The sequence below is a fragment of the Streptomyces sp. NPDC056224 genome (assembly GCF_042267665.1).
Lineage (GTDB): Bacteria > Actinomycetota > Actinomycetes > Streptomycetales > Streptomycetaceae > Streptomyces.
In genome coordinates, this window is record NZ_JBHJTK010000009.1 from 111,749 (window position 1) to 166,143 (window position 54,395).

Below are 54,395 nucleotides of genomic sequence, written 5' to 3' on the forward strand. Positions count from 1 at the left end.
CGCCGGGGACGGTGCCGCGCCGTTCCGCCGGGCCGGCCACGACGCCCGAATCCTGCTCTCCACCCCGGCAGCGGTGCCGCGGCACGCCACGGGCGTGACCGCGGTCGACCTCGGAAGCCGCGTACTGGACGAGGAGGCCGCCGCTATGCGTACGTGGCGCGCGGCGCGCCTGTTCGCCGACTCCGAGCTGCTCTTGAAAACGGTGGATTCCACCCTGCGCGGTCATGTCGCGACAGAGGTCCGGGCTGCGTGGGCGGGATCGCGTAGGCGGGCCGTCGTCATTGCTCCGGCCTTCCCCGCGGAGGGCCGGGTGACGGTGGAGGGAGTCCAGTACGTGCGGGGTGTACCGGTCCACGAGAGCGACTTCGCCCGCGACCCGGTACACCCCGTGCGGTGCTCGGACCTCCCGACGCTGTTCCCGGAGGCTGTGCTAGCAGGGCCGGGACTCGCGGCCGAGCTGCCCGAGCTGATCGGCAACGGTGACCTGATCGTCTACTCCGCCGCCAAAGACGGCGACCTCGACCGCCTGGTGGCAGCGGTGCCGCGCCTCGACGACGTGCTGTGGGTCGGCTCCCCGGGGCTGGCGGCCGCCCTGGCCCGAAGGTGCGCACGCGCCGGCGGCGCTGCGTCGGTGCCCGCGCCGGCCCGACGCCCGCTGATCGTCGTCGGCAGCGCCAACCCGGCGACCCGGCGGCAGCTGGCCGCGCTCCGTGCGCGGGCGGATGTCCAGGGGGTCACCGTCAGCGGCGATCCGGCCGCGGCAGTGGAGACGCTGCGCGGCCTGACGGCCCCAGTCCTCACCCTGCAAACACCCGATGAACGCCGCGCGCCACAAACGGCGCGAGCACTCGCCCGCTCTCTGGCAGCGGTCGTCCAGGCGCTGACCGAAGAGCACACGGTCGACGCGCTCGTCGTCACCGGGGGGGAAACGGCTGCGACCGTGCTCCAGGCCCTTGGTGCCACCGGCATCGGCCTGCTCGACGAACCCGAACCCGGCGTCGCCCGCGGAACTCTGCTCGGGCAGCTCCCCCTCCCCGTGCTGATCAAGGCGGGCGGCTTCGGCGACGACGCCATGCTCCTGCGCCTGTGCCACCTCATCCGACATCCCCTCGACCCAGGAGAGCACGCATGACCCCGATCGCCATCACCATGGGCGACCCCTGCGGAATCGGCCCCGAGATCACCCTCGAAGCGTGTGCCGATCCCCGGCGCACCGTGCCCGTCGTCGTCATCGGCGACGTGGACGTCCTCGCCCGCGCCGACCGGGTCGCCGGAACACGCCTCATCCTTCGCCCCATCGCATCAGTCGACCAGGCGGCGTTCGCACCCGGCACGGTGGACGTCCTCACCGAGAACCGCCTTCCGATCGACCTGCCCTGGGGCACACTCGACGCCCGCGCGGGCGCGGCGTCCTTCCAGTACGTCCGCCGCGGTATCCAGCTCGCCCTGGCAGGCGAGGTAAGGGCCCTGGTGACCGCGCCGATCAACAAGGAAGCACTCCGCTTGTCCGGCGTCCCTTACCCCGGGCACACCGAGATGCTCGCCGACCTGTCCGGCACCACGGACTACGCGATGATGATGGCCACCGACGAGCTGCGGGTCGTCCTGGTCACCGTGCACCAGTCCCTCCGCATCGCAATCGACGCGATAACCACCGCCCGCGAACTCGACATCATCCGCCTGACCCACCGCACACTCCAGCGCAGCGGCCTGCCCGCCCCGCGCATCGCCGTCGCCGGCCTCAACCCCCACGCAGGAGAGAACGGCCTGTTCGGCCGCGAGGACCTGGACATCATCACCCCCGCCATCCAGGCCGCGCAGAGCGAAGGCATCCAGGCCAGCGGACCCTGGCCCGCCGACACCGTCTTCATGCGAGCCCGCGCCGGAGCCTTCGACGCCGTGGTCGCCCAGTACCACGACCAGGGCCTCATCCCCGTCAAGTACCTCGGGATCGAACACGGCGTCAACATCACCATCGGCCTGCCCTTCGTCCGCACCAGCGTCGACCACGGCACCGCCTTCGACATCGCAGGTCTCGGCACGGCTGACCACGCCAGTCTGCTCACCGCCCTGCGCCACGCCGACCGCCTGTCCTCCGGGGCACCGGACCGCCCCTGACCACCGACTCGAATCAACCCCGGAACAGCAAGCCGAAGGACACCGTGGACTTCATCTTCATGCTCACCCGCGACGACCGCACGGTCACCGACTGCCTCGATGTCCTCGACACCATCAAGGACCTCGGCATCACCCACATCGGGTTCAAAGACATCGGCGTCGACCGCGACACCCTCGCTCAGCTCCACACCCGCATCAAGGACATGGGCGCCACCACCTACCTCGAAGTCGTCAGCACCGACCGGGACCAGGCCCTTGCCTCCGTACGGACAGCCACCGAACTCGGCGTCGACTGGCTGATGGGCGGTACCTGGATCGAGGAGACCCTCAACCTCCTACACGGCACATCCATCGGCTACCTGCCCTTCGCCGGAGCACCCCTCGGGCACCCCACCCGCCTCGCCGGCAACCCGGACCGGATTGCCTACGACTGCCGACGGGCGGAAGCCGCGGGCTGCGCCGGCGTTGACCTCCTCGCCTACCGCGCCACCGATGCCGACCCCCTCGACCTGGTCCGCGCCGCCCGCGCCACCACCACCGGCCGCCTGGTCGTCGCTGGCTCCATCACCAGCACCGACCAGATACAGGCACTCGCATCAGCCGGAGCCGACGCCTTCACCATCGGATCCGCCGCCTTCGACGGCTCCCTCCAGCCCCACGCAGGAACCATCCGATCCCAACTGGCCGCCGTGGTTGGTCTATCAGGAATCAAGAATCAAGTGTGATTCGGCCACCTCGCACGGGACCCCACTCCATCGAACGCAGCCGCCCCACAACCTGAACCACGACAGGAAGGGGCAGATGAAGCCACCGCCATTTGCGGGCGTCGGCAATCGGTTTCTACTACCCGAGGCGTCCAACGGCACTCCGCAGTAGCCGTCACGATGGTGAGTTCACTCCGCCCGGGCTACTGCCGCAGTAAATACCGGATTTACTGCGGCAGATCCTCTATGGCGATCTCCGTGACCTGCGCCGGAAGCTTCCGGTCGCCGGGGTGAGGTGTACGCATTTACTGCGGCAGTGCCGGGAGGGCGGGGCGGGCGTGACGATCGAACCAGTGACCGAACTCGGGGCCAGGGGCGCGTTGCGTTTGCCACGCGCCCGAGTCGTACCCCTGTCCGCCCCTCCGGCCACGTACACCGCGGCGGTCGATCGGTACCTCACCGGCGCAGGGATCGCGAAGTCCTCCGCGCGGATCTACCGGATCTCGCTGACGACGTGGGGCTGGATGCTCGCCGGGCAGAGCGCGCCGACCGGGCCAACCCACCGTGGCGCGAAGCCGCCCGCCGTCCCCGTCGCCATGATCGACGATCCGGTGCTGCCGGAAGTGCTGGCCGAGCTGGCGGCGGCCCGGGCGGACGAGATGGACGCCCACACCGTCAACCGCGAGCTGTCCATCGCGCGCAAAGCGATCGGATGGTGGCAGCGCCAGGGCTGGACCACCTGTGACCCGACTATCGGCATCGAGCGGCGCCCGGCCCCGCCGGACCGCACCAAGGCCCTCGCGGAGAACCAGATCGGCGCCCTGTGGCGCCTGGACGTCGCGCTGCGGGAGAAGACGTTCTGGAAGATGCTCTACGAGTCCGCCGCCCGGGCCGATGAGGCGCTGTGCCTGAACGTCGAGGACCTGCACCCGGGCGACAAACGCGGCCGCATCCTGGCCAGGGCGGGGCGACGGAGTGGATCCACTGGCAGTCGGGCACCGCCCAACTGCTGCCGCGCCTCATCGCCGGCCGCAGCCGCGGCCCGCTGTTCCTCACAGGCCGCAAGCCGCCCTCCGGAACCCCGACGCTGGACGTGTGCCCCGAAACCGGTCGCGCCCGGCTCTCCTACCGCCGGGCTGAGGAGATCTTCGAGGAGAACACCCGACTGCTGGCCAACCCCCTTGCCTCACCCGAGGACATCGAAGACCTGGACGGCTGGACCCTGCACTGTCTCCGCCACAGCGCGCTCACCCATGACGCCGAGGGCGGCACCTCCACTCCGATGCTGCTGGCCCGCTCCCGCCACGCCTCCGTCCGCTCCCTGGAACGCTACGCCCGCCCCGGCGTCGACGCGGTCGCCCGGCACGTCGCCGAACGCGACCCGGCAGCCCGACGCACCGCGCCTTGGTGAACGTGACGCGGGAACACGGCCTCGACTTCCCAGGTGCCGCTGTGACAGGGCGCGGAGGGCGAGACAACCTGTCAAAACTTCTGACAGCAACACCGGTTTCCTGTTCCATTCCTACTTGGACCCCTACCTCTGACACAGAGTTGTGGCACCAGCTTTTGACACAGGTCGAACTGCGGGGACGTGACCACCGCGCGACCATCGGGTACCTGTGCCACATCCATGCTTGTGAGACAGCCGAAATTGGCGCCCTGGTCCCGAAGTTTCAAGGCCGGCCGATCCTCCACGAGCTGTGGCGCACGCTGGCGCAGGCAACGTCGTTCCTTTGCGGCTGTTGAGAGGTCTTGAGGCCGTCGGGTCCGGGGGAAGACGGCTACGGTGATTCCCTCATCAGTCTCGGGTCGCAGGCCGACCGGGCCCCAGGCCTTCAGCGCCGACGGACTTTCGTACGCAGATGTCGGTACGGGCGGGAATCGGTTGGTCGAGGGGAGTTTAGGTGTAGGCGTCCTCGACGGCGGCTTGTCGCACGGTATGCAGTGTCGACTGGAGACGGTCCAGATCGGTCGAGGCCAGAGCGAGGCGGATCGCCTGCGGCGTATGCGTCGAGGTGGTGAACGGCTCCGCTGTGGTCACCGAGATGTGCCGGCGCGCGAGGGTGGCGGTCAGGCGATCGGCACGTGCGCCGTCGGGCAGTGTCAGCCAGGTGAAGTAGGACGAGGGGTGGCCGATGAGTGGTAGGCCTGCCAGCTCTTGTCTGGCGAGTGACTGGCGGGCCTTGGCGTCCTCTCGTTTCTGCGCTTCCAGGCGGTCCACCGTGCCATCGTCGAGCCAGCGGCAGGCGATCGCGGTGGTGAGGGCGGGGGTGTTCCAGGTGGTCACCCGAATCGCGCGTTCGAGTGACGGCACCGCAGAGGGCGGGGCGACGACGAAGCCGACCCGGAGGCCGGTGGCGACGCTCTTGGACAGCCCCGAGACGTAGACGGTGATGTCCGGCGCAGTCGCGGCCAGAGGCGGTGGAGGGTCCTCGGCCAGGTAGGCGTACGCAGCGTCTTCGATGATGAGCGAACCGTACTGGCGGGCGATCTTGATCAGGCGGGTTCGGTCCCTTGCGGGCATGACCCAGCCCAGAGGGTTGTGCAAGGTCGGCATGGTGTAGATCGCGCGCACAGGGCGGGTAGCGCACAGCTTCTCAAGAGCATCGAGATTCGGCCCATCGGTGGTGGTGGGTATGGGCTCCAGGCCGAGTTGAAGAGCGTGCGCGAGCACCTTGAAACCCGGGTAGGTGAGCGCGTCGACCGCGACAACGTCGCCGGCTTTGAGCGCGGCCATGACAGTGATGGCCAGGCCCTGCTGCGCACCGTTGACGATGAGGATCCGATCGGCGTCGGTGGTGATTCCTCGGCGCCTCAGGTGCCGTGCGATCGAGGCTCTGTCCTGGAGACGCCCTCGATGGGGTTGGTAGCGCAGGAGCGAGTCGAGATCACCGGAGGTGGCCACCTCCCGCAGAGCCTGCCGTAGGAGATCGGCTTGGCCGGGCAGCGAGGGAAAGTTGAAGGTGAGGTCGACCGCGTCCGTGGCAACGACCTGCTGATCGATGCCATGACCGGCGGGAACTGCGATGTCACGCACGAACGTGCCGCGGCCCTGTTCCCGGCTCACCAGACCCATCGCTTCCAGCTGGGCGTACACCCGAGTCGCGGTCACCACGGCGATGCCCTCACGGGCGGCGAGCCCGCGGTGTGTCGGCAGCCGCACGCCTGCGGCGAGCCGCCCCGTCCGGATGTCGGATGCGAGCGCGTCGACCAGCGTTTTGTACCGCGAGGCTGCCATGCATCGAATTGTATCCATGACAATTCTTTGACCGTCATGTTCGCGGGTCTTTACCGTCAAGCCCCCGCCACCGATACGGAAGGGCAACCGCCGTGCACATCGCCATCCTCACCTTCGAGGGCTACAACGAGCTTGACTCCCTGATCGCGCTCGGAGTGCTCAACCGCATCAAGAGCGACGACTGGCGCGTCACCATCGCCACCCCCGCAGCCAAGGTGACGTCGATGAACGGGGTGGTCATCGAGCAGATGTCCACCCTTGAGGAGGCGTGCACCGCCGACGCCGTCATCGTCGGGAGCGGCATCGCCACCCGCGAGGTCGTCGAAGACCCGGCAACCATGAACATCCTGCGCCGCCTGAACCCCTCGCGCCAGCTCATCGCGGCACAGTGCTCCGGCGCACTCGTGCTGGCCAAGCTCGGCATGCTCAACGACATCCCCGCCTGCACCGACCTGACCACCAAGCCCTGGGTCGTCGCCGCCGGCGTCGAGGTACTCAACCAGCCCTTCTACGCCAAGGACAACATCGCCACCGCCGGTGGCTGCCTGGCCTCGCAGTACCTCGCCGCCTGGATCATCGCCCGCCTCCAGGGCAACGACGCCGCCGAAAGCGCGCTGCACTACGTCGCCCCGGTCGGCGAGAAGGAGGAATACACCGAGCGCGCCTGGCGCAACATCACCCCATACCTGCCTGCTCCCACACCGGCGCTCGTCTGAACAACGAGCCGCAGGCAGCGACCGTCCAGGAAGCCACGCCCCCGGCGGCCTAGCGCCGCTCGTTCGCGGCCCGCACCTACCGGACTCTCAGGTAGGAGACGACGTTGTGCATGACCACTTTGCCCATCACATCTTCTGGATGTTCCAGGGGTTGGAAACGCATCTCCGTCCACATGGACCCGGCGCACGACGGAACTCATCGCCGTGCGAGTGGCTTTCCCCCACCACCGCCTACGGCGCCTCGGCTGGATCCTGTGTCGCTTACGGTGCCTGAGGCCCCGTTCTCCGCGCGTCCGGTGGGCAGGGCCTGCTCGGCCCAGATCGTCTTGCCCGTGCGGGTGTGGCGGCTGCCCCAGCGCTGGGTGAGCTGGGCGACGAGCAGTAGACCGCGGCCTCCCTCGTCGAACACGCGGGCCCGGCGCATGTGGGGGGCCGTGCTGCTGGAGTCCGAGACCTCGCAGATGAGCGCTGTGTCAAGGATCAGGCGCAGTTGGATGGGGGATCCGCCGTAACGGATGGCGTTGGTGACGAGTTCGCTGACGACGAGTTCGGTAACGAAGCCGAGGTCCTGCAGGTGCCAGGTGGCCAGTTGCTCGCAGGCCAGTGCACGGGCGCGGGCGACGGAGGAAGGGTCCGCGGGTACGTCCCAGGCGGCGACCCGGCTGGCTTCGAGCGCACGGATACGGACCACGAGGAGGGCGACGTCGTCGGCGGGCCGGTCGGGCACCAGACTTCGTAGGACTCCGTCACAGATCTCCTCCAGTGCACGGCCGGGGCCGCCGAGGGCCCGGCGGAGCATCGCGAGTCCGTCGTCGAGGTCGCGGTCGGGGGCGTGGACGAGGCCATCAGTGTAGAGGGCGAGGATGCTGCCCTCGGAGATGTCGAACTCCGCGGTTTCGAACGGCAGACCGCCCAGCCCCAAGGGGGGTCCTATCGGCAGGTCGAGGAAGGAGACCTTGCCGTCAGGGGTGACCATGGCCGGGACAGGGTGACCGGCGCGGGCCATGGTACAGCGGCGTGAGATGGGGTCGTAGACGGCGTAGAGGCAGGTGGCTCCGACCTCGCCCGGGCTCGGTGGTTCCTCGGCGGCATCCTGTGTCCGCTCGGAGTCCAGGCGCAGGACGATGTCGTCGAGCTGGGTGAGCAGTTCGTCGGGGGCGAGGTCGACGTCGGCGAGGGTGCGTACGGCGGTGCGGAGCCGACCCATGGTGGCGGACGCCTGCACCCCGTGGCCGACGACATCGCCCACGACGAGGGCCACCCGGGCTCCGGATAGGGGGATGACATCGAACCAGTCGCCGCCGATGCCGGCGCGGGAGCTCGCTGGCCGGTAACGGGAGGCGACCTCTACGGCCGCCTGTCTGGGTGCGTGCTGCGGGAGCAGACTGCGCTGGAGGGCGAGTGCCGTGTCGCGTTCCCGTGTGTAGCGGCGGGCGTTGTCGACACACACTGCCGCGCGTGCTGCGAGTTCCTTGGCGAGCAGCAGATCGTCGTCGTCGAAGGGTTCCGGTGTCCGGTGGCGGCCGAGGATCGCCAGGCCGAGCGTGATGCCGCGGGCCCGCAGCGGCACCACCAACAGGGTATGGATGCCGTGGGTGTCGATGCTTCGGACACTGTCAGGGGAGTCCGCGGCCCACCATCGCCGCCCGGCTTCGTCGACGGCGTGGAACAGACCGCGGCCGTCCGTCAGCACGCGTCCCTGCGGCGAGTCCTTGCGGTAGCCGTGCGTGGCACCGACGGGGATCGTCACCTCGGGACAGCCCTCTAGCACGGACCGGCAGGCGGTGCGACGGAAGACGGGCGCGGCATCGGGCATAGCGCCCGTCTCGTCCCCGGCCAGCGCGGACTCCAGCAGGTCCACGAGAGCGAAGTCAGCAAAGTGCGCCGTGTACACCTCGGCCAGTTCCTCGGCGGTGCGGGCCACGTCGAGGGTGGAGCCGATCCTGACGCTGGACTCGTTGAGGACGCTCAGTCTGCGCCGGGCGAGGAACTGCTCTGTACTGTCCATGGCCGCCAGACACAAGCCTCGTATCCGGCCCGCATTGTCCTTCAGCGGGCTGAGGGACACCAGCCAGGCGTGTTCGCGGGGCTCGCCGGGGGCGTGTAGCCAGGCCTCGTACGGCATGGTCTCGCCCGTGCGCAGGACCCGCTGCACCGCGTCACCAAGGCCCTCGAAGCCGGGGAGGCGCCGCAGGCCGTCGACCGATTCGCCCACCCGACGGCCGAGCAGATCCCTGGAGGGCCTACCCATCACCCCCTCCATCGCGGAGTTGGTGGACACCGCGAGCCCGTCCTGGTCGAAGAGGGCCACCGGGACGGGGAACTGCTCCAGCGCCCACTTCTGCAGCTGCGCCGCCGGCTCTGGCACGGTGGCCGTGAGAAACCAGTGGACGGCACCGGCCCCGTCGAGCAGCGGGTGCGCGTCCAGCCGCACCTCGACGGGGTGGCCGTCCCGGTGCTGCACCACGACCGTACCGCTCCACTCGTCCGGCTCGGCCAGGCTGCGCAGGGCATCGACCGGCAGTGGTTCGGCCAGCAGATCCGCCACGGAGCAGCCAATCACGTCCCCGGGCTCGAAGCCGAGCAGGCGGCGGGCCGCGTCGCTCCACGCGGTGACCAGCCCTCCGGCGTCCGCCGCCGCTGCGGCGGGGCCCCGGTTCACCGATGCGGCCCTGCGCTCGTCCACGGGTTCATCCTTCTCGACGGCACCAGTGTTAGTACTCATTGTGCGCCGGACCCGCCCGAGTACGCGCTGTCACTCCCGTGACCTGGACGGACGTCGAGGGCACGCGGGCCCACGACAGCAGGTACTCCGCTCTACGGCAGGCGTTGCCGGCCGCAGACAGGGCCCGCTCCGGCGCGTGATCGTGTGTCGTGAGGGCTGGGAGACGGCTTCTGCCCTGCTGTGACTCCGCGGGCCTCGCCGGGGCCGCTCATCGATGGTCGAGGCCCCATCGGTTTGAGGTGGCGGAGGGGGCGGTCGTGGCACTTTCCGCCGCCCCGGTGTCCGCCTCACACCGCTCCCGGTCCGGCGGCGAAATCAGCCGGTGAGCAGCGAGCCGGTCGGTCCGGAACGTCACCTCCGGTACCCCGTCGCCGCCTAGGCGGTCGATTCCTTCGGGCAGTTCATCGGCGGTCAGGGGGGTGCCGGCGTAGACGGCCATGAGGACGCCGGTGCATGCGTCGCGTTCCGCAGCGGATAGGCCCGGCGGGAGCCCGAAGAGCCGCTTCTCGCTTCCATCCGTGCCCAGTTGCACGCGAAGAGCCGGACTCAGTTCGTTGCCCGACGCCGTGGCGGTGAGCCGCCAGAACTGGACCTGTACGGTGACTGGTGCGCACAGCGGCCGGCCGTCGGCCGTGCCCCGCGGGCGGACCTCGACGACTGCCTCCTCGCCGGACGCGTCCTCATCGAATGACACGGCGGAGCGCAGCCACTGCGCCTGTTGCTGCGCTGACCAGCCTCCGTCGTCCCGGCAGCCGCTGGCTTCCACGCCGTCGGCCCTTCCCGCACAGCCGGTCGCCAGCAGTGCGGCAGCCGCCGCCAGCGACGTCAGCGAGGCGAGTGCGATGGGCGTTCTGGACATTGTTTCCCTCGATCGGAGTGGGCGCGGCCGGACGCCTAGACGGGCGGGCGGGAAGCAGTCTCGCCCGCCAGCCGGGGTGGCGGGGGCGTCGGGACGGGCATGTCGCCGTTCTGTGATCGCCAGACGTAGGCGGGTGTTCACGGGCCGTCGCGCAGTCCGTCTCGCCGAGAGGGGCGCCGTCTGGCCCAGCTCTGCAGTGTCAGCTGCTCAGCTTCCGACAGCACCAGTGGTGGCAGCCTGTTATCGCCCATGCCATGAGGACACCGGACCCACATGATCTGAAACAGAACACGACTCATGGGGCGAGCCCACACCTCAAAACCCGGTCACTAGGGCGCGTCACGGGCAGTGGGTCCTGGACCAGGATCAGGCGGGAGTGGCGTCCGCCGGTGTGGCGCCGGTGGGGGTGTTGCGGATGAACTCGCTGATGAGCAGGGCTGTCAGATCGGGTTGGTCGCGCATCACCCAGGTGCGGCTGTCGGGAATGGTCTCCAGCTGGGCGCCGGGCACGATCGCGGCCAGTCGCTCGCCGTGCGCGTAGGGGAAGAGCCGGTCCTCGCGGGCGAAGGCCAGCAGGGTGGGCCGGTCGAAGGAGGCGAGCCGCCTTACCGGTTCGAGCAGGGCCGTGGGGACGATCCCACGGGTGACCTTGACGCAGTCGCGCCGGACGCCGGGGTCGGCGAAGAAGGCCCCCAGCCAGTCGTCGATCAGATCGTGGGGCAGTGCGCCCCTGGTCAGCAGGCCGAACCCGAAGGGCATGCGACGAACGGCACGCAGCCGCAGGGCCTGGAAAACCAGGGTGAGCAGACCGGGCACCCTGGAGGCGGGGACAAGTGATCTGAACCAGGGTGACGGGCAGTTGTCGAAGCACTCGCCGTTGGTGAGGACGAGACGCCCGATCCGCTCGGGATGACGGGCGGCGACGAGCTGGGCGACGGCGGTGCCGAGATCGTTGCCGACCAGGGTCACCCGGGGCAGATCGAGCGCGACGATCAAATCCGCGACCAGCCGGGCGATCCCCGGGAGGCTGAGGTCCGTGCCGGGGTTCATCGGGGTGCGGTGGGCACCGAGGGGCAGGTCGGGGGTGATGCACCGGAAGTCTGGGGCGAGCCGGGCGACGACCGGTTCCCAGAGCCTGCTGTCCATGAGGTACCCGTGCAGAAGCAGCACAGGCTCGCCTTCTCCGGTGTCCCGGTAGTGGACGGTTCCCTGGTCAAGCGTGAGCTGTGGCATGGCGGGCACCCTTCGGGGCAAATTACGTACAGACTGTATGCATGTAGAGTGGCATACAGGCTGTACGGAACTCAAGGGGGCAGGATGGAATCGACCGGCACCAAGCACACCCAGCGTTCCCGGGCGACCCGGGCGGCTCTCATCGCCGCCGCCCGGTCGCTGTTCGGCGAGCGCGGCTACGCGGGGGTGGGGACCGAGGAGATCGTCCGGGCCGCCGGGGTGACCCGGGGGGCGCTCTACCACCAATTCCGGGACAAGAACGATCTGTTCGACGCCACGGTGCAGACGGTCGAGGCGGAGCTGACCGAGCGGATCGCCGGGCAGGTCATGACGACCGCCACGGATCCGGTGCAGGCGCTTAAGGCGGGGGCGCGCGCGTTTCTCGACGCCTTCGCCGAGCCGGACGTGGAACGCGTTCTGCTGCTGGACGCCCCAGGGGTGCTGGGCTGGCGGCGGTGGCGGGAGATCGGCCAGGAGCACGGCCTCGGAGTGATCACGGCGGCCCTGGAGGCGGCGATGGCGGCCGGGGCGCTGGCCCCCCGGCCCGTACCGCCGCTGGCCCACATCCTTCTCGGCGCGCTGGACGAGGCGGCGCTGATGGTCGCGCACGCGGACGATCCCGGGGCCACCCGCACGGAGATGACGGAGGCACTGGAGCACCTGGTGGACGGGCTGCTGGTGCGGAACGGGAACTGAGCGGGTGCCGTCCGCCGATCCTGTGCGCGGTTGCCCGATCCACCAGGTACCAGGCGACCTCGCGTTTCTCCGGCGGGCCGTACACCTTCGCCGTCGCACTGTAAGGACAAGGGCGTCCCCGTCCCGGACATCGCGAAGAAGCTCACCATCAAGTGGGAAGAACGCAGGCAAGTCCCCATCCGTCGCATCCCTCTACCGAGCACTCGCAGAAGCTGAACATGCCGTCGCAGACCATGGCCTGCCGCTTCGGCCCAAGCCCGTCCGCATCCGCCGCCCCGGGGAGCCGCTTACCCCCGAAGAGATCGACCTCCGCGACCGGCTCCAGGCCCAGCCCCACCCAAACGCCGGAGCCACTCCCCTTGGATGACCTGGCGACCGGCGACCCCGGCGAACGCCTTCCAGCCGGGGTCCTGCTCTCGCAAGATCAAGTGCTTAGCGTTAATGGCTGTTCTGATGGTCCCCTTGGCCGATCTCCGTCTCCAGCGCCCGCCACATCGCGCCCGCATCCAGATCCGCGCCGCTCTCGGCAACCAGGTCCTGCTGCTCGCTCCACAGCCGGAACACCCCATCGAGCATCCGTGACGCCTTCGCCACTCGGCCCCGGGCCGCCACCCGGTCCCGGTCCGGCGCGCGGCGCGCGGCGCTGATCAGCCTCACCTGCATCAGCAGCACGAACAGAGCCAGCGCGTCGCCGGTCTCCGCGGCCTCCATGTGCCGGCTTTGGGGCTTACGTCGGCGATACCCGTGGACGTGATCTTGCGGGCATGGTGCCGAGCGCGGCCGGCCCACGGCAGGCGCCGGTCCCGGTTTGGTCGTAAGGTGGGCGCTTCAGTCGTCGATCGTTTCGGATGCAGCTGGCGCGGCTTGCCTCCGGGGCCGGTAGGTGAGGGCGTCGGTCAGGCGGTCGGCGTCAAGGGTCAGACGGACGATGTGGTGGTCTGATATACCCGGTTCGACCTCGATCACGTCGACATCCCTCACCGCTCCGAGTAGGGCGGGCGTGGCGTAGATCCTGTCGATCCGCGTGTCCGGGCCGTGCGTCGGACTGGCGTTCATCGTGCGGGACGCGGCTGCCTTGTCGCCATCGCGGGTGTTCGCCCAATAGCGGGCCACGTCCTCCAGGCCGGCGGTGCGCAGAGCCTCGTCAGGGCAGGTGTCCAACAGCCGCTGCCCATCGGGGCCGATGTGGGAGCGGTGGAGCCGGTGCGGCCGGTCGGCGATCTGTTCCAAATCCGGCAGGGGGAGGTCCCCTTCCAGACCGGGCACCGGGTAGGAGTTGTTGTCACCGCCCATGAGGGCGGGCATCAGCATCCGCTCGCCGTCCGGCATCGTCCACTTGCGGTCGGCCCACTTCGTCAGCCGCTCCACCTCGGCCTGGCGGGTTGTGGCAGAGGCGTGGTTCAGGTGATAAGAAGCCACAACAAGGGGCAGGGACTGGCTGCCGCCTGGTGTGAAGCGGAAGACCGCAACCGTGGGTGGATGAACCCAAACAGGGCCGACGTCCTCACACTCCCTCAGCGGCTGGAACAGCGTCGGGTTCGCGAAGACGGCCGTGCAGGCTCGGGGGCCGAGAAAGCCGCGCAAGCCAAGGACAGCCTCAACCTCGTACATGATCCGGTTGCCGTCCGCCGCAGCACCATCCATCTCTTGGCGGAGGACGAGGTGAGGGTCGAGGGATGCCAGCAGCTCGTGGGCACGCCGCCGCTTGGTGGTGTCACCAGCACCGTTGCGTTTGAGGTTCCAGCACAGGACTGTCACATGCTGGCTCATGCGTTCACCTCTGAAGAGAGAAGAGAGTCGTCTTCGCGTCGCCCGTAGCCTCATCCCCGAATTGGACGATTTGGGCACCGTCAACAACCATCAGATGTCGTTCTGCCCAGGTCGGCCCTGCGGTTCCTGTACGACCTGCTGGTCGTGTGACAACGCCAGCGGGGGACGCTCTGGCGCCGACATCCAGCGAGCCGACAAGTTGATCGACTCGGAGCTACTGTGCCGATCGGCCAGCACCTTTTCTAGCGCAAGTTTCCGATCATTCATCGTCGAGAGAATCGAACGTTAGCCTCAAGTCAGGATCAGGCGCTGACGGTTTCCGTGAGCGGCCCGTCGCCACCGTCACGTTACTCACGTTGATCCACGGCTTCGAAGAGTTCCACGGGTGCCACGGAGGTGGGCGCGACGCGGGTTGTCACCCGGTGACGCCACCGATCGTGAGGAGTGGGTCCGCCACCTTGTCGCCCTTCAACCAGCTCGGCCGCGCCCGGCCTCCAGCACCATGCGGCAGCCCGCCGTGCCCACCCGCCCGCTGTGGGAAGGACAGCCCTTACGTGGTGGCCCCCAACCTGCGAAAGGAAAGCTCCCGATCGTGGCGAGGCTTGATCTGCAGCGCGAACGCGGCCGGCCCGGCGTTCCTGGCGCTTCAGCCGTGACCACCTCCAGCCCCTTGACGATCGCGACGGGGCACCCCGCGGGGAAGCAGCCGATGCCCGAGCGCGCCGGATCGTCAATGCACGCTGCCACGGTGAGAGCCAGCTTCGGCCCTGGCCTGCGGGCTGGTGTATCCCGTTGACGCGGCTGCTGTGATACCTCGGTGGTGGGCAGTCGAGAGGCAGGTCATTCGGGATAACGTGTCGACGTACCGCAGATGTTCAGGTACAAGTCGAGGAGTTTGACCGTGGCGAAGGCTGTGGCCCCGATGCGCAGAGCGTTGACCCCGAACCAGGCCCAGGCAAGTGTGTCGACGCGCGCCGGGTCGTTGATCGGAGGCCCGAAATACAGCGTGCCGTTGATTTGCGTGACGGCGACGAAGGTGAGCGCGGCCATAGCGAGATGGCCGCAGGTGGCGAGTCGCAGGCGAGTCTGGTTCGCGGGCGACAGCCCGCCCCGCTTCAGCCAGAGAAAGGCCAGCGAGCCCAGTACCGGGACAGCCACGATCGCATAGTAGAAGACCGGGTTGGTGACCGAATGATACGGGTCCCACAAAGACTGGGCTTCCACAGCATGTGCGCCCATCATCATGTTCGGGACATCGACGATCTCCTCATAGAGGAAACCGAAGAAGAACCACGCGTGGCACAGAACCGCTGTGCCCGCAGCGGGGCCTATACGGGCATGCAAGGGGGTCGCCTCCTGGATGGAAGAAGAGAGCCGACCTCCATCAAATAGTCAAACTCTTTACATATCAACTCGCTTGAAGACTCACGCGTAGGGAGGGGGGGTCGACCTCCCTCGCCTGCTGACGGGGGAAATGACCGACCCAGCAAGGCGATCGACTTGATAGGCAGCGCTGCAGCAAGCCGGATCAGTATCAACCAGATACACCTAATTTTGCTTGGAACGCTGGGGGCATCAGGGACTCATGAGCACGAGTCAGGTCGTCGGCCCCGTGCTGACGACTGCCGCCATCAGTGCTAAAGCCATCCCGGATGGAGGCTCGGGGGTATGCGCGTCGTGAAATGGATCCAACGACAGACGCAGGGTGCTGCTGCCCGGCGTCTCGGTGCTGGCCAGGCAGGTGTCGGAGGCCCGCACGGGGCCGAGTGGCGTCTGTACGAGGCGGTAGCCCGCCGCGCGCCGGGCCCATGATGCGCTCGCGCCGGCGCCCGCCCTGCGGCCGCACCTTTGACGGTGGGATCAGCGGCTCCGCGATTCCCACAGCCCGTCCGGAACAATCCAACTCCAAGTACCCCTTCTGGCGGATTGCGACCTTCGGTACGGCAACCTCACCAGCCGCGACGACCTCATCGACATGATTCACCTCGACCGAGCAGGGGAAAGGCCGCCTGTTCATGCCAGGACTCGCCGTCGCAAACCAAAAGCTGAACCGCCGAAACGCGGGCGGTGACCGGCAGACGGCCGGTGAGGGCGGCCTCGGCCTCGTCGAATACGCTCCGCTCCTGACCATGGGCCACCGTCAGGTGCGGGACGACCTCGACGAACCGGCCCCCATAGGGCGGGACCTCCGGCCATCGTTCGCAGACGGCTTGAGTAAGAGCCCGCAGCGGACCCCCCGGTGTCGGCACCAGGAAGAGCACGTCGGGGAACCGCCCGAAGCATTCGAACCGGATGTCGAAGGCTCCGTGGGCACCAACGAGTAATTCGAGCGCGCCGAGCACGTCGGCATCGATGCGGCCATGGTCCAGAAATGGATAGAGCACCGTCACGTGCGCCGGAAGCCTGGCTCCGGCCGAGGAGTCGAACCGCCGGCGCCATCCGCCCACGAGCGGCTCGGCTTCGGGCACCTTGACCAACAGCAACGTTTCGCCTGCCTGATACAGGCCCGACTGGTCTTCCGGCATGCCTCTCCCTGATCCCGTCCGGTCTCATAGGACCACACGCCGAAGAGCGTCGCAGCGTGTTGGGACGAGTCGGCGGAGCGGTGTTCCGAATCCGTCGAACCGCAACTACGGCGAGGCGCTTGGCTTCCCCGCGCACCGCATTGCGGCAGCTCGCACCGCCTGCCTTGGTCCGGTCTCGCGTTCCCCGTATCGAGGTGCTTGGGGGCTCACTGCTCCCCTAGAGTCATCCATTTCTCCGGTTTCTCCAGTGATGCGAAGCCCACCTTGGCGTAGACCGCGTGCGCGTCCGCCGTGGCCAGCAGGATTCGACGCAGGCCGTAAGGAGAAAGATGGTCCCGGATCGCAGTGGCCAGAGCGGTTCCCAGGCCCTTGCCACGTGCGTCGCGTGCGATGTAGACGTCACACAACCAGGCGAAGGTGGCCGAGTCAGTGACAACACGGGCATAACCGACCTGGGCGCCTGAGACGCTGTCGTAGACGCCGAAGTTGAGGGAACAGGCGATCGCCATGTCCTGTTTTTCCCTGGATCGACCAACGGCCCAGTAGGAGTCCTGTGACAGCCACTGGTGGATCAGCGCAGGATCGAGGCGGGTGGGGTCTGCGGATATCTCATATCCGGTAGGAAGTTCAGCGTTCATGAGTGTATTGATCCAGTCTGTGCAACTGACCAACCGGCGCGGAATTCGGCATCCGAGTCCGGCCCGTGTTGTCCTGCTCTTATGGACGTCGAATCGGCTTCGGCGGCTAGGAATCTGAGCATGGGTCTTCCTCTGACGAGATGCGGCTTACGTTTGCTGTGCCAGTGCCACTGGCTGGGGGAACTCTCGGCGCGACCGCCTCCTATGGTGGCAGGCCGGCTTGAGCGCTTGGCTGCCGAGGGTGTCGGCCGAGACGCCGAGGGAAACCGTAGCGCTGGGGCGGGCAACCCGGCTCTGTCTCAGCCCCGGGTTCTTGCAGCACGCGTCCACCTCGTCGACCTGAACGCTTGCCTACGCGCTGGTGGAGGCGGAGCGCTTTTGCGAAGCGACAGTCGTCTTCCAAACCTTCGCAGGCGTGGTGACGTCGTGGCCGCGGGCGACATCAGGAGATGCAGTGCAGCGATATACCAAAGCGGCCGAACCTGCCAGACGGCGCTGGGCGGTCTGAATGGGCCGCCAGTTTGAATCCTCAGGTCGAGAAACTGCTCTGCCGGACGCGGCATCCTTTACGTGACATCGCCGACGCTCTACCGGCCGAGCCGTCAGAGAGAAGTCGTGACCGACTCCGCAAAAGGATAGCGTCGAATCTGGCCCGCTCCCCCGGATGGGTTCACCCGACAGCGACCAGACGACGGCTGTCGGACCGGAAGTATTCCAGCAACCCGCTCATGCTGGCAGCTCCTCCAAACGTCCGTTCGCGACGAACGAGACTTCGCCGCCGACCTGTACCGAGCGGACGTCCCCACTCGGGCCCTGCGCGCTGATCGTCATCTGGCTGGGACGGCCAGTGAACCGGCCCTGTCTGAGGACCCCCTTTTCCCCGTCGCGGATGCGGCCGTGGCGGCGCAGATAGGCGGCGGCACATCCTGCTCCGCTTCCGGTCGCCACGTCCTCGCCGATCCCGTCGTTGTTCCAGTGCCGTGACTCCAAGGTGTCGGCATCGAGGAGATAGGCGAACTGTGCGCCGAGACTGGAAAGCGGCGTGTCGAGATCGAAAGCGATCCGGGCCCGTTCGAGTGCGCCGCTGCGTACCGGCAGCACCAGGTAGCGCAGACCGGTGGAGACCACCTCGGGCGGGAGATCCGCATCCAGGTCTTCTTCATTCAGCGAAAACCAAGACGCCAGGTCCTTGCGGTCCGGCTGGCCGAGGAAGGAGGGAGCGCCCTGATCCAGCACGCTCGCGTACCGCCCAGGACCACGCCGGTGTGTGGTGATCTCCACCGTGCGGGCTTTCAATTTCATCGTCCACGTCTCACGGTCGCCACTGCCGTGCAGCGCGTGCAGGACGCAGGCGGCTCCGATGACAGGGTGGCCGGCGAAGTCGAGTTCCTCGACGAGGTCGAAGACGCGGGCCCGCCAAGCTCCGTCTCCCGCGTCCTCACCTGTCAGGAAGATCGATTCGAAGTGGCGCATTTCCCGCGTGATGGCCGCCATCTGGCCGCTGCTGAGCTGGGCGGCATCGGGGAAGACAGTGAGGCTGTTGCCGCTGAAGGGCCGAGAGCTGAACACATCGACGTGGAAGTAGTGCATGGGACTGACGCTAATGATTCGCTCCTTCAGATGGAACTACCCAATGAACAGGGGGCCGTATAACGTGCGGTTATGGCCTTCGACCGCGATCTAGAGACGTCGTTGCTGCGGATGTTCGTCAGCTGCGCCCGCCTCGGCAGTATCAGTCGCGCTGCAGCCGCGCTCGGGTACAGCCAGCCGGCCCTCAGCCAGCAGCTGCGGAAGCTCGAACGCTCCGTCGGACAGCCACTGCTGCACCGTACGGCCACCGGAGTGAGCCCGACCAAGGCTGGCGAGGCATTGCTGCCCTATGCCGAGCGGATCCTGGCCCTGTCTGCCCAGGCGCTCACCGCAACAAGGCGAACGGTGACGGGTCATTGCGGTGTGGGACTGATCGAGGACCTCGCCGCTGCACCGTTTCCCCAGGCACTTGCCGATTTTGCCCGCCTTAACCCCGAAGCGACGCTGGAAGTGGTCAGCGCTCCTGGGCCGTACATGAGGGAGGCCTTTTCCTCCGGACGCATCCACATCGCCCTGTGTGATCCGTCCTACCTGCCCGGCCTACCGCGCTGGACGATTCGGTTGCCGCTGAGATGGGCCGTCGGGCCCGGACTGGATCCAGGCGCTGACCCCCTCCCTCTCGTGCTGTTCTCCCTGCCGTGTCGCTGGCGCACGCCGGTGCTCGACGCGCTGGAAGCCAACGGACGTACATGGCGTGTTGTTTTCGAAAGCACCAGCCTGGCCGCCGTGCAAGCCGCCGTCCGGGCCGGCCTCGGCGCTGCGGCTCTACTGCCCGCCTGCGTGGAACCCGGCACCGCCGCGTACGGCGGCCTGCCAGAACTTCCTGACGTCGAACTGGGTCTCATACGGCGGGCAGGCACTGAAGGCGATCCGCTCATCGACGCGGTCGAAGACGTGCTCAGACGTCTGGCCTGACAAGAGCAGGGCCCCCGCGGCTCATGCGGTCACAGCACCAGCTGCTCAGCAGCCTGGAGCAGTGCCTGTCGGGCGGCTTTGATGGTGGGGTGCTGGCCGCCTCCGCGACGCACGGCAGTGAGCAGTCTGCGTCTGTGATGAGCCCGTGGCAGTGGCTGTATGGGGACGGTCGGGGGACGGCCGTGCCATGCCAAACCCGGAAGCAGCGCGGCCGCATGACCCTGTTCGGCTAGCCGCAGATGCAGGAAGTGATCGGTGGACTCGTAACGGATGTCGGGTTCGAAGCCTGCTTCGCGGCACAGTGCCATCGACCAGCGGCGAGCCATGGTTCCTTCGGGCTCCATGATCCACGGCTGTCCTGCCAGGCTGAGGAGAGCCTCCATGGGGTCGGCCATGCCCCCAATGGCCGGATGAGCCAGATGCAGGGTGTCCTCACACAACTCCTCCTGCTCCACCTCCGCGGGCCGGGGACCGGGAATACCGGGGTACTCCACGTCGATGATCAGATCGAAGTCACGCGCTAGCAGAGCAGAAATGGCACTTTCCCGCTCCATCTGAGTGAGATGGACACGCAGCAGCGGATGAGCGGCATGCAACAAGTTCAGTGCGGTGGGGACCAGGGCCAGCGCCGCACTCTGAAAGGAGGCGATGCGGAGTGTTCCGGTCAAATCGGTCAAGGATGTCGCGATGTCGGTCTCTGCGCGTTCCAGCCGCTCCAGGACAGCCTCGGTGTGGGCGACGAGAATCTCCGCCTGTTGGGTGAGGCGTACCCGCCGACCGACGTGTTCCAGTAGCCGGACGCCGACCTCGGATTCCAGCAGCGACAACTGCTGAGAAATGGTCGATGGACTGTAGGACAAGGCAGCGGCAACGGCGGCCAGCGTGCCGCGGTGCTTGAGCTCCCTGAGAAGTCTGAGCCGGTGAAGATCGAACATGACAGCGCCTGAAACAGCTGGCTTTCTCGTGGGAGAGCTTGTGCCGGACGCGCAGAGTGTGATGTCACGCTACGCCTCGCGGTTGACTCGGGCTGACGGCGGCGGATTACAAGGATCAGCGCCTCCGGCTCTAGGGCTGGGTGCCGTATCGAGGGGTGTGCGGTGGCCAGGAATCCCTGGGGCGCGGTCGATCGTAAGGCGACCACCGGGCCATTGAAGAGCGTTACGAGGGCACGTTGAATGCGTCCTGGGCAGGTTGGCGGCACGGCCCGTATCAGGCAGGTGATGTCACGCCACTGATGCGTGGGCGAGCCGCCCCGATGTGTCGCCGTCGAGGTCATGGCCTGGCTTGGGCGTCCTCGGCTGCCCTGCGCATGCCGGCCACCCGGCCGCGCACGCCGAACCACCCGGCGACGAGGGCTCCGACGATCAGCGGAAGACACAGCACGGTGGTGCGTGCGGCCCCGCCGTCGGCATACATCAGCACCAGGACGGAGGCCAGGAAGCCGAGGGTCACGATCTCGGTCCACGGCGAGCCGGGCAGCCGGTAGCCAGGACGCGTCAGCTCGCCCTGCTGCGTCTTCCGCCAGAAGAGCAGGTGGCAGATCATGATCATGCCCCACGTGGCCAGGATGCCGATCGCCGCGAAGTTCAGGACGATCTCGAACGCCTCCGCCGGTACGACGAAGTTGAGGCCGACGCCGAGCACGCAGATACCGGTCGTGAGCAGGATGCCACCGTAGGGAACCTGGCTGCGGCTCATCGCACTCGTGAACCTCGGCGCCGAGCCGGACATCGCCATGGAGCGCAGGATGCGGCCGGTCGAGTAGAGGCCGGAGTTGAGCGAGGACATGGCTGCGGTGAGGACGACGAGGTTCATCACGCCGCCCGCGGCGGGGACACCGATGTTGGACAGCACCGTCACAAAGGGGCTCTCGCCGGCGACGTACTTGTTCCACGGAAGCAGCATGGAGAGCAGGATGACCGAGCCGACGTAGAACAGCGCCACGCGCCACATGATCGAGTTGATCGCCTTGGGCATGATCTTCTCGGGGTTCTCGGTCTCACCCGCGGTAACGCCGACCAGCTCGACTGCGGCGTAGGCGAAGATGACGCCTTGGGTGATCAGGAGCATGGGCAGCAGACCGTTGGGGAAGACGCCTCCGTTGTCGCTGATCACGGACAGACCGGGGTGGTGACCGTCGACGGAGTGTTGGGTCACCAGCAGGAAGATGCCGATACACATGAAGAGGACGAGGGCGCCGACCTTGACGATTGCGAACCAGAACTCCAGCTCGCCGAAGATTCGCACCGATATCAGGTTGACCGCGAGGACGACCGCCAGGGCGATCAGCGCGATCACCCATTGGGGTATGTCGGAGAACATGCCCCAGTAGTGGGTGTAGGTGGCCACCGCGGTGATGTCGGCGATACCGGTCGTGGCCCAGTTCAGGAAGTACATCCAGCCTGCGGTGTAGGCGCCCTTCTCGCCGAGGAACTCCCGGGCGTACGACACGAAGGCGCCGGACGAGGGCCGGTACAGGACGAGTTCGCCGAGCGCGCGGACGACGAGGAAGGCGAAGACGCCGCAAACCGCGTACGCGACGAACAACGACGGGCCGGCCTCGGCGAGGCGGCCGCCGGCACCGAGGAAGAGGCCGGTTCCGATGGCACCGCCGATGGCGATCATGCTGACGTGCCGGGACTTCAACGACTTGCTGTAACCGGCGTCTCCAGCGTCGACATTGGGCCGGGCCGGTCTGGAGGGCGCTCCGGGCTTTACGAGCGGCTGCTCACTCACGCCTTGCTCTCACTTTCCATAAGTTGATGCAGTGCGGTCCGTTACTGCCGGTCCGCTCAAGATCTCGATAGGCGCACGCCGTCGGTCAACGAACGTTGCGGGCGGCCCGAGTTTGCGCGGTCTCCCGCGTCGGGGACCAAGGCGGCAAGCAGGCTTTCACCCGTCATACCGAACATCTGTTCGAAAAGAGCGATTGATTGACCCGGGCTTACTGTGCCGAACGGCATGCGCCTTTTCCAGCGCAGGTTTCCGATCGTTCATCGTCGAGAAAACCGAACGTTGTCGACATGTTCGCGCTCACATGTCGAAGTCCACGGTGAGCTCGTCCGATGCGGGGCGGGTCTGGCAGGTCAAGACGTATCCCGCGGCCACCTCCGCGGGCTCCAGGGCGTAGTTGCGGCGCATGTCCCCCCGGCCCTGGGTCACCAGGGCGCGGCACGTCCCGCAGACGCCGCCTCTGCAGGCGAACGGCAGGTCGGGGCGGAGCTGTTGGGCAGCGTCGAGGACGGTCCGGTCCCGGGGGGCCGGGAACGTGGTGACCCTGCCATCCAGGACGACGGTGACTTCGCTCGTGGCGAGACCGATCGCCGAGACCTCGTGGCGGGCGGCGGGCGGCTCTTCATCGGCGTGGAACAGTTCCTGGTGGATTCGGTCAGCCGGGACGCCGAGCCCGGCCAGGATGGCGCTGGAGTCACGGACCATGCCGTGCGGACCGCACAGCCACCATTGGTCGACGCCGTCGGTGTCGACCAGGGCATCGAGCAGGGCGGTGAGCCGCGCCGCATCGAGGCGGCCGTAGAGCATTTCGGCCCCGCGCGGCTCGCGGGACAACACGTGAACAAGCTGGAAGCGGGCCGGGTACTGGTCTTTCAGATCTGCCAGTTCGTCCGCGAACATCACCGAATCGGTGCGCCGGTTGCCGTAGAGGAGGGTGATGCGGGACGAGTCGTCGGCGGCGAGTACGGAGGCGGCGATCGACAGCATCGGTGTGATGCCGGACCCGGCAGCGATCAGCACGAAGTGGCCGAGGCCACCGGGTTGACCGGAATCACCGGGTTGACCGGCTGCGCTGAGGTCGGGGGTGAAAGCACCGGCCGGCCCCATCACCTCAAGGGTGTCTCCTGGGCGCACACCGTGGACGAGCCAGGAAGAGAACAGGCCGCCGGGTACGACGCGGATGCCAATACGCAGAGGTTCCCCGACGGGGGAGCAGATGGAGTAGGAGCGGCGCTCGTCGCGGCCGTCGATCTCCCGGCGCACGGTGAGGCACTGGCCGGGGAGAAACGCGAATTCCTCGGCCAGACGGTCCGGTATCGCGAGGGTGAGCGCGGTGGCGTCGGAGCACAGCCCCTCAACCGCTGCGACGCGCAGGGCGTGGAAGGTGGGACGCAGACGGGTCCGCGCCGTGACGGGGGGACGGGAGGGGGTCGTCATCAAAGGTCCTTGAGGTGCTCGAAGGGCTCCAGGCAGGTGCCGCAGCGGCGGAGCGCCAAGCAGGCGGTTGCGGCGAACCGTGAGATCTCCTCGGTATCGACCGAGGCGCAGCGCGGGCAGGGCACATCCGCCGGGGCCGGCCCGAGGGACAGCCACACCGGCCCGGATTCGCTGAGGCGCCGAGGCCCCGGTGGTGCGATGCCGTGTTCGGCGAGCTTGAGACGGCCCTGGGATGTGATCCAGTCGGTAGTCCAGGGCGGGTCGAGCACGGTGACGACCCGAACGGCGGGAAAGCCGTCCGCCTGCAGCCGGGTGGCGGCTTCAGCCCGCATCTCGGCCACGGCGGGACAGCCTGAGTAGGTCGGGGTGAGCCGCACGACGACCGTACCGTCCTGCTCCACCTCGACACCGCGGAGCACTCCGAGGTCGGCGAGGGTAAGCATGGGCAGTTCAGGATCGGGGATCTCGCAGGCGGTACGCCAGGCGCGGTGCGCCGCATCTCGGCGGTGCTCGCCGGCATCCGCGAGCGTCACCATTGCGCCTGCGGGTGTGCGCGGGCGATGCTCTGGAGTTCGGTGAGGAGCGGCGCCAGGTGTTCGGTACGGTCACCGTCGCGGCCGGAGCCGGGTATGGCGGGGGCGGACGCCGGGCCGAGAGGCAGGACCTCGGAGGGGTCGAATCCCGCTCGCACCAGGACGTCGGCGAGATGCCGCAGCGTCCGGTCGGCGACCACTGCGGACTCGGCGCCCAGACCGGCTGCGGTCCGGTCGGTCAGTGGTTCTCCCAGCCAGGGCGCGACGTCGAACAGCGCCGTTCTGAGACGGTCACGGGACTCGGGAGTCCCGTCGCCCAAGCGCACGGTCCACACCGCGGCGTAGTGGCAATGGTAGGAGAGCTCCTTCACGCTCTTGGCGGCGATGGCGGCGAGCACCGGATCAGGAGCGCTGGTGAGCTCCTCGAAGACGGCCAGCCGCCAGACCGACATGACGAGCAGCCGTGTGATCGTGAAGGCGAAGTCGCCGCCGGGCAGTTCGGCCAGCCGTAGGTTGCGGAAGCCGTCTGGATCACGGAAGTAGGCGTACGCGTCCTCGCCGCGGCCCGTACCGTCGGCCCGTCCCGTCCTGGCATACAGCAGCCGGGCCTGGCCGAGCAGGTCGAGGCCGATGTTGGCCAGGGCGAGTTCCTCCTCCAGTTCCGGGGCGCGTGTGCACCACTCGGCGAGCCGCTGGGCGGACACCAGGGCGTCGTCGCCCAGGGCCAGACAGCAGGCGGCAAGGTCTCCGGCGTCGATGCCGTCCGGCACCCTCTGGTCGATGCCGTGCAGGGGGTCGGTGAATCCGGTGCCGAACGCCCACTGCGCGTTGTCGTGGTCGACGTACAGATCCTCGTGACTCATTGGCGGCCGCTCCTAGATGTGGGGTACGTCGTCGGGGATGTCGTAGAAGGTCGGGTGCCGGTAGACCTTGTCGCCGCTGGGCGCGAAGAAGGGATCCTTCTCGGCGAGGGTGGAGGCGGCGATGGAGTCGGATCGCACGGCCCAGACACTCACGCCCTCGTTGCGCCGGGTGTACAGGTCGCGGGCGTGGACAAGGGCCATCGTGTCGTCGGGCGCGCGCAGGGAGCCCACGTGGACATGGTTCAGTCCACGCTTGCCCCGGACGAACACCTCGTACAGCGGCCACTCGTCCCGTATGCGGACGGGTCCGCCGGCGGAAGTCCGGTCGGTGCCGCTCATGCCGCCGCTCCTTCACGCACCCGGGTCGCCCGCTTGGAGGCATGGGCCGAGGCCGCCTCCCGCACCCAGGCGCCCTCCTCGTGGGCGGCCCGGCGCCGTGCAATCCGTTCGGCGTTGCACGGTCCGTCGCCGGAGACCACGCGCTTCAGCTCGTCCCAGTCGGGGGCGCCGAAGTCGTGGTGCCCGCGCTCCTCGTTCCACCGCAGGCCGGGGTCGGGCAGGGTGACGCCGAGCTTCTGGGCCTGCGGCACGGTCATGTCGACGAACCGCTGTCGCAGTTCGTCGTTGGAGTGCCGTTTGATCTTCCAGGCCATGGATCGCGCGGAGTTGGGCGAGTCGGCGTCCGGCGGGCCGAACATCATCAGCGACGGCCACCACCAGCGGTTCACCGCGTCCTGCACCATCTCCCGCTGCTCGTCGGTGCCGCGCATCATCGTCAGCAGGAGTTCGTACCCCTGCCGCTGGTGGAAGGACTCCTCCTTGCACACACGGACCATGGCGCGCCCGTACGGGCCGTACGACGTCCGGCACAGGGGCACCTGGTTGCAGATCGCCGCGCCGTCCACGAACCAGCCGATCACGCCGACGTCGGCGAAGGTCTCGGTCGGGTAGTTGAAGATGGACGAGTACTTCTGGCGGCCGTCGATCAGACGCGCCGTCATGTCCGTGCGGTCCGCCCCGAGGGTCTCAGCCGCGGAGTAGAGGTACAGCCCGTGCCCGGCCTCGTCCTGCACCTTGGCGAAGAGGATGGCCTTGCGGCGCAGCGAGGGTGCCCGGGTGATCCACTCGCCCTCCGGCTGCATACCGATGATCTCGGAGTGGGCATGCTGGGCGATCTGCCTGATCAGCGTGGTGCGGTAGCCGTCGGGCATCCAGTCCCGGGGCTCGATGCGCTGGTCGCGGGCGATGGTGTCCTCGAAGGTGGCCTCGGGGCCCTGGGGCCCGGATGGTGTGACGGTGGGGGTGTTCATGGGGTATGCGTGTCCCGTCGTACTCGATGAGTGGGTCAATGGCCGCGGAAGGCCGGGCTGCGGCGTTCGAGGAACGCCGTGACGGCTTCGCGGTGGTCCTCGGTGGCGCCGAGCCGGCGCTGGATCACGGCTTCGCGCTCCAGCGCGGCCGGCAGCGTGGCGGTGGCCGCGGACCGCAGCAGTGCCTTGATCTCTCGGTGGGCGGCGGTGGGTCCGCCTGCGAGGGAGCGGGCGACGGCCAGCCCCTCAGCCGTGGCCGAGCCGTCCGCCACGACGCGGTGGACCAGGCCCCAGCGTTCGGCGTCCTGTGCGGAGAAGCGGTCTCCGAGGAGCATGAGTCCTGCGGTCCGCGAAGGACCGAGCTGGCGGGCGAGGCCGCGGGCGACCCCCGAGTCGGAGGCCAGGCCGATGCCGGTGAAGGCAGTCGCGAAGTGGGCTCCTTCGGCGGCGACGCGCAGATCCGCGCAGAGCGCGATGCCGAGCCCAGCCCCGACACATGCGCCCTCGACGGCCACGACGAGCGGGACCGGCAGCCCGTGCAGCTCCTTCAGCAGCGGGTTGTAGTCGTTGGGAAGGTTCGCGAAGGCCGCCTCGGGCGCGGTGTTCAGCTGCCGGGCGTGCTCCCTGAGGTCCTGGCCGACGCAGAAATGCCTTCCGCGGGCAGTGATCAGGGCAGCCCTTACACCGCGTGCGGTGTCCGTGGTCAGGCGGCGTGCCGCCATGAGGAGGGCGCTGCGCATATGGGTGTCGAGCGCGTTGCCGCTCCCGGGACCGCGCAGCTCGATGACGGCCACGGCGTCGGTGACGTCGTAGGCGACCCCGTGACGGGCGGGACGGCCCGGCTCCTGACCCTCGGTGGGCGCACCATCGGTCACGGCCATGAGTAGAACCCCTTCCCCGTCTTGCGGCCCAGCTCGCCGCGGGCGACCTTCTCCCGCAGCAATGCCGGCGGGGCGAACCGCTCCCCGAGCGTCCTGTGCAGGTGGTCGGCAATGGCCAGCCGTACGTCGAGACCTACTACGTCGGTGAGGCGCAGCGGCCCCATCGGGTGCCGGTATCCCAGGCGCATGGCCGTGTCGATGGCCTCCGGCTCGGCGACCCCCTCCTCGACCATGCGGACGGCCTCCAGACCGAGGGCCAGGCCGAGACGGCTGCTGGCGAATCCCGGCGAGTCCTGGACGACGACCTTCTGCTTGCCCAGGGCGTGCGTCCAGCCGACCGCCGCCGTCAGAGTCTCCCCGGTGGTGTCGGGAGTGAGGACCAGTTCGACGAGCGCGGAGACGGGCACCGGGTTGAAGAAGTGCATGCCCAGGAAGCGTCCCGGCCGCTTCAGGGCCGCCGCGAGTTCGGTGACCGGCAGGGAACTGGTGTTGGTGGCGAGCACGCACCGCTCCCCCACGGCCCGCTCGGCGGCGGCGAGCAGCCGGGCCTTGAGCGCGGCGTCCTCCGGTACCGCCTCTACGACGAGATCGGCGTCGGCCGGTAGTTCGGCGATCGAGGTGACGGCGGTGACCCGGTCCGGTACGTGATCGGTGGCGGATCCGCCGGGCCCCCCGCGCTCGGCGGCCCGCCGCAGCCCGTCGGCGATGCGGTTCAGCGCGACGGTCGCGGCCGCTTCGTCGTGTTCCACGACGACCACGGACGACCCTGCGGCCGCGAAGGACTGGGCGATACCGGTCCCCATCCGGCCGCCGCCGATCACCCCCACGACGGCGGGCGGTACTGATGCCAAGGTCATGCCCGGCCTCCGTTCTTCTCGTTCTTCTCCAGGAATCGCGTCATGCGCTCCTCCTTGTCGCGGCCCTCGAACAGCACGGCCTGGGCGAGGTCGTCAGCCACCGGATGGGCACCCGGGGCGTCGGTGACGAGCTTGGTCAGCCGCAGGGCAAGCGCCGAGGAACGAGCCATGCGGTCCAGCAGGGCGTGTGCCTCGGCGTTCAGCCGCTCGGCCGGTACGACGTCCGTGACCAGCCCACAGGCGAGCGCGGCAGGTGCGTCGAGGTTCCGCCCGGCGAGCAGGACCTGTTTGGCCACCGACTCGCCGAGCAGCTCCCGCAGCCGCCAACAGGCCCCGGCGGCGGCGAGGATGCCCAGGCCAGGTTCGGGGTTGCCGAAGACGGCGTTTGGCCCGGCGATCCGAATGTCGCAGGCGTACGCAAGCTCGGCGCCGCCGCCCAGCGCCCAGCCGTCCACCGCGGCCACGGTGGGCAGGGGCAGCCTGCGTACCCGCTCGAACAGACGGCTGTTGATTCCCTGCAGCGCCTCCTCCCGGCCACGCCAACGCAGTTCGGCTATGTCGGCGCCGCCGGCGAAGACCCCGCCGTGCCCGGTGAGCAGAAGCAGCCTCGGCGCGCGCTCCAGGTCCTCGCACACGCGATGCAGTTCGGCGATCATGCCGCTGCTGATGGCGTTGCGAGCCTCCGGCCGGTGCAGGGTCACGACAACCCGGTCCGCGCCGGCCTCGACCCGCAGGGTCTCGTACGCCGTGTCGTCCCGCGTGCTCATACGCGCTCCACCAGCATCGCCACGCCCTGGCCGACCCCCACACACATGGTCGCCAGTCCCCGTCGGGCGTCCTCGCGTTCCATGCGTCCGAGCAGGGTGAGCAGGATGCGGGCGCCGGAGCAGCCGAGCGGGTGTCCGAGGGCGATGGCGCCGCCGTCGGCATTGACGCGGTCCTCGTCGAGCCGCAGGCGTCGGACGACTGCCAGCGCTTGGGCGGCGAAGGCCTCGTTCACCTCGACGGCGTCCAGGTCGTCGGACCGCCAGCCCGCGCGGGCGAGTGCCTTCAAGGTGGCCGGCACAGGCCCGAGCCCCATCAAGCGGGGCTCGACCCCGGCCGATGCGGCGGTGACGACGCGGGCCCGGGGGGTGAGCCGGTATCGTTCGACCGCCGCCAAACTCGCCACCACGATGGCAGCGGCCCCGTCGGACAGCGGCGAGGAGTTGCCCGCGGTGATGATCCCGTCGCTGCGGAAGGACGTGCGCAGTCCGCCGAGCTTCTCCAGCGAGGTGGACGGCCGAGGCCCCTCGTCCTGGGTCACCTCGCCGTCCGCCACCCGCACCGGCACGATCTCTTCCTTGAAGCGGCCCGCCCTCTGGGCGGCCTCCGCCCTGCGGTGGCTGCGCAGCGCGAAGGTGTCCGCGTCGAGGCGGGTGATGCCGTCCAGGGCGGCGACCTCCTCGGCGGTCTCGCCCATGGACAGGCTGGTCGCGGCCGGGAAGCGCGGGTTGGTGAAGCGCCAGCCGAGGGAGGTGTCGTGGACCTCGCCGGGCCGGGCCCAGGGCGTGCCGGGCTTGGCCATCACCCAGGGGGCACGGGTCATCGACTCCACTCCGCCCGCGACGACCAGGTCTGCCTCCCCCGCACGAATCGCCTGGGCGGCCGAGGCGACGGCCGTCAGTCCGGACGCGCACAGCCGGTTGACGGTGTATCCGGGCACGGTGTCCGGCAGTCCGGCCAGCAGGACGGCCATCCGGGCCACGTCCCGGTTGTCCTCGCCCGCCTGGTTTGCGGCGCCGAGGATCACCTCGTCCACGGTGTCGGCCGGGATGCCAGAGCGACGTACCGCCTCGCCGACCACGAGGGCGGCCAGATCGTCGGGGCGTACGGAGGCCAGGGCGCCTCGGTGGCGGCCGAGCGGAGTGCGGGCCCCGTCGATCAGGTAGACCTCATCATCACGCATCGACGTGCTCCTCTGCGGGTGCGTGGCGCCGGGACTGGACGACCGAGAAGCGTCCGGTGACGAACGCCGGGTCGGTGAGGGCGGCATTGGCCGCGGGGTTGGCCGCGGTGCCGTGGAAGTCGCTGAAGGCGGCGGACTGGTTGACGAAGACCGCGCCGGTCAGGTTCTCCGACAGGTGCACGCCCGCCTCCAGCGCGGTTGCCCGTGCCGCCTCCAGCACACCCTCGGCGGTGGCGTACACGGAGGCGGTCAGCGCGCCGTGGCGCCGTACGGTGTCGTGCAGGAGACGCAGGCCGTGCGCGGTGGAGTCGGTACCGATGACGAAGGAGACCGGCCCGAACCACTCGCTCGTGTATGTCTCTTCGTCGGTCTCGGCCTCGAGCCGGACCAACAGCGGGGAACGGACGGCCGCGTCCGGGAAGTCCGGGTGGGTGATTTGCCTCGATGGATGGGCGACACGGTCGAGTTCCGCCGCCTCCGCCACGCGCTTCAGGACACCGTCGTTCACGATCGCGCCGAGGGTGGCGGCCGCACGGGCCGGGTCGCCGAGCAGCCTGTCCAGGGCGGCGCCGAGGTCGGCGGCGAACTCGTCGGCCGTACGGCGCCCCTGGTCGGTGGGGAAGCCGTTGCGGGGAACGAGGATGTTCTGCGGGGTGGTGCACATCTGGCCGCTGTAGAGCGACAGGGAGAAGGCGAGGTTGCGCAGCAGACCAGCGTAATCGTCCGTGGAGTCCACGACGACGGTGTTGAGCCCGGACTTCTCGGTGTGGACCGCGGCCTGGCGGGCGTTGGTCTCCAGCCAGTCGCCGAACTCGCTGGAGCCGGTGTAGTCCACGATGCGCACATCGGGGTGGGTGGCCAGGGCAGGGGCGGTGCGCTCGTCGGGCTTCGCGGCGGCGAGCAGTACCACGTCCGGATCGAAGCCGGCCTCCGCCAGCACCTCACGGGCTATCCGCACGGTGATCGCCAGTGGCAGCACGGCACGTCGATGAGGCTTGACGACCACCGGGTTGCCGGTGACCAGACTCGCGAACAATCCCGGATAGCCGTTCCAGGTGGGGAAGGTGTTGCAGGCGATCAGCACTGCCACACCGCGTCCCACGGTGGTGAAGGTCTTGTCCATGACGAGCGGGCCGCCCTTGCGCTGGGGCTTCCTCCAGCGGGCCGCGACCGGATGGCGCGTTTGCTCGTTCCATGCGTGGGCGACCGCTTCGAGACCCCGGTCCTGGGCGTGTGGACCGCCGGCCTGGAACGCCATCATGAAGGGCTGGCCGGTGGTGTGCTGGACGGCGTACGCGATCTCGAAGGTCGCCTCGTTCAGCCGGGCGAGGATCTCGGCGGCGACGCCGGCCCGGGTGTCCGGGCTCGCGGCGCGCCATGCCACTGCGGCTGACTTGGCCGTCGCGACGGCCACATCGGGCGCCAGGTACGGGTAACTGACGCCGAGCGGGAAGCCGTAGGGCGAAACCTCGGTGGCGGGCACGGTGCCGGTGGCCGGATGCCCTTCGATGCGGAAGGGCTGGCCGAGGAGGCCGTGGAAGGCGGCCTCGCCCAGCCGGGATGCCTCGGCCCCGTACGCAGAGGTACTGGGGGTTTCCGGGTACGGCGTCCAGTAGGTGCGGTCGGCGGCACACTCCACCGCCTGGTCGAGCAGCGCCGCATGGCGGACGAAGAAGTCGGGATGCTGGTCGGTGGTCACTGAGAGCTCCTGGCCGAACGTTCGGTAGGTTTATGGGTGCAAGGCGCCTGGGCAGACGCGGGGGAAGCGGGCGTGGATCAGACGTCGGCGAGCAGGATCGCCGGGCGTTCCACGCAGTCGGCCACGAAGCGCAGGAACCCGCCGGCCACACCGCCGTCGCAGACCCGGTGGTCGAAGCTGAGGGAGAGCTGCATGACCTTGCGGACGGCCAGCTCGCCGTCCACCACCCAGGGTTTGTCCACGATGCGGCCCGCGCCGAGCAGAGCGGCCTCAGGGTGGTTGATGATGGGCGTGGATCCATCGACACCGAACACGCCGTAGTTGTTGAGGGTGAAGGTCCCGCCGGTCAGACGGTCGGGCGGCAGGGCCCCGTCGCGGGCCAGCCCGGTCAACCGGGCGAGCTCGGCAGCCAGTTGTGCGGTCGTCATGCGCTGTGCGTCGCGGACGACGGGGACCACCAGGCCGCGTTCGGTCTGGGCTGCGAAGCCCAGGTGCACCTCGCTGAAGCGGACGATCTCCCGCCGCTCGGTGTCGACGGTGGAGTTCAGCTCCGGGAAGCGGTGCAGTCCGGCGATGCAGAATCGGGCGAGCAGGGCCAGCAGCCCGATGGGGCGGCCGGGGTCTGCGGCCTGCATGGCCTTCCGGGCTTGGAGCAGGCTCGTCGCGTCCACGTCGACCCAGGTGGTGGCGTCGGGGATCTCGGTGCGGCTGCGGGAGAGCTTGTCCGCGACCGCGCGGCGGACTCCGCGCAGCGGGATGCGCTCAGGGCCGGCCGGCGCCGGCCGAGCGTGCGGTGCGCGATCCGCCGACTGCTGCCGGTCCGGGGTGACCGGTGCGGTATCGGGGTCCGTCGCCAGCTGGCCGGCCCGCCCAACGGCCTGCTCGACATCTCGTCTGAGCACGACCCCTGCGGGACCCGATGGCGCCAACGCGGCGAGGTCGATCCCGTGTTCCCGCGCCATCCTGCGTACGAGGGGAGATATGACCCGGGGAGCGTGCAGCTCTCCGGACGGCGCCGCCTCGGCACCAGTGCCGCCTCCCGTCGCGGCGCCCCCGCGTCGGCGTCGGCGACGCGGTGCCGGGCCGTGGCCGGTGCCGTAGCCGATCAGGACGTTGCCGGACCCGGCCTGCTCCTCCTCCCGGTATCGCTCAGCGGCAGGGTCGGCCGACGTCGAATCGACGGGAGGCTGGGCGCCCGGGCCCTCCCCCGCGCCGTCGGGCCGGCCGGAAGTCGGCGTACCCACCGTGATCAGCGGCTTCCCCACCTCCAGCGCCGTACCCGCCTCCGCGTGCAGTTGCAGCACGGTGCCCGCGTAGGGGACCGGCACCTCGACTGCGGCCTTGGCGGTCTCGACCTCGATGACGATCTGGTCGATCGTCACCGTGTCACCGACCGCGACCTTCCACTCGATGATCTCGGCCTCGGTCAGCCCTTCGCCGAGATCGGGCAGCCGGAACAGCTGCTCCTGAAGCGCTGCGGTGCTCATGCGGCCGTTCCCTTCAGCAGGTGCCGGGTGTCAGGCGCGTCGCTGAACTGGAGACGGTCGACGGCGTCGAGGATCCGGTCGACGCTGGGCAGATGCGCGTGCTCCAGCTTCGGCGGCGGATACGGGATGTCGAAGCCGGCCACCCTCAGGACCGGCGCGGCCAGCGAGTGGAAACAGCGCTCCTGCACCCGTGCGGCGATCTCCGCCCCCACGCCGGCGAATCCCTGGGCCTCCTGGACGACCAGGCAGCGCCCGGTCCGGTGTACCGATGCCGTGACCGTCTCGTCGTCGAAGGGCACCAGCGTGCGCAGGTCCACGACCTCCAGCTCGATGCCATCGGCCGCCGCCGCTTCGGCCGCGGCCAGCGCCACCGGCACCGACGGCCCGTACGCGACGACCGTGGCGTCGCGGCCCTTCCGCCGGATCGCCGCCTGCCCGAACGGCAGCGCTCCGCGCCGCTCGAGGTTGACGTCCTCCTTCGACCAGTACAGCTTCTTCGGCTCCAGGAAGACCACCGGGTCGGGGTCGGCTATGGCGTCGCGCAGCAGCCAGTACGCGTCCTCGGCCGTCGCCGGGGTGACGACTTTCAGGCCCGGGGTGTGCGCGTAGTACGCCTCGCTGGAGTCGCAGTGGTGCTCGACTCCCCCGATGCCGCCCGCGTAGGGGATACGGATCACCATCGGCAGCGCGAGCCGCCCCCGGGTCCGGTTGCGGAGCTTGGCCACGTGTGAGGCGATCTGTTCGAAGGCCGGATAGGCGAAGGCGTCGAACTGCATCTCCACCACGGGCCGGAAGCCGCCCATCGCCATGCCGACGGCCAGTCCAACGATGCCGGCCTCGGCCAGCGGGGTGTCGAAGCAGCGCTGCTCGCCGAAGTCGCGGGTCAGCCCGTCGGTGATCCGGAAGACGCCGCCGAGCGGACCGACGTCTTCACCGAAAACGAGCACGCGCTCATCCTCGCGCAGTGCGTCGCGCAGGGCGGCGTTCAGCGCCTGCGCCATCGTGATCTTGGCCATGGCCGTCAGTTCTCCTGAGTGTCGAGTGCGGGGGAAGCGGCGTCTTCGGCCAGCTCGGCCGCCAGCAGGGCGCGCTGTTCGCGCAGCTGCGGAGTCGGCTCGGCGTAGACGTGGTCGAAGAGCTCCAGCAGGTCGGGCACGGACTCCTCGTTCATGCCCCCGCGCAGCTCTGTCGCCAGGGTCTCGGCCTCCTCCCGCACCGCCGCGACATCCTCGTCGGTGAGGGCGCCGCGGGCCCGCAGGTACGTTTCAAGACGGCTGACCGGATCGGCGGCACTCCACCGTTCGACCTCCGCCGCGTCCCGGTAACGGGTCGCGTCGTCGGCGTTGGTGTGCGCGTCCATGCGGTAGGTGTGCGCCTCGACCAGGACCGGTCCGTGCCCGGCACGGGCGTGCTCGACCGCCGCGGTCAGCACCGCCAGCACGGCGACCAGATCATTGCCGTCGACCTGTTCGGAACGCATCCCGTGTCCGATGCCCTTGTACGCGAGGGCGGGGGCCGCGGACTGCCGGGCCAGCGGCACGGAGATCGCGTACTTGTTGTTCTGCACAAAGAAGACGACCGGCGCGCGGAAGACGGCAGCGAAGTTCAGCGCCTCGTGGAAGTCCCCCTCACTGGTCGCCCCGTCCCCGACGAGGGCCATCGCCACACCGTCTCCGCCTGTGCGCCGCAACGACTCCGCCATGCCGGTCGCGTGCAGCACCTGAGTGGCCAGCGGGGTGCACTGGGGGGCGACGCGGGTGGCGGCCGGGTCGTATCCGCAGTGCCAGTCGCCGCGCAGCAGCGTCAGCACCTCAAGGGGGTCGATGCCCCGGGCGACCAGGGCCACGGAGTCGCGGTAGGTCGGAAACAGCCAGTCGTCCGGGCGCAGCGCGAGCACGGCGCCGATCTGGCAGGCCTCCTGGCCGCGGCTGGACGGGTAGACCGCGAGCCTCCCCTGCTTGGTCAGCGCGGTGGCCTGGGTGTCGAACCGGCGTCCCACGACCATCCGCCGATAGGCCTCGCGCAGCGCCTCCGGCGCAGGCTCTGTGTAGCCGGGCGCGGGCTTGGCCACCGGCGTGCCGTCCTCGGCCACGAACCGCACCGGCGTGAGGGACGGCAGGAGGCCCTGGACCGTCTGGCGAAGGTTCTTCACGGGCATGGAGGCCACTCACTTTCTCTGGACACTTGACGCGAGTATCGTCGCCATTGCGGAATATCTGTTCAAGGTTTCAGGCGAACCAGCGACGGACTGCCGAACGACGCGCTCTAGGAGGGCAAAGTGTCCGAGCAAAACACACCTGCGGAGTCCATGACCGGACGAACTGCCGTCCGGCTCGACGACACCGACCGGCACATCCTGGCCGGGCTCCTCGACGACGGCCGGGTGTCGATCAAGGCGCTCGCAGACAAGCTGCACATCTCGCGCGCCAACGCGTACACGCGTATCAACAGGCTGATGGCCGAGGAGGTCATCACGGGCTTCAGCACGCAGCTGAATCCGCAGCGTGCCGGCCTCGGCACGAGCGCGTACGTGACGTTGACGATCGATCAGAATGCGTGGCGGGACACCTCCCGGGAACTGCGCGAGATCCCCTACGTCGAGCATGTCACCCTCGTTGCGGGCGACTTCGACGTCTTGGTGCTGGTCCGCACTCCGGACAACTCGGTGCTGCGCCGGGTCGTGCTGGAGCGCATCCAGGCGGTACCGGGAGTGCGCTCGACCCGTACCTGGCTGGTCTTCGACGAGGTGCGGGGACGCGGGACGCACTGGACTGCCTGACCGCTCGGTCACTCAGACGTCGACCAGCGCGGCAGCGGAACCCGCGGCCGGCGCCGGAGCCCGAGGCGACTCCGCAGCCCCGATGGGGGTCGGTCTCGGGGCCGCCTCCACGACAGGAGCCGGGGCGGTCCCGGCCGCATGCTGCCGAGACCGCACCACCCGGAACCGCCCGGTGACGAAGTGGGCGCCCTCGGGGGGCAAATCCGCGCCCGCTGAGGAGGGGTCCGCGGGGAAGTCGTCTGCGAGGTTCTGCACCAGGTGCACCCCGGCGTCCAGTGCTGCCGTCTCGGCGACCGCCAGCACCAGCGGGTCGGTCGAGTGCACGGTGGCGTACGACGCCCCGTGGCGGCCCACCGTGCGGCGGAAGAGCGCCAGACTGTGCGACGTCGAGTCGGTACCGACAAGGAATGAGACGGGCCCCGGCCACTCCCTGGCGTAGATCCGTTCGTCCTGCGCCGCCAGCCGGACGAGCAGGGGGCTGCGCACATCGGCGGCCGGATGAGTCGGATGGCGCAGCGCTCCGGAGGCATGGAGCACGGTGCCGTACCGCGTGGCCTCCGCCAGCCCCGCCCGCACCGTATCGCTGGCGATCGCGCCCAGCAGCCTGGCCACACGTGCGGGATGCCCGAGCAGGCGATCCACGGCCTCGCCCAGGTCGGCGCCGAAGTCCCCCAGACTCTTGTGCCCCTCATCGGTCGCGATGCCCGTCGTCGGCACCAGGATGTTCTGCGGCGTGGTGCGGACCGTGCCGCTGCACCGGCACAGGGAGTGGGCCAGACCGCGCACGAGATCCCGGTAGTCACCGGTGGAGTCGACGATCACCGTGTTCAGGCCGGTCCGGTCGACGAACGTGGCGGCTTGGCGGGCGTGTTCCTTCAGCCAGCCGGCGAACTGCGCCGATCCGGTGAAGTCGACGATGCGCACCCCCGGGTCCGTGGCCAGCCTCTCGTGCAGCCGTTCCGCTGGTTCCGCCACCGCGAGGGTCACGATGTCCGGTGGGTGGCCGGCCTCCGCCAGCACCTGCCGGGCGACGCGCACGGTGATGGCCAGCGGCAGCACGGAACGCGGATGCGGGGCGACGATCACCGGGTTGCCGGTCACCAGGCTGGCGAACAGACCCGGGTAGCCGTTCCAGAGCGGATAGTCGGGGCAACCGATGAGCAGCGACACTCCGCGGGGCACCAGGGTGCTGGTGCCCCGCATCGGCGACGGTTGCCCGCTCCCTTGGGTCCCTTGGCCGCTCTCCCAGCTCAGGTCCGCCGGAACGCGCTCCGACTCCGCGAAGGCAAGGGCCACGGCCTCCAGCGCACGGTCCTGGGCGCGCGGCCCCGCGGACCGGAACGCCGCCTGCGGCGGCTGCCCCGTGGTGTGCTGCGCCGCAAGGGCCAGCTCATGGCTGCGAGTGTTCAGCCGGCGCAGTATCTCCACGGCCAACCCGGCTCGTCGGCGGAGCCCGGCTGCGCGCCACCCGGCCGTCGCCTGAGCGGCAGCCGCCACCAGAGCTGCGGGGTCGCATCGCGGGTAACTGATGCCCATGCCGATCCCGTATGGCGAGGACTCGGTGCACACCCGGCCCAGCTCGCCGGGCTGGTCGAGATCGAAGGGCCGTCCCAGCAGGGAGCCGAAGACCTTCCCAGCTGTTCGGACCGATCTCATCCCCGCGTCGGCAGCATCCTGTCCGGTCGCCTCCGTGAAGGGCCGCCGGCATTCACCGGCGGCGAGGGCCCGCACGGCTTGCTGAAGCAGTTCGCGATGCCGCTCATAAGGACCAGGGCGCACGGCCTTCAGCCTCTCCAGGTCGCGGCGAGATCGAGGAAAGCCTCGTTCTCCTGCGGCAGTCCGATCGTCACCCGGACGCCCTCCCCGAGGAACGGGCGTACCACGACGTGCCCGCCAAGACAGTGGACGGCGAAGTCAGCGCTCTCGTCCGCAAGCGGTAGCCACACGAAGTTGGCCTGGGAGTCGGGGACTTCGAAGCCCAGCGCGTGCAACATCAGAGTCACGCGCTCCCGTTCGACGACCGTGAGGGCGGCCCGCCGGGCGACTTCCGCGCGCTCGCCGAGGGCGACGACGGCGGCCTCCTGGGCGAGGGCGCTGACGCTGAACGGTACCTGCGCCTTGCGCACATGAGCGGCGATCCACGGCGGCGCCACGCAGTAGCCGACGCGCAGTCCCGCCAGTCCGTAGGCCTTGGAGAACGTCCGCAGAACCACCACGTTGGGGCGGTCGCCGAGCAGGGCCAGGGCATCGGGGACCAGCGCCGGATCCGCGTACTCACGATAGGCCTCGTCGACGACGATCAGCACGTCTTCCGGGACACGGTCCGCGAAGTCGAGGAGCGCCCGCTCACCGACCGCGGTGGAGGTGGGGTTGTTCGGATTGCAGACGAAGACCAGCCGGGTCCGATCGGTGATCGCCGCGGCCATGGCGTCGAGGTCCAGCGCATGGTCGCGCAGCGGGACCCGTACCGCCACACCGCCTGCCACCGCCGTGAGAATCGGATACGCCTCGAAGGACCGCCATCCGAAGACGACCTCGTCGCCGAAGCCGACGACCGAGTGCAGCAGCTGTCCGCAGACCTCCGAGGATCCGGCGCCCACCGCGATCCGCTCCGGCTCGACCTCGTGGTGCCCGGCTATCGCCTGCACGAGTGCGGTGGCGCTCAGGTCGGGGTAGCGCGACATGCCGCCGGCCAGCTCCGTAAGCGTTGCGGCTACACCGGGCAACAGTCCGTAGGGGGATTCGTTGCTGGCCAGCACCACCGCACCGGGCACTTTGCGGCCCGGGACGTAGGCGGGCAACTGTGCCAAGGATGAACGGACACGCACCATGCTCGACTCGCTTCTGAATCGGTGGGGCCCGAGGCCGTGCCTCAGGGCACTTGACAGGTAAAGCGTGAACATCAGAGGTCAAACGCTCAACTGTTTGGAGAATTCGGCGACAGATCGCATCCATCCGGCAGCTGGCACGGCAAGCCGTCTCCTCGCCTGCTGGTTCGGCCCCTCGTCACGAGACGGACGGAGCGCAGCTCACCAGGCGTCGATGACTACTCTCGGCTACAGGCAGGACTCGCTGGCCCCGACGCCCGACGCCCGCCGCCGACACTGACCGTGAGACCTGGTCCCCACGCACTCACGAGGTGCCTGCACCGGTCCGCTCCGATGAAGAGGACCAAGCCCAAGTCGGCACTCCCCGAGGTAGTTGCCGCTGGCCGCGACTCCCTCGCGGGCTGACGGCCGACCGTACGGGAACGGCCGACCGTAGCGGTGGGTGCACTCGTTGTCCCTTCTTGCACGCAGGGCGCCCGCCGGTGCTCTCTGTCTGCTCCGCCCCCGCCCGGGTTGTCGGTCGCACCTCGGCCTGCGAGGAGGTGACATATCCGGACTCGGGAGCAGACATCACACACGGGAACCACGTGCGCTGCTCGACGAAGAGGTTTGCGGCAGGTGACACAGACGACTCCGCTCCTGCTCGCGGCAGAATCCTGCAATCGCACAGAAGTAAGCGCAAGTAAAGACACCTTTGTGTTGGATAAGCCCTGCTTACTGCGCGCGGCGGTAGCCCCCCGTCTCCCGCCTCTTCAACGGGCCCCGGAACCGCGCTGCAGTCGACGACCAGAGCGGAGCCGGCCTGAGAAAACAAGCTCAACCAGCGCGCAGTGCGTCCCCGCCCCAGGCCCGAGGCGGCCAATGACGCCTCACCACGGGAACACGGTCTTGGGTCAGCGCTAAAGAGCTTGCAGAGAATTAACTTGCTTTCGAACACATCGCCTGAGCTGCGGTGTCAAGAGCGCGGCCACGCACCTTATTTTTCTGCAAGCCCTTAGTCGAGGACGCGCCACAGCTTCGGGAACCACACCCAGCGCCCATTAACGTAGGCCATTCCGTCGTAGGCCTTACCGAGAACTTCGCCTGGCTCCAGATACTTCCACCGGTAGATCGTCGTTCCCGGTTTGAAGTAAGGGGCCACCTTCTCATACCCAAGGGGGAATTCTTCACTAGGCTGATTCGCCCAATTCCTGAGGTCGTCCGTGGTAGCCTTCGCCATCTCGATTTCGGTCTTTTCAGGGGCGACGTCAAGCGCGGCGGGGGGCTTGGACCAGATCCACTCTTCGTACATCTTCTCGGCTTTGGCCGCGAACTCCGGCTCGAAGACCGCTGCGTAGTCAGCGGAGTTCGGCTTCAGTGAAGCCACCACATCCTCGTCAAAACGTACAGCCATGATCAGCTTCCGGAAACCTGCATCCGTGTTCGGGTACAGTGTCGCCTGAGTTGTGCTCGCCGACGTCTCGGTGGGTTGCATTCCCTGACCATTTGCGGAACATGCACTCAGACTCAACAGACACACAACACAGAAGGGGACAAAGCGATTCTTCACTTGTTTCTTTCCTATGCGAGTGAGGCGGGTCAGACTTCCTGCCTCATAGGAGGTTGTGACCTACTCATCCCGCAACACGACGGATGAGCCGCGGGCGGGGACGGATTGAGACGGCGAGGCCCCCCCAGGACGAGCAGCAGGGATGTCATTCGAGTCATTTCATTTCTTCGTTGTTTCCTGCCCGCATCACGGTATGGCGATGGCACTTGTTCAGCGGGTCCACTCGGGCGTGGCAGGCGGTCGTCGCCCATGTCAGCGGTCGTCGCCCCTGCGGGGGTGAACCGGGCCGGCCCGGTCAAGCGGTCACTGCTGCGTCAGAAATCCCGTGAGGTAAGCGCGTTCAGCCTCGGTGAGGCGCCGCGGGCGCTTGCCCTCCAGGTCGTAGGGAACCATCGTGGAGGCTGCCCTCGCGTACAGAGTCCCTTCGTCCTTCACCTCGTAGGCGAGGCTGAATGACACCGCCCTGAGGCCGGTAACCCAGACCTCGACGGTGACTGGCGTCTCGCGCCACTCCAAGGGCGCCTTGTACTCGATCTCGTGCTTCGCGCTCACGCAGCCCGCTGTGAAGGTGGCCACACCGGCTCTTGCGGCATGGCCACCGAGTATGTCGCTGCGCGCTTCCTCCAGATAGGTGAGGAAGACGGCGTTGTTGACGTGCCCGTAGACGTCCATGTCCGACCAACGGACTGAGCAGCGGTATTGATGGCGAGTCATTCCACTCATTTCATTTCGTCATTATCACCCGCCCGGAATCGGGGCAGGGCGACGGGCATTGCCTCAGCGGTCTACTCGGGCATGGTCGGCGGTCGTGCCGCTTGCTGGTTTCCGTGACGAATAAAGCCCCGCGGAGCCTGCTTCGTCCCGGTCCACAGCAGTGCGGTGGAGTGAGGCGCGCACGGTTCTCACCCACCCGCTGCAGCTCCGTCAAGGGCGATCCCTTGGCGCCGACCCGCGGCCCACAGCCGCTAAGCCCGGCAAACATAACACGGTCATAAACAGTCATTTTTTTCCAACGGTACCACTCGGAAACTCCCACTTGATCACCACACGAGTTGGGCGGCACAGTATTCGCGGACTGGTCGTGGGCGCCGGCAGGACGATTGACATCCCCGCCATGGGGTACCGGCATCGCCCTCGCCGAAAGGACTATCACGCCACGAGGCTGCCGCCCGATGCAGCTCAGGGCAAACCATCGGTGGCACGCGAAGTGCGGGATCTCGCGCCCTTGGATGATGGCAATTCCAGGAGCTGCCCCAGCGCAGCAGCCGCCGAACCGATTCGTGAGTGCATTCAGAATATGAATGCACTAGGTTGTGGCCATGCCTCGTGCCTCAGTCGCAGCGTTCCACTGTTCGCTGTCGCGCTCCCTGGATGTGATGGGTGACTGCTGGTCACCGCTGGTCTTGCGCGACATCTCTCTCGGCATTGACACTTTTGAGGAGCTGGCCCGCGACCTTGGCGTGTCCCGCGCACTGCTGAAGAATCGGCTCGACAGACTCGTGGACGGCGATGTGCTGGAACGGGTCGAGTACTCCACGCGTCCCCAGCGGTTCCGTTACGTGCTCACCACATCAGGACGGGAGCTCGTGACGGTGCTTTTGGCACTCACCCAGTGGGGCGACCGCTGGCACGCGCCGGATGGTCCGCCGATCGTGTTTCGGCACCACTGCGGAGAGGTCCTAGAGGTGTCCGTCACCTGTCGTACCTGCAGTGGAGCGGTTCATCCGGAGGGCGTCTCGGTCCAGCCGGGCCCGGGCGGGCGCGCAGCGCCCGGCACTCTCGTCATTGCCGAGCGCCTTGCGGGGATGGCATGACTGATCACGTCGCAGCTTGGCGAATGGCCGGCGAGGCGGGGGATGCGAGAGCGGCAGTAGCCGCTATGTCCGAGGACGTTGAGCTCGTTTCGCCACTGACGGACCGGTTCACGTTTCGGGGGCACCGTGAACTCGAGGAACTCCTGACGAGCGTGTTCGAAGTGTTCACCGGCATCCACTACGAGGCACAGTTCCAGGAAGGACAGCACGCGGTCCTGCGCGCCGCGGGTCATGTCGGTCGCCTGCGGTTGGAGGAGACCCAGTATCTCGATCTCGACGATGAGGGCCGTATCCGACGCCTCACCCTCATGATGCGCCCGCTCACAGCCGCCACCCGTTTCCTGCGCGTGCTTGGGCCTCGGGTTGCGAGCCGGCAGGGACGGCCGGGCACGGCGGGAGTACTCATCGTGGCGGGCGCATGGCTCGACTCGGTCGTGGCCGGCGGAGATCGGGTCTTCATGCCCATGGCCAGTCCTGATCGGTCACGTCGACCAGTCCAGGTCGACCGCCCACCGGCGTGATCGGCTGTCGGCGGTGTTCCTCCACCGCCGAGGCGTCCATGTCGGGGGGCGACGCTCATGCCCACGCCGGGCTGCCATGTTCGCGGCCACGAGACCGGTGATCAGTCAGCGCCACGATGTCGCAACGTCGAATCACGGCAGCGCTCATACGGAAAGAGGTTTCCGCATCACGTCACTACACGACAGCGGTCAGCACCCCAGGAGCCTCCCAAGGACGATTGTTTGGCAGCACCCGACCTGGGGCGGGCGCCACGATGCATGTATTCACAAATGATCGAATGTGTCAGTGCACCGCCGAACGGCTGGTCGGGGGCTCATGCAATGACTGCCCGGACCTGTGTTGTCAGCATTCGCTCGAGCGCCAGCAGCGCTTCGGGGGCGTGGCGGGTGTCGAGGCGTACGGTGTAGATGAACCGTGTCAGCTCCGGGTTGGCCAGCGGTCTCGCGACAACATTGGCCACACCGCGGGGCAGGGCCAAGCGGGGCAGTACCGCGACACACAGGCCTGCGGCAACGAAGCCCAGGATGGTGTTGAAGTCGTCTCCCTCGTACTTCAGTCGGGCCTCGAAGCCTGATGTCTTGGCCATCTGGGCAAGCAGCTCCAGCCGCAGCGCGGCCTCGGGCGCGGCGACCCACGTCTCGCCGGCCAGGCTCGCCAGGTCGATGACCTCCCGGCTGGCCAGCTCGTGGCCCGCGGGAAGCACCGCCACGACGGGGTCCCGTGCAACCAGGGTCCGGCGCAGTGTGCGCGGCGGCGGCTGGGGAATGAAGTCGTAGTCATAAGTCAGGGCAAGGTCGGCGTCTCCCCGTTTGATCCGACCGTAGCCGGCCTCGGGCTCCAGCTGCGAGAGGCTGACCCGGACGTCGGGGTACGACGTTTGCAACTGCGCGAGAGCCTTCGGGACGATGCTCGTGGCGGCCGAGGTGAAAGCGCCGAGCCGGATCCGCCCGGACGTGCCGGCACGCAGGGCGTCGAGTTCCAGTGCAGCTGCGGCCAGCGCGGAGCGTACCCCTTGTTCGGCATCGAGGAGGACCTGGCCGGCGGGCGTGGGACGCACGGGACGGCGCTCCAAGACTCGAAGGCCTGCGCGGCGTTCGAGTTCGGCGATCTGCTGAGAGACGGCGGGGGCGCTGTAACCGAGTTCGCCGGCGGCGGCAGCGAACGAGCCGTGGCGCACCACGGCCTCCAAGGTGGCGAGCAAGCGGGGATCTGGCATCTGCATGGGTTAAGCCTGACTTACCTCACACAAAGATGTCATTTCTTGTGCTTAAGGAGGAACGCCAGCAGGATTCTGCCACCAGGCAAGGGGCGTGACCCGTCTCGCTCAGTGCCGTGGCCGTCCCCTTACCCATGCCACGAGGTGCACCCGTGCACCGCCGTCCGTGCAACGGAGCCCTGCCGCCCCACCGTGATGCGTTGCCCGCAACCATCGCCGGGCCGGGGTTTCAGGGGGTGGTCAGTCATCTGACTGGATTTGACTGCTGCATGGGAAAGGGGCGCTGCGTGCGCAAGCCACTTATCGGAATCACCACTTACCTCACCGACGCGCGGTGGGGAGAGTGGGAGCTGCCCGCCGCACTGCTGCCCGCGGCGTACGCCACATGCGTTCAGGCCGCCGGAGGCCGGGCCGTCCTTCTGCCGCCCGATGCGCCGGGCGCGGCGGCGGACGTCATCGCGCGATTGGACGGCGTCATCCTCGCCGGAGGTGAGGACCTGGATCCCGCCCTGTACGGGGCCGAGCCCCACCCGTGTGCGGGGACTCCGGTCCCCGCCCGCGACCGGTGGGAGCGCGCTGTCCTCAAGAACAGTCTGGACCGTGACATTCCCGTCCTCGGAATCTGCAGGGGCATGCAGCTGATGAACGTTCACGCGGGCGGCACGTTGATCCAGCACCTGCCCGAGAAGGTGGGTCACGACGGCCACAACGGGTATCTCGGACTCTTCACGCCACATGCCATCACCACCGTGCCGGGCACCCGTCTGGCCTCGCTCCTGCCCGGGACCAGACAGGTGGCCACGCACCACCACCAGGCAGCCGACCTCCTCGGCGCAGGCCTGGCGGTCGCGGCCTACGCCGAAGACAGCACAGTCGAGGCCATCGAAAGCACCCGGCACCACTTCGCCCTGGGCGTGCAGTGGCACCCCGAGATGAGTGCCGACCAAGCAGTGATACAAGCTCTGGTGTCGGCAGCCCGGCAGCGTACAACGGCAGGGTTGCACGAGTCGGCTGAGCGGCAAGCACCGGTCGGTGGCGTTCCCCTTTAACGTCTTGTAACGCCTCGCGCCACTGTCAGCTCGGCCACCACATCCGGCAGCGAAGCGGCAGCTGCCGGCACACCGGCAGCGTCGCTGCCTGCCCTGCACTAGTGACCTGGGTCTGAGGTGTGTCGTGAGTGGGGTATGAGTCGTCCTGGTCCGGAGATTCCGCCGTTGTCTTCTCAGCGGTCGCGGATCGTACTGGAGTGCGCAGAGGGGCACTCGGTCATGGAGGTGTCGCGGCGGCTGCGGATCGCTCCGGAGTCCGCACCTGGCGCGGCGCTCCTTCGAGCACGGCCTGGACGTGCTGGGCGACGAGCCACGGCCGGGTATCCCACGGAAGATCACGGACGCGGATGTCGAGCGGGTGATCGTCAAGACGCTCGAAGAGAAGCCGAAGAACGCGACGCACTGGTCGACCCGGTCGATGGCCGCGGCCACGGCCACGGGCATGTCGCAGTGGACGGTCTCATGGATCTGGCGGCGTTCGCCCTGGCCCCGCACCGGTCGCACACGTTCAAGCTGTCTGACGGGCCCGCTGTTAATCGACAAGGCCCGCGACGTCGTCGCGCTCTGCCTCGACCCGCCGGAGAAGGCCCCTGGTCCTCTGCGTGGACGAGAAGTCGCAGATCCAGGCCCTGGACCGGTCCAAGCCGGTCCTGCCGATGATGCCCAGCGTTCCAGAACGCCGCAGCCACGACTACATCCGTGCCAGCACCACCACCCTCTACGCGGCCCTGGAAGTCGCCACCGCAAGTCATCCGATCACTCCCACCGCCGCCACCGGGCCGCCGAGGTCGAGAAGTTCGTGACCAAGCTCGACAAGGGAGTGCCCGCAGACCTCCAGGTCCATCTGATCCTCGACAACTACGCCACCCACAAGACACCGGACGGGAAGAAGTGGCTGCTGGCGCACCCGCGGTTCCACCTGCACTTCACACCCACCAGCGCGTCGTGGCTGAACCTGGTGGAGAGGGGACGCTGCTGGAAGACGACATGAAGCGGGTGCGGAACAAGTCCGGGGCCACCCGGCTCGGCTTCCCTACGGCACCTTTCCCTGCATTCCGCTGCCCTCCTTCAGTAGCCGTCGGTCCCGGGCTCGGTGCCGTCGTCGGCGACGGCCTCGCCGAGGCGGAGCACACGGCCGGGTTCGTCGGCGTCGTGGGCCGCCCGGTCCGCGTAGATCCTCAACTCGTCCCCGGTCAGGACGACGAGGGGATCGGTCCACGCCTCGGTGTCTTCCGGCACGAGCAGGCGCGAGGCGCCCCGCTCGATATCGTGGATCAGCAACGAGGCGATCCAGCCCCCTCCCGGGCCCCACCTCTGCATCGGATGGTCGTCCCGGCCCATGGCCTGCACCACGTAGAACCGGTTCCCCTGCCAGTGGCCTCCGAAGTCCAGGGCCACGTCCGCTTCCACCTGGACGCCGTCCACCCACAGGCGAGATGCCCACTTCTCGTCCTCACGACAGGACACCGCCCGATGCCGGTCGTCAGGGCTGAACCTCACCCTCAGCCAGGTGTCCCCGTAGAAACCGCTGCACGCTCCCGGCGCCGGGCCCTCGCGACGGCCCGGCGCGGCCGGCTCCAGAGCGCAGATCTCCGGAGTGCGACACGCCCGGTCGATGCGCCGTTCGCACCCCATGCCCGCCGCCGCGCAGTCACGGGGGGACGCCCGGGACAACAGCTCGCGCCCCCGCTCCTGGTACGCATCCTCCCCGACCAGGGCCCGGTAGGCCTCCGCGTGTCCCCACCACGCGAGCAGGTCGACGGCCACCGGCGAGCGGCGCAGCCACGGCCACCACTCCACGCTCTGAAGGCCCCAGTGCCGCAGCACCCGGCTCTCCGGGGCCTCCGCTCCGCCGAACCCCTTCTGCGTTCGGTGCTGCCTGTCCCATCGCCATTTCATGATCCCGCCCTCCCTGTACGGCTTCCGAGATCATGAGAAAGCATCGGACGCCAAGAGAGCAAACTGCTTTGCCGACCGGAAGAGGAACCGTCGGCGTGAACGTACTTGAACTGCTGCTGGCTGCGACCGATGTCGGAGGGACACGCGGCAGGCCTCCCGTTGGCGCGCGATCTTCCCGTGAGTAATCGAAGCGGCAGCGCTGATGTACGCCGCGACTGATCTCGGAGGTGGTCGTGGGATCTGCGGATCAGTCGTGGTCGAGACCGAGCAAGGCTTGTTCACCCAGCCGCGGCCGGAGCCGCCCGGTGACGCCGTGGCCAGCCCGCTTGCCCCTCCCGAAAGAGCGAAACGGACATCACCTCACGCACCGCCCTCTGAGTAGAACGTCGACGTCCCACCGGGATGCGGGAACCGGGAAACCAGGGCGGCAATCTACGTAGTTCCACGGATGGCTCGTGGTCGGATGTCTGGAAGGATCATGAGCCAAGGGCCGAGCCCCGGTGACTGCCGCAGTGGCGTATGAGCGTCCGCCACTCCTCGAGTAGTCGCACGGGGCAGGGCATGACGGGCTCAGGCTCGCGTCGTCGGCCGGGGGATCGACGTGGGGACGGGGTGGGGGTCGCGTCCGACGGGTCGTGATCGTTCAGGCAGGGGTGCTGCTGGTCGGGGCGGCCGCGATCGTCTGCGCGATGCTTTGGGCGGTGGAGCCTTACCAGGACGTCACGGGACTCCGCCATCCGCGTCTGTGCTCGGGGGGCGTACCGACCCCGGCCGGGGCCACGCGCGGCTGCATCGCGCGGGAGATCGGCAGCCGGGGCGACACGTCCGACGGAGTTGAACTCCGATGGAAGCGGGGCCACGTCGAAAGTGACGCACTACGTTGTGACGTACCGGCGCGCCTCCGGGTCCGAGGCGAGCCGGGAGGTTGCCTCCTCCGTTTACAGCGCCGCCGGGGGCTGGGGAGCGCGCGGACCTGGTGACCTGGCGGGATGTGGTGGTCGGGATCACTGTGGCGGACAAGAGCGACGGATTCGATCCGCCCACCGAGGATGTCCTCACGAACGCCGCGATACTGGCCTGGACCAGGCTGGGACTGGTCCTGTGGTTCCTGCTGGGCGCCGGGACGCTCCGCCACCTCTTCGGAATCACCGGTCTCCGGGCCACGGGTGGGTCCTGTTCGGCTACTGGCCAGTCCTCATGGTTCCATTACACCCTGACCTACGAGCTGAGCACATCGGACTACGGAGGGGCCTGGTGCTCTGGGTTTTCTGCCTGATGCTGGCCGCGTTCTGCGTCTTCGGCTCCTACAACGAAGGCCTGTCGCTGGTGGCGCTCGGCCGCTGGTCGGAGGCGAGACGCTCAAGGTGAGTGAGACTCGAGCTCAGGGGGTGGCCGCGTGACGACTGACGGGGAGAGTGTCAGCCTGGCGTCCTTGAATGTCTGCTGCGGAATGTCCAACTCGCTGCGGCCCGTGAAGAAGCGAGCGGCCGAGTTCTGCCGCCGCCTCGAGCGGACGGACGTGGACCTCGTGAACTTCCAGGAGGTCTGGACCCCGCGTCTGCAAAGGTTTCTCGCGCGGCACCTGCCATCGTTCCCGTTCGTCGCCCGCAGGACCGGCATGCTCGGTCAGCCGGCCGGAGGCCTGGTCTCCTTTTCCAGAAGGCCGTTGCGGGCAGTCCGGTACATGTCGTTCCGCGGCACGCGGCCGCGAGCTGGCGGCCCGTTGTTCCGCTGCGCGGTGACATTGGGCAGCCGTCTCCAAGGCGTCCTGACCTTCGAAGTCTCCGGACACCGAACGGTGGTGGCCAACGTGCATCTGACCGCGAACAGGGACGGGGATTGGTCGGCGGGCAACCGGCACGAAGCCCTGCAGATGGCGCAGCTGACGAGGTTCCACCGGGTCGTGCGGGAGGCGCGCGACCGCGACACCGAACTGGTGATCGCCGGCGGCGACTTCAACCTCCCCAGCAGTTCAGCTCTGTATGAGGCGCTGGTGGACGAAGGTGGATGGCGGGATCCGTTCGCCGCAGCGGACCTGCCCACCTTCCACGCCGAGCTGCTGCCTGCCGGTGCATCGGCGTACCGGGTCGACTACCTGCTCGTCCACGGTGACGCCGCCCGTTACCCGGTCACCGGGAGCGGTCTGCTCTTCACGGAGCCGGTCGCGATGCCGTCAGGCGGCACGGCATTCCTGTCGGACCACATGGCACAGGTAGCCACGATCGGACGCAGGTCAGGTCCCCGACCTGCTCAATGAACGCACCGGAGGCACGTTGGCTGATCGCAGACGAGACGGCGCACCAACAAGTCGATGACCACCGACGCCCAGCGACAGCGGTATCGGCGAGATGCCGCTGATTGCGGCCGTGGACACGATGCGCAGCCATGCCGCAGCAGGGGCAGTCCACGGCGCGGTCGTCCGGAGTACGCGAGGTGACGTGGCCTGTACCACCCTCCACGAACACACGCTCGACCAGACCCGTCTTCAAGTGTGGAAACACGATGTCCCATGTCCAGCAGCGATGCCGGCGGCGTTGTCGTGCACGGACACGGCGAGAACCGCCACCACAATCACCATGCGCCACACGTCAACGGCCAGGCCGTGCTTGAGCCCGGTATTCTTTGGCCGCATCACGCCCGCCGACTCCGCGGGCACCCCGGCCGCCCTGTACATGCTCTGGATGTCGAGCACCCAGGCTCGGGTCCGCCTTCCGCCGCGCCCTCTCCCGCACCTGCCAGCGCAGCAGGTTTGTTCTTGGCGCCGGGTGGCCGTCCGGTGCCAGCGCCTCGGCGATTGGGAACACGGGTCGGGCAGGCGAGGTGAGCGCGGATGTTCCTGAACCCCCGGCGGACTCGGGCCCGGCTGCGATCCGGACCACGCGTCCTTCACCGTCGCGCTGACCGACCGGCGCGAGCTGTTGCGCCACCCCTGTCTTCTGCACGTGCCCCAGGCCGCCGACGCTTTGGCCAGATCGCCCGGCTGGGAGCGGGAGCTGATGCTCTTCGACTGGCGGCTGATGCCTGAACCCGGGGCGGCCGGGAGTTGGGGGGCGGGACGATCGGACCGGCCTGCGCCGTAATGGCGTCCATCCGCCGCCACCGTTTGCGGACGTGGCGGCCCTAACGCTGGCACAGATGGTGCTGCATTGGTTCGGGGGCTTCGGCGCGGGCTTCATTCCGCCGGATGACGGATGCCGGACCGGCCCGACGCGGTCTCCACCGGCCCCGGGCAGAGCGCGAGCACACGGATGCCGCGCCGCCGTTACTCGTGGCGAGCGCGAGGCTGAAGTTCAGCACGAAGGTCTTGGACGCGCCATAGACGGCGAAGTACGCCGTCGGCTGGAAGGCGGCTGTGGACGCAACGTTGACCACCGATCCACGGCCGCCCTCGAACAGGTCAACGCCACCATGTCGCAGCTCAAGCGGTACTGGGCGAAGATCCGGGAGAGCGGCGACCCCGAAGAGTCCCCCCGCCGTCGACGCGCGAGGCCGGAATCCTCGCGTTGCACTGAATCCGACCCGACCATGGACGAGGGCTGTCTTGACTTGGCTGTTCGCCGTTCCTCGGTACGCTGTCACGTCTCCGGGAGAGCGCAACCCTCATCGAGGTCGAGAAGGTCGGCCGACGGGGGTGGACCGTGCAGCTCGGGCCTGTAGAGCAAGGGGCGGTGGTGACTCGCTGTCGGGTCTCTTCCCCCGCTCGTTGCCCAGCTCACATGGTGACGGTCGCGCGGACCAGATTGTGGTCCGAAAGGCCCTCCATCCTCTCGACCGCTGCGTTGCTGACAACAGCGCCCCGCACGACCACGTGGTCGATCCACTGCGACTTCGAGCCTGACGTGCGCGGCCGTGTCGGCAGGCCGTCCGGCGGGAGGTCCGCGACGGCGAAGCAAGTACCCAGAGCCGACGCTACGGTGGCACGGTCGGTGTTGAAGTCCCCGAGAAGTATTGCTGCGTATCCCCGCGAAGAGGCGGCCAATTCGGCCAGGCGTGCCAGCTGGCGCGTGCGCCGCTGATCGCCGCTCACGTGCGTGGCGACAATCAGCGTTCCGGCGGTCTCGACGGCGAGCGCGCCCTTCCCCGGGTCGTCCTCGAAGGACTCGGCAGCGACCTCCCGGCTCGGTCCGTCGACCAGGAGCACGAGGTACTCCTCGGGGTCGCGCAGCGAGCAGCTCCCGTGGCGCGGTGCTGGGACGCGCGGGTACCTCAACGCGTGGATACTCCGGCCGGCCAGGGCAAGGCGGAGGCTGGCCAGTTGGTCACCGCTAACTTCCTGCAGGGCGATGACGTGCTCGTCTCGTCCCACCAGCAACGCCGTAACCGCGGCGATCCGCTCAGACTCGGCCGGGCAACCCCTCAGGACGTCCTCGCCCCAGTTCTCGGCGTGGACGCGGTGCAGAACATTCCAGCTGGCAACCGTGATCATAAGGCGCGATGTTAGAGGTCCTGACAGAAGCCGGTCGAGGTGTGCCTGTCGGCTTGGATGCTCGTTGGTCTGGCCGTGGGAAAGAGGGAGTCTCGTCCGTGGATCGTCTCGGATGAACTGTGGTGGTCGATTGAGCCGTTGCTGCCGATACCGGCGCCGAAGCTGAAGCCGGGCCGGCCGCGGGTGCCGGACCGCCAGGCCTTGTGCGGGATCTTGTTCGTGCTGCATACCGGCATCCAGTGGGAGTACCTGCCCCAGGAGCTGGGTTTCGGTTCGGGCATGACCTGCTGGCGCCGCCTCAAGGCCTGGACAAGGCCGGCGTCTGGGACAGGCTCCACGTGATCCTGCTCGAGAGGCTGCGGGCGGCCAAGCAACTCGACTGGTCGCGGCCGGTGATCGACTCCAGCCATGTCCGGGCCGCTCGACGAGGCCCAAAAGCGGGCCCAGCCCGGTCGACCGCGCAGCAAGCACCACCTGACGGCCAGGGCATCCCACCCGCCATCTCGCTGACCGGCGGCAACTGTAACGACGTCACCCAGGTGATACCGCTACTGAAGAAGATCCCATCGGTCTCCGGCCTGGTCGGACGGCCAAGGAAACGGCCTGACAGCCTGCTCGGCGACCGTGGCTACGACCACGACAAGTACCGCCGTCTGGTCGGGGCGACGGGTGTGAAACCGGTGATCGCACGACGCGGAGTCCCGCACGGATCCGGCCTTGGAATCCACCGGTGGGTTGTCGAGCGGACCATCGCCTGGCTCCACGGCTTCCGCCGCCTACGCATCCGATGGGAACGACGAGACGAGATCCACGAAGCGTTCCTCGGCCTCGCCACCTGCCTCATCACCCCCCGACACGTCCAACGCCTTTGTCAGGACCTCCTAGACAACAATGTCCGACCCGTGGTCTGGTTCGACAACTGAGCGGCACAAACCATGAGCCCATCGGTTGCCGGTTTGTCGAACAAATGCCACGGATCTGAGACTCAAGCCGCATGACACGGCGTGAGACAGCGCGTGAACCCCCAGCTCACAGCCTCGACATAGGCCGCGGAGATCAAGCACCTACACCGGTGTTGCAGCGGCGGTCGTAGGGCGTGTGCGGGGTGTCCGGGTGGACCAGGGCTACCTGCGGTAGCGGGGCCGCAGTCGTCGCGGGGCCGGGTATCGCGAGCGCCGTCATGGGAGACCTGAAGATCGGCGACCGGCCCCGGCCAGTCATCCGGCAACACGAACGACCTCTCGGCACTCAACGGCATCGGCATACACCAGGCCGGCTCACGGTGTGAGGTCCAGGACCTCGACCGGCTACCCCTCCCAGCGCTTGGGCACGGTGGTGGCCACAATCGCGCCGTCGGGCCGGTCCGCGGTGGGCTGCGCCGCGTACCGGCACACCAGGCCAGCGACCCGCCCGCACAGCAACCCGCCATCCCTCCCAGCATCACCGGGCTGTCCGATCAGGGCTGTCGTGGGCAAAGAGGGTGATCTCGGTTCCGTGACAGACGATCAGCTCACCCCCGGTGGTGGTCGCCGCGGCCCTGATGGGGTTGGGGAAGCACAACTCCGGCCCAACCTGCTGGCCAGTGTTCAGGTCCCAGGCGCGGATGGTGCAGTCGTCTCCTCCGGTGATGACGACCGGTCGGCTGTTGAGAGTGGTGACCGACACGGTTCGTATGGGAGCGGTGTGACCGATCAGGGGTTGGCCGAGAGCCTCGCCGGTGGTCAGGTCCCAAACACGCCCTGTCGCGTCCTCGCCAGCGATGGCGGCCACGGGACGGCCCTCAACGGTCGCCGTGGCCACCGCGTTGACCCAGCTCTCATGGTGCCCGAACGGTAGGCTTTGCCAGGTTGTGAGGTCCACTGCACGTAGTTCGCCGTAGCTGCCGCAGGCGATGACGGCAATGGGACGGTCCGCAACGGTGGCCACGGCCAACGCCCGCACCCAATGGGCATCCAGCCGGTGGCACTCACGCCGGGGAATTTCCCGGGACAGTTCTTCCAGCCACAAGTGTCCTTGACCCTCGTCGGTGCCCAGCCGCAGTTCAGCCCGCACCAGAGCGCCCTCGCTTTTACCGTGTGGCGGCCCCTCGGGCAGGCCCCAGAACCGTACGCTTCCGTCGTCCTCGTCACCGTCCAGGTCGAGCCGGTCGTTGCCGCCGGTGATGGCGTACGGTAGGCCGTCGACGGTGGCCACGGCAACCGCGTTCACACCGCCACGGCGGTGGCTTCCGAGCCAGCGGACTGACCGGCCGGTCGTCAGGTCCCACAAGCCCACGTGGCCGCCGCCCGTAACGACCACCGGCCGACCTTCGATCGTGGCTGTGGCCAGGGACCTGGCCACGCCGTCGCCGGCCCACGCCTGGCCGACTGATCGGCCATCGGCCAGGTCCCATACCCGTACGGTCCCGTCCTCGCCGCTCGTCACGGCGACGGGACCCTCGTCGAGGTCGGCGACCGCCACAGCGCACACGGCAGCGGTGTGACCGGCGCGGTGTGGATCCGCCAGAAGGTCCCAGATCTGGACCCGCTCCTTCTCACTGCAGTGGGTGACGGCGACAGGGCGGCCGTCCACGCAGGCCGTGAAGACGCCGCTCACCACGCCCGATTGTCCGGTGAGGGGCTGACCCAGGGGGCGGCCCTCCGCCACATCCCAGACCCGCACCGTCTGGTCATCACTGCCCGTGACAGCAACCAGCCGCCCCTCCAGCAAGGCCACCGCCACCGCCCGCACCGAACGGGTATGCCCGGTGAGGGGCTGACCCAGGGGGCGGCCCTCCGCCACATCCCAGACCCGCACCGTCTGGTCATCACTGCCCGTGACAGCAACCAGCCGCCCCTC

Annotated in this window: 50 protein-coding genes and 1 pseudogene (1 of these 51 cut by a window edge); 16 read left to right on the top strand and 35 right to left on the bottom strand. The window is 68.5% G+C overall.

From position 1 onward, the window contains the following. From ACFCZ1_RS14825 to ACFCZ1_RS14840, 4 genes are all read left to right on the top strand, one after another. Window positions 1–1,132 carry the 3' portion of a four-carbon acid sugar kinase family protein gene (locus tag ACFCZ1_RS14825; protein WP_252308810.1) on the top strand. The gene continues 59 nt to the left of window position 1, outside the view, so only the last 1,132 of its 1,191 coding nucleotides appear in the window; its start codon lies beyond the left edge, outside the window; its stop codon occupies window positions 1,130–1,132. Next, complete coding sequence (gene pdxA / locus ACFCZ1_RS14830) at window positions 1,129–2,118, top strand: 4-hydroxythreonine-4-phosphate dehydrogenase PdxA (RefSeq protein WP_327738882.1); 990 nt, start codon at window positions 1,129–1,131, stop codon at window positions 2,116–2,118. The genes ACFCZ1_RS14825 and pdxA overlap by 4 nt, the downstream gene beginning before the upstream one ends. Before the next feature lie 44 nt (window positions 2,119–2,162). Then, window positions 2,163–2,843 (top strand): HisA/HisF-related TIM barrel protein, encoded by a 681-nt coding sequence (locus ACFCZ1_RS14835; RefSeq protein WP_376678713.1) that lies wholly within the window; start codon window positions 2,163–2,165, stop codon window positions 2,841–2,843. 883 nt (window positions 2,844–3,726) lie between these two features. Then, a complete protein-coding gene (locus tag ACFCZ1_RS14840; protein WP_252308813.1) occupies window positions 3,727–4,233 on the top strand; it encodes a site-specific integrase in 507 nt (168 codons plus the stop codon). 489 nt (window positions 4,234–4,722) lie between these two features. On the opposite strand, the gene ACFCZ1_RS14845 is transcribed toward ACFCZ1_RS14840, so the two are convergent. Continuing rightward, window positions 4,723–6,060, bottom strand: coding sequence for a PLP-dependent aminotransferase family protein (locus ACFCZ1_RS14845; RefSeq protein WP_376678714.1), 1,338 nt, complete (start codon window positions 6,058–6,060; stop codon window positions 4,723–4,725). Between the two features lie 92 nt (window positions 6,061–6,152). Between ACFCZ1_RS14845 and ACFCZ1_RS14850 the strand changes: the two genes are divergently transcribed. Continuing rightward, window positions 6,153–6,776, top strand: a complete 624-nt coding sequence (locus ACFCZ1_RS14850; RefSeq protein ID WP_252308815.1) for a DJ-1/PfpI family protein — start codon at window positions 6,153–6,155, stop codon at window positions 6,774–6,776. 196 nt (window positions 6,777–6,972) lie between these two features. On the opposite strand, the gene ACFCZ1_RS14855 is transcribed toward ACFCZ1_RS14850, so the two are convergent. The 3 genes from ACFCZ1_RS14855 to ACFCZ1_RS14865 form a co-directional block, all read right to left on the bottom strand. Further along, a complete protein-coding gene (locus ACFCZ1_RS14855; protein ID WP_372499586.1) occupies window positions 6,973–9,501 on the bottom strand; it encodes a SpoIIE family protein phosphatase in 2,529 nt (842 codons plus the stop codon). A 208-nt stretch (window positions 9,502–9,709) separates the two neighbouring features. Further along, window positions 9,710–10,360 carry a hypothetical protein gene (locus ACFCZ1_RS14860; RefSeq protein ID WP_252308817.1) on the bottom strand — a complete coding sequence of 217 codons (651 nt, stop codon included), beginning with the start codon at window positions 10,358–10,360 and terminating at the stop codon, window positions 9,710–9,712. A gap of 366 nt (window positions 10,361–10,726) precedes the next feature. Continuing rightward, entirely contained in the window at window positions 10,727–11,593 is an 867-nt protein-coding gene (locus ACFCZ1_RS14865) for an alpha/beta fold hydrolase (protein ID WP_252308818.1), read from the bottom strand. Between the two features lie 84 nt (window positions 11,594–11,677). Between ACFCZ1_RS14865 and ACFCZ1_RS14870 the strand changes: the two genes are divergently transcribed. Further along, window positions 11,678–12,289, top strand: coding sequence for a TetR/AcrR family transcriptional regulator (locus ACFCZ1_RS14870; RefSeq protein WP_252308819.1), 612 nt, complete (start codon window positions 11,678–11,680; stop codon window positions 12,287–12,289). A gap of 438 nt (window positions 12,290–12,727) precedes the next feature. On the opposite strand, the gene ACFCZ1_RS14875 is transcribed toward ACFCZ1_RS14870, so the two are convergent. From ACFCZ1_RS14875 to ACFCZ1_RS14900, 6 genes are all read right to left on the bottom strand, one after another. Continuing rightward, window positions 12,728–13,000 carry a hypothetical protein gene (locus tag ACFCZ1_RS14875; RefSeq protein WP_376678715.1) on the bottom strand — a complete coding sequence of 91 codons (273 nt, stop codon included), beginning with the start codon at window positions 12,998–13,000 and terminating at the stop codon, window positions 12,728–12,730. Between the two features lie 117 nt (window positions 13,001–13,117). Continuing rightward, a complete protein-coding gene (locus ACFCZ1_RS14880; protein WP_252308821.1) occupies window positions 13,118–14,059 on the bottom strand; it encodes an endonuclease/exonuclease/phosphatase family protein in 942 nt (313 codons plus the stop codon). 840 nt (window positions 14,060–14,899) lie between these two features. Beyond that, a complete protein-coding gene (locus tag ACFCZ1_RS14885) occupies window positions 14,900–15,403 on the bottom strand; it encodes a hypothetical protein (RefSeq protein ID WP_252308822.1) in 504 nt (167 codons plus the stop codon). A gap of 623 nt (window positions 15,404–16,026) precedes the next feature. Continuing rightward, entirely contained in the window at window positions 16,027–16,584 is a 558-nt protein-coding gene (locus ACFCZ1_RS14890; protein WP_252308823.1) for a 2'-5' RNA ligase family protein, read from the bottom strand. 206 nt (window positions 16,585–16,790) lie between these two features. Next, window positions 16,791–17,222 carry a GNAT family N-acetyltransferase gene (locus tag ACFCZ1_RS14895; protein ID WP_252308824.1) on the bottom strand — a complete coding sequence of 144 codons (432 nt, stop codon included), beginning with the start codon at window positions 17,220–17,222 and terminating at the stop codon, window positions 16,791–16,793. 726 nt (window positions 17,223–17,948) lie between these two features. Next, a complete protein-coding gene (locus ACFCZ1_RS14900; protein ID WP_376678716.1) occupies window positions 17,949–18,812 on the bottom strand; it encodes a PhzF family phenazine biosynthesis protein in 864 nt (287 codons plus the stop codon). A gap of 72 nt (window positions 18,813–18,884) precedes the next feature. On the opposite strand from ACFCZ1_RS14900, the gene ACFCZ1_RS14905 reads away from it, so the two are divergent. After that, on the top strand, window positions 18,885–19,727 hold the full coding sequence (locus ACFCZ1_RS14905; protein WP_252308826.1) for a LysR family transcriptional regulator: 843 nt from the start codon (window positions 18,885–18,887) through the stop codon (window positions 19,725–19,727). Window positions 19,728–19,756: 29 nt separating this feature from the next. Here the strand turns inward: ACFCZ1_RS14905 and ACFCZ1_RS14910 are convergent, their stop codons facing one another. From ACFCZ1_RS14910 to pdhA, 15 genes are all read right to left on the bottom strand, one after another. After that, on the bottom strand, window positions 19,757–20,662 hold the full coding sequence (locus ACFCZ1_RS14910; protein WP_030830728.1) for a LysR substrate-binding domain-containing protein: 906 nt from the start codon (window positions 20,660–20,662) through the stop codon (window positions 19,757–19,759). A gap of 337 nt (window positions 20,663–20,999) precedes the next feature. Further along, entirely contained in the window at window positions 21,000–22,463 is a 1,464-nt protein-coding gene (locus ACFCZ1_RS14915) for an amino acid permease (protein WP_252308827.1), read from the bottom strand. A 297-nt stretch (window positions 22,464–22,760) separates the two neighbouring features. Beyond that, the gene (paaE, locus tag ACFCZ1_RS14920) at window positions 22,761–23,897 is read right to left on the bottom strand and encodes a 1,2-phenylacetyl-CoA epoxidase subunit PaaE (RefSeq protein WP_376678717.1); all 1,137 of its coding nucleotides are present in this window, start codon (window positions 23,895–23,897) and stop codon (window positions 22,761–22,763) included. After that, window positions 23,897–24,433: a 1,2-phenylacetyl-CoA epoxidase subunit PaaD gene (gene paaD, locus ACFCZ1_RS14925; protein WP_314245591.1), complete on the bottom strand. Its 537-nt coding sequence runs from the start codon at window positions 24,431–24,433 to the stop codon at window positions 23,897–23,899. The genes paaE and paaD overlap by 1 nt, the downstream gene beginning before the upstream one ends. Beyond that, entirely contained in the window at window positions 24,427–25,293 is an 867-nt protein-coding gene (gene paaC, locus ACFCZ1_RS14930; RefSeq protein ID WP_252308830.1) for a 1,2-phenylacetyl-CoA epoxidase subunit PaaC, read from the bottom strand. Before paaC ends, paaD begins: the two co-directional genes overlap by 7 nt. A gap of 12 nt (window positions 25,294–25,305) precedes the next feature. After that, window positions 25,306–25,632 (bottom strand): 1,2-phenylacetyl-CoA epoxidase subunit PaaB, encoded by a 327-nt coding sequence (gene paaB / locus ACFCZ1_RS14935; protein WP_252308831.1) that lies wholly within the window; start codon window positions 25,630–25,632, stop codon window positions 25,306–25,308. Beyond that, on the bottom strand, window positions 25,629–26,603 hold the full coding sequence (gene paaA / locus ACFCZ1_RS14940) for a 1,2-phenylacetyl-CoA epoxidase subunit PaaA (protein ID WP_030830738.1): 975 nt from the start codon (window positions 26,601–26,603) through the stop codon (window positions 25,629–25,631). The genes paaB and paaA overlap by 4 nt, the downstream gene beginning before the upstream one ends. 35 nt (window positions 26,604–26,638) lie before the next feature. Beyond that, a complete protein-coding gene (locus ACFCZ1_RS14945) occupies window positions 26,639–27,484 on the bottom strand; it encodes an enoyl-CoA hydratase-related protein (RefSeq protein WP_314245586.1) in 846 nt (281 codons plus the stop codon). Further along, window positions 27,475–28,341 (bottom strand): 3-hydroxyacyl-CoA dehydrogenase family protein, encoded by an 867-nt coding sequence (locus ACFCZ1_RS14950; RefSeq protein ID WP_314245584.1) that lies wholly within the window; start codon window positions 28,339–28,341, stop codon window positions 27,475–27,477. Before ACFCZ1_RS14950 ends, ACFCZ1_RS14945 begins: the two co-directional genes overlap by 10 nt. After that, a complete protein-coding gene (locus ACFCZ1_RS14955; RefSeq protein WP_030830748.1) occupies window positions 28,338–29,108 on the bottom strand; it encodes an enoyl-CoA hydratase/isomerase family protein in 771 nt (256 codons plus the stop codon). Before ACFCZ1_RS14955 ends, ACFCZ1_RS14950 begins: the two co-directional genes overlap by 4 nt. Then, a complete protein-coding gene (locus ACFCZ1_RS14960) occupies window positions 29,105–30,289 on the bottom strand; it encodes a thiolase family protein (RefSeq protein WP_030830751.1) in 1,185 nt (394 codons plus the stop codon). Before ACFCZ1_RS14960 ends, ACFCZ1_RS14955 begins: the two co-directional genes overlap by 4 nt. Further along, on the bottom strand, window positions 30,282–31,988 hold the full coding sequence (paaN, locus tag ACFCZ1_RS14965; protein WP_266599554.1) for a phenylacetic acid degradation protein PaaN: 1,707 nt from the start codon (window positions 31,986–31,988) through the stop codon (window positions 30,282–30,284). The genes ACFCZ1_RS14960 and paaN overlap by 8 nt, the downstream gene beginning before the upstream one ends. A 77-nt stretch (window positions 31,989–32,065) precedes the next feature. Beyond that, a complete protein-coding gene (locus tag ACFCZ1_RS14970; RefSeq protein ID WP_252308836.1) occupies window positions 32,066–33,475 on the bottom strand; it encodes a dihydrolipoamide acetyltransferase family protein in 1,410 nt (469 codons plus the stop codon). After that, complete coding sequence (locus ACFCZ1_RS14975; protein ID WP_252308837.1) at window positions 33,472–34,491, bottom strand: alpha-ketoacid dehydrogenase subunit beta; 1,020 nt, start codon at window positions 34,489–34,491, stop codon at window positions 33,472–33,474. Before ACFCZ1_RS14975 ends, ACFCZ1_RS14970 begins: the two co-directional genes overlap by 4 nt. Before the next feature lie 5 nt (window positions 34,492–34,496). Beyond that, window positions 34,497–35,633: a pyruvate dehydrogenase (acetyl-transferring) E1 component subunit alpha gene (gene pdhA, locus ACFCZ1_RS14980; RefSeq protein ID WP_252308838.1), complete on the bottom strand. Its 1,137-nt coding sequence runs from the start codon at window positions 35,631–35,633 to the stop codon at window positions 34,497–34,499. A 150-nt stretch (window positions 35,634–35,783) separates the two neighbouring features. Between pdhA and ACFCZ1_RS14985 the strand changes: the two genes are divergently transcribed. Further along, window positions 35,784–36,254, top strand: a complete 471-nt coding sequence (locus tag ACFCZ1_RS14985) for an Lrp/AsnC family transcriptional regulator (RefSeq protein WP_030302939.1) — start codon at window positions 35,784–35,786, stop codon at window positions 36,252–36,254. A gap of 12 nt (window positions 36,255–36,266) precedes the next feature. Here ACFCZ1_RS14985 and ACFCZ1_RS14990 read toward each other — a convergent pair whose 3' ends face one another. The 4 genes from ACFCZ1_RS14990 to ACFCZ1_RS15005 form a co-directional block, all read right to left on the bottom strand. After that, complete coding sequence (locus ACFCZ1_RS14990; RefSeq protein WP_372499805.1) at window positions 36,267–38,051, bottom strand: aldehyde dehydrogenase family protein; 1,785 nt, start codon at window positions 38,049–38,051, stop codon at window positions 36,267–36,269. Beyond that, a complete protein-coding gene (locus ACFCZ1_RS14995; protein WP_252308840.1) occupies window positions 38,039–39,085 on the bottom strand; it encodes a histidinol-phosphate transaminase in 1,047 nt (348 codons plus the stop codon). Before ACFCZ1_RS14995 ends, ACFCZ1_RS14990 begins: the two co-directional genes overlap by 13 nt. 991 nt (window positions 39,086–40,076) lie before the next feature. Beyond that, window positions 40,077–40,556 carry a hypothetical protein gene (locus ACFCZ1_RS15000; RefSeq protein ID WP_252308841.1) on the bottom strand — a complete coding sequence of 160 codons (480 nt, stop codon included), beginning with the start codon at window positions 40,554–40,556 and terminating at the stop codon, window positions 40,077–40,079. 378 nt (window positions 40,557–40,934) lie between these two features. Next, window positions 40,935–41,345 (bottom strand): thioesterase family protein, encoded by a 411-nt coding sequence (locus tag ACFCZ1_RS15005; RefSeq protein WP_252308842.1) that lies wholly within the window; start codon window positions 41,343–41,345, stop codon window positions 40,935–40,937. 605 nt (window positions 41,346–41,950) lie between these two features. Here ACFCZ1_RS15005 and ACFCZ1_RS15010 point away from each other — a divergent pair. Continuing rightward, window positions 41,951–42,445 (top strand): helix-turn-helix domain-containing protein, encoded by a 495-nt coding sequence (locus ACFCZ1_RS15010; RefSeq protein WP_252308843.1) that lies wholly within the window; start codon window positions 41,951–41,953, stop codon window positions 42,443–42,445. Between the two features lie 65 nt (window positions 42,446–42,510). After that, window positions 42,511–42,966, top strand: a complete 456-nt coding sequence (locus ACFCZ1_RS15015) for a hypothetical protein (protein WP_252308844.1) — start codon at window positions 42,511–42,513, stop codon at window positions 42,964–42,966. A gap of 314 nt (window positions 42,967–43,280) precedes the next feature. Here the strand turns inward: ACFCZ1_RS15015 and ACFCZ1_RS15020 are convergent, their stop codons facing one another. Beyond that, window positions 43,281–44,189: a LysR family transcriptional regulator gene (locus tag ACFCZ1_RS15020; protein ID WP_266599534.1), complete on the bottom strand. Its 909-nt coding sequence runs from the start codon at window positions 44,187–44,189 to the stop codon at window positions 43,281–43,283. 281 nt (window positions 44,190–44,470) lie between these two features. Between ACFCZ1_RS15020 and ACFCZ1_RS15025 the strand changes: the two genes are divergently transcribed. The 4 genes and pseudogenes from ACFCZ1_RS15025 (at window position 44,471) to ACFCZ1_RS15040 (ending at window position 46,223) form a co-directional block, all read left to right on the top strand. Further along, window positions 44,471–45,232, top strand: coding sequence for a gamma-glutamyl-gamma-aminobutyrate hydrolase family protein (locus ACFCZ1_RS15025; protein WP_252310514.1), 762 nt, complete (start codon window positions 44,471–44,473; stop codon window positions 45,230–45,232). A 295-nt stretch (window positions 45,233–45,527) separates the two neighbouring features. Then, window positions 45,528–45,641 (top strand): annotated as a pseudogene (locus ACFCZ1_RS15030) (IS630 family transposase); the annotation flags it as partial. A 193-nt stretch (window positions 45,642–45,834) separates the two neighbouring features. Continuing rightward, window positions 45,835–46,035, top strand: a complete 201-nt coding sequence (locus tag ACFCZ1_RS15035; RefSeq protein WP_252308846.1) for a hypothetical protein — start codon at window positions 45,835–45,837, stop codon at window positions 46,033–46,035. Next, window positions 46,032–46,223 (top strand): transposase, encoded by a 192-nt coding sequence (locus ACFCZ1_RS15040; protein WP_266599528.1) that lies wholly within the window; start codon window positions 46,032–46,034, stop codon window positions 46,221–46,223. Before ACFCZ1_RS15035 ends, ACFCZ1_RS15040 begins: the two co-directional genes overlap by 4 nt. Before the next feature lie 77 nt (window positions 46,224–46,300). Here the strand turns inward: ACFCZ1_RS15040 and ACFCZ1_RS15045 are convergent, their stop codons facing one another. Next, a complete protein-coding gene (locus ACFCZ1_RS15045) occupies window positions 46,301–47,131 on the bottom strand; it encodes a hypothetical protein (protein ID WP_252308848.1) in 831 nt (276 codons plus the stop codon). A gap of 1,396 nt (window positions 47,132–48,527) precedes the next feature. On the opposite strand from ACFCZ1_RS15045, the gene ACFCZ1_RS15050 reads away from it, so the two are divergent. Beyond that, complete coding sequence (locus ACFCZ1_RS15050; protein ID WP_252308849.1) at window positions 48,528–49,388, top strand: endonuclease/exonuclease/phosphatase family protein; 861 nt, start codon at window positions 48,528–48,530, stop codon at window positions 49,386–49,388. A gap of 228 nt (window positions 49,389–49,616) precedes the next feature. Here ACFCZ1_RS15050 and ACFCZ1_RS15055 read toward each other — a convergent pair whose 3' ends face one another. From ACFCZ1_RS15055 to ACFCZ1_RS15065, 3 genes are all read right to left on the bottom strand, one after another. After that, window positions 49,617–49,823: a hypothetical protein gene (locus ACFCZ1_RS15055; protein ID WP_252308850.1), complete on the bottom strand. Its 207-nt coding sequence runs from the start codon at window positions 49,821–49,823 to the stop codon at window positions 49,617–49,619. Between the two features lie 428 nt (window positions 49,824–50,251). Further along, window positions 50,252–50,710, bottom strand: coding sequence for an SDR family NAD(P)-dependent oxidoreductase (locus tag ACFCZ1_RS15060; RefSeq protein ID WP_308295784.1), 459 nt, complete (start codon window positions 50,708–50,710; stop codon window positions 50,252–50,254). A 133-nt stretch (window positions 50,711–50,843) separates the two neighbouring features. After that, window positions 50,844–51,557, bottom strand: coding sequence for an endonuclease/exonuclease/phosphatase family protein (locus ACFCZ1_RS15065; protein ID WP_252308852.1), 714 nt, complete (start codon window positions 51,555–51,557; stop codon window positions 50,844–50,846). A 57-nt stretch (window positions 51,558–51,614) separates the two neighbouring features. Here ACFCZ1_RS15065 and ACFCZ1_RS15070 point away from each other — a divergent pair. Next, window positions 51,615–52,480 (top strand): IS5 family transposase gene (locus tag ACFCZ1_RS15070; protein ID WP_376678718.1). Its coding sequence is split into 2 segments (ribosomal slippage): window positions 51,615–51,867 and window positions 51,867–52,480, totalling 867 coding nucleotides; the frame shifts between segments, so codons are not numbered across the junction. A 517-nt stretch (window positions 52,481–52,997) separates the two neighbouring features. Here the strand turns inward: ACFCZ1_RS15070 and ACFCZ1_RS15075 are convergent. Next, window positions 52,998–54,395, bottom strand: a 1,398-nt coding sequence (locus ACFCZ1_RS15075) for a WD40 repeat domain-containing protein (protein ID WP_376678719.1), incomplete at its 5' end; no start/stop codon positions are given.

Bases quoted from the DNA above. Each gene is read 5' to 3' on its own strand.
- pdxA (WP_327738882.1), top strand. From the start codon at position 1,129: ATGACCCCGATCGCCATCACCATGGGCGACCCCTGCGGAATCGGCCCC.
- ACFCZ1_RS14845 (WP_376678714.1), bottom strand. From the start codon at position 6,060: ATGGCAGCCTCGCGGTACAAAACGCTGGTCGACGCGCTCGCATCCGAC.
- ACFCZ1_RS14855 (WP_372499586.1), bottom strand. From the start codon at position 9,501: ATGAGTACTAACACTGGTGCCGTCGAGAAGGATGAACCCGTGGACGAG.
- ACFCZ1_RS14860 (WP_252308817.1), bottom strand. From the start codon at position 10,360: ATGTCCAGAACGCCCATCGCACTCGCCTCGCTGACGTCGCTGGCGGCG.
- ACFCZ1_RS14865 (WP_252308818.1), bottom strand. From the start codon at position 11,593: ATGCCACAGCTCACGCTTGACCAGGGAACCGTCCACTACCGGGACACC.
- ACFCZ1_RS14870 (WP_252308819.1), top strand. From the start codon at position 11,678: ATGGAATCGACCGGCACCAAGCACACCCAGCGTTCCCGGGCGACCCGG.
- ACFCZ1_RS14875 (WP_376678715.1), bottom strand. From the start codon at position 13,000: ATGGAGGCCGCGGAGACCGGCGACGCGCTGGCTCTGTTCGTGCTGCTG.
- ACFCZ1_RS14880 (WP_252308821.1), bottom strand. From the start codon at position 14,059: ATGAGCCAGCATGTGACAGTCCTGTGCTGGAACCTCAAACGCAACGGT.
- ACFCZ1_RS14890 (WP_252308823.1), bottom strand. From the start codon at position 16,584: ATGCCGGAAGACCAGTCGGGCCTGTATCAGGCAGGCGAAACGTTGCTG.
- ACFCZ1_RS14895 (WP_252308824.1), bottom strand. From the start codon at position 17,222: ATGAACGCTGAACTTCCTACCGGATATGAGATATCCGCAGACCCCACC.
- ACFCZ1_RS14900 (WP_376678716.1), bottom strand. From the start codon at position 18,812: ATGCACTACTTCCACGTCGATGTGTTCAGCTCTCGGCCCTTCAGCGGC.
- ACFCZ1_RS14905 (WP_252308826.1), top strand. From the start codon at position 18,885: ATGGCCTTCGACCGCGATCTAGAGACGTCGTTGCTGCGGATGTTCGTC.
- ACFCZ1_RS14910 (WP_030830728.1), bottom strand. From the start codon at position 20,662: ATGTTCGATCTTCACCGGCTCAGACTTCTCAGGGAGCTCAAGCACCGC.
- paaE (WP_376678717.1), bottom strand. From the start codon at position 23,897: ATGACGACCCCCTCCCGTCCCCCCGTCACGGCGCGGACCCGTCTGCGT.
- paaD (WP_314245591.1), bottom strand. From the start codon at position 24,433: ATGGTGACGCTCGCGGATGCCGGCGAGCACCGCCGAGATGCGGCGCAC.
- paaC (WP_252308830.1), bottom strand. From the start codon at position 25,293: ATGAGTCACGAGGATCTGTACGTCGACCACGACAACGCGCAGTGGGCG.
- paaB (WP_252308831.1), bottom strand. From the start codon at position 25,632: ATGAGCGGCACCGACCGGACTTCCGCCGGCGGACCCGTCCGCATACGG.
- paaA (WP_030830738.1), bottom strand. From the start codon at position 26,603: ATGAACACCCCCACCGTCACACCATCCGGGCCCCAGGGCCCCGAGGCC.
- ACFCZ1_RS14945 (WP_314245586.1), bottom strand. From the start codon at position 27,484: ATGGCCGTGACCGATGGTGCGCCCACCGAGGGTCAGGAGCCGGGCCGT.
- ACFCZ1_RS14950 (WP_314245584.1), bottom strand. From the start codon at position 28,341: ATGACCTTGGCATCAGTACCGCCCGCCGTCGTGGGGGTGATCGGCGGC.
- ACFCZ1_RS14955 (WP_030830748.1), bottom strand. From the start codon at position 29,108: ATGAGCACGCGGGACGACACGGCGTACGAGACCCTGCGGGTCGAGGCC.
- ACFCZ1_RS14960 (WP_030830751.1), bottom strand. From the start codon at position 30,289: ATGCGTGATGATGAGGTCTACCTGATCGACGGGGCCCGCACTCCGCTC.
- ACFCZ1_RS14970 (WP_252308836.1), bottom strand. From the start codon at position 33,475: ATGAGCACCGCAGCGCTTCAGGAGCAGCTGTTCCGGCTGCCCGATCTC.
- ACFCZ1_RS14975 (WP_252308837.1), bottom strand. From the start codon at position 34,491: ATGGCCAAGATCACGATGGCGCAGGCGCTGAACGCCGCCCTGCGCGAC.
- pdhA (WP_252308838.1), bottom strand. From the start codon at position 35,633: ATGCCCGTGAAGAACCTTCGCCAGACGGTCCAGGGCCTCCTGCCGTCC.
- ACFCZ1_RS14985 (WP_030302939.1), top strand. From the start codon at position 35,784: ATGACCGGACGAACTGCCGTCCGGCTCGACGACACCGACCGGCACATC.
- ACFCZ1_RS14995 (WP_252308840.1), bottom strand. From the start codon at position 39,085: ATGGTGCGTGTCCGTTCATCCTTGGCACAGTTGCCCGCCTACGTCCCG.
- ACFCZ1_RS15000 (WP_252308841.1), bottom strand. From the start codon at position 40,556: ATGCAACCCACCGAGACGTCGGCGAGCACAACTCAGGCGACACTGTAC.
- ACFCZ1_RS15005 (WP_252308842.1), bottom strand. From the start codon at position 41,345: ATGACTCGCCATCAATACCGCTGCTCAGTCCGTTGGTCGGACATGGAC.
- ACFCZ1_RS15010 (WP_252308843.1), top strand. From the start codon at position 41,951: ATGCCTCGTGCCTCAGTCGCAGCGTTCCACTGTTCGCTGTCGCGCTCC.
- ACFCZ1_RS15015 (WP_252308844.1), top strand. From the start codon at position 42,511: ATGTCCGAGGACGTTGAGCTCGTTTCGCCACTGACGGACCGGTTCACG.
- ACFCZ1_RS15020 (WP_266599534.1), bottom strand. From the start codon at position 44,189: ATGCAGATGCCAGATCCCCGCTTGCTCGCCACCTTGGAGGCCGTGGTG.
- ACFCZ1_RS15045 (WP_252308848.1), bottom strand. From the start codon at position 47,131: ATGAAATGGCGATGGGACAGGCAGCACCGAACGCAGAAGGGGTTCGGC.
- ACFCZ1_RS15065 (WP_252308852.1), bottom strand. From the start codon at position 51,557: ATGATCACGGTTGCCAGCTGGAATGTTCTGCACCGCGTCCACGCCGAG.